54 protein-coding genes and 1 pseudogene (1 of these 55 only partly in view) are annotated in these 56409 nt (G+C 61.8%); 34 read left to right on the top strand and 21 right to left on the bottom strand.

The window, feature by feature from the left end; genetic code table 11:
- From accB to gcbA, 4 genes are all read right to left on the bottom strand, one after another.
- Positions 1 to 463 (bottom strand): acetyl-CoA carboxylase biotin carboxyl carrier protein (accB, locus tag ACIOUG_RS12100; protein WP_401065653.1); only part of this gene is annotated, 463 nt, incomplete at its 3' end.
- Between the two features lie 48 nt (positions 464 to 511).
- On the bottom strand, positions 512 to 964 hold the full coding sequence (gene aroQ, locus ACIOUG_RS12105; protein WP_003221283.1) for a type II 3-dehydroquinate dehydratase: 453 nt from the start codon (positions 962 to 964) through the stop codon (positions 512 to 514).
- 262 nt (positions 965 to 1226) lie between these two features.
- Positions 1227 to 3173 (bottom strand): methyl-accepting chemotaxis protein, encoded by a 1947-nt coding sequence (locus tag ACIOUG_RS12110; protein ID WP_401065654.1) that lies wholly within the window; start codon positions 3171 to 3173, stop codon positions 1227 to 1229.
- Between the two features lie 51 nt (positions 3174 to 3224).
- Positions 3225 to 4895 (bottom strand): diguanylate cyclase GcbA, encoded by a 1671-nt coding sequence (gene gcbA, locus ACIOUG_RS12115; protein WP_401065656.1) that lies wholly within the window; start codon positions 4893 to 4895, stop codon positions 3225 to 3227.
- Positions 4896 to 5217: 322 nt separating this feature from the next.
- Between gcbA and ACIOUG_RS12120 the strand changes: the two genes are divergently transcribed.
- The 12 genes from ACIOUG_RS12120 (at position 5218) to ACIOUG_RS12175 (ending at position 16624) form a co-directional block, all read left to right on the top strand.
- Entirely contained in the window at positions 5218 to 6366 is a 1149-nt protein-coding gene (locus tag ACIOUG_RS12120; protein WP_401065658.1) for a DUF2515 family protein, read from the top strand.
- A 109-nt stretch (positions 6367 to 6475) separates the two neighbouring features.
- Complete coding sequence (locus tag ACIOUG_RS12125) at positions 6476 to 7114, top strand: hypothetical protein (protein WP_401065661.1); 639 nt, start codon at positions 6476 to 6478, stop codon at positions 7112 to 7114.
- Complete coding sequence (locus ACIOUG_RS12130) at positions 7114 to 7830, top strand: hypothetical protein (protein ID WP_401065663.1); 717 nt, start codon at positions 7114 to 7116, stop codon at positions 7828 to 7830. Before ACIOUG_RS12125 ends, ACIOUG_RS12130 begins: the two co-directional genes overlap by 1 nt.
- The gene (locus ACIOUG_RS12135) at positions 7809 to 8315 is read left to right on the top strand and encodes an Hcp family type VI secretion system effector (RefSeq protein ID WP_401065665.1); all 507 of its coding nucleotides are present in this window, start codon (positions 7809 to 7811) and stop codon (positions 8313 to 8315) included. Before ACIOUG_RS12130 ends, ACIOUG_RS12135 begins: the two co-directional genes overlap by 22 nt.
- Positions 8312 to 8788, top strand: a complete 477-nt coding sequence (locus ACIOUG_RS12140; protein ID WP_401065668.1) for a hypothetical protein — start codon at positions 8312 to 8314, stop codon at positions 8786 to 8788. The genes ACIOUG_RS12135 and ACIOUG_RS12140 overlap by 4 nt, the downstream gene beginning before the upstream one ends.
- A 137-nt stretch (positions 8789 to 8925) precedes the next feature.
- A complete protein-coding gene (locus ACIOUG_RS12145) occupies positions 8926 to 9993 on the top strand; it encodes a DUF2333 family protein (protein WP_401065671.1) in 1068 nt (355 codons plus the stop codon).
- A 3-nt stretch (positions 9994 to 9996) separates the two neighbouring features.
- Positions 9997 to 10554, top strand: coding sequence for an NUDIX hydrolase (locus ACIOUG_RS12150; RefSeq protein ID WP_401065673.1), 558 nt, complete (start codon positions 9997 to 9999; stop codon positions 10552 to 10554).
- Positions 10555 to 10877: 323 nt separating this feature from the next.
- Entirely contained in the window at positions 10878 to 11249 is a 372-nt protein-coding gene (locus ACIOUG_RS12155; protein WP_007914613.1) for a translation initiation factor Sui1, read from the top strand.
- A gap of 217 nt (positions 11250 to 11466) precedes the next feature.
- Entirely contained in the window at positions 11467 to 13380 is a 1914-nt protein-coding gene (gene speA, locus ACIOUG_RS12160; protein WP_401065676.1) for an arginine decarboxylase, read from the top strand.
- Between the two features lie 230 nt (positions 13381 to 13610).
- A complete protein-coding gene (locus ACIOUG_RS12165) occupies positions 13611 to 14945 on the top strand; it encodes a contractile injection system protein, VgrG/Pvc8 family (RefSeq protein WP_401065678.1) in 1335 nt (444 codons plus the stop codon).
- Positions 14942 to 15736, top strand: a complete 795-nt coding sequence (locus tag ACIOUG_RS12170) for a DUF4123 domain-containing protein (protein WP_401065681.1) — start codon at positions 14942 to 14944, stop codon at positions 15734 to 15736. Before ACIOUG_RS12165 ends, ACIOUG_RS12170 begins: the two co-directional genes overlap by 4 nt.
- Positions 15737 to 15748: 12 nt before the next feature.
- A complete protein-coding gene (locus ACIOUG_RS12175; protein WP_401065683.1) occupies positions 15749 to 16624 on the top strand; it encodes an alpha/beta hydrolase in 876 nt (291 codons plus the stop codon).
- Here ACIOUG_RS12175 and ACIOUG_RS12180 read toward each other — a convergent pair.
- Entirely contained in the window at positions 16618 to 17967 is a 1350-nt protein-coding gene (locus ACIOUG_RS12180; RefSeq protein WP_401065686.1) for an MATE family efflux transporter, read from the bottom strand. The genes ACIOUG_RS12175 and ACIOUG_RS12180 overlap by 7 nt on opposite strands.
- Before the next feature lie 150 nt (positions 17968 to 18117).
- A complete protein-coding gene (locus tag ACIOUG_RS12185) occupies positions 18118 to 18411 on the bottom strand; it encodes a hypothetical protein (RefSeq protein ID WP_007963021.1) in 294 nt (97 codons plus the stop codon).
- A 239-nt stretch (positions 18412 to 18650) separates the two neighbouring features.
- Here ACIOUG_RS12185 and ACIOUG_RS12190 point away from each other — a divergent pair, with 239 nt between their 5' ends.
- The 5 genes from ACIOUG_RS12190 to ACIOUG_RS12210 all read left to right on the top strand — a co-directional run bounded on the left by ACIOUG_RS12190 (position 18651) and on the right by ACIOUG_RS12210 (position 23202).
- The gene (locus tag ACIOUG_RS12190; RefSeq protein WP_007951009.1) at positions 18651 to 18953 is read left to right on the top strand and encodes a MazG-like family protein; all 303 of its coding nucleotides are present in this window, start codon (positions 18651 to 18653) and stop codon (positions 18951 to 18953) included.
- Entirely contained in the window at positions 18953 to 19702 is a 750-nt protein-coding gene (locus tag ACIOUG_RS12195) for a methyltransferase (protein WP_401065690.1), read from the top strand. Before ACIOUG_RS12190 ends, ACIOUG_RS12195 begins: the two co-directional genes overlap by 1 nt.
- A 12-nt stretch (positions 19703 to 19714) precedes the next feature.
- Entirely contained in the window at positions 19715 to 20323 is a 609-nt protein-coding gene (locus ACIOUG_RS12200; RefSeq protein ID WP_258678162.1) for a DUF4136 domain-containing protein, read from the top strand.
- A gap of 51 nt (positions 20324 to 20374) precedes the next feature.
- Complete coding sequence (locus ACIOUG_RS12205) at positions 20375 to 20932, top strand: DUF4136 domain-containing protein (protein ID WP_007963018.1); 558 nt, start codon at positions 20375 to 20377, stop codon at positions 20930 to 20932.
- Between the two features lie 281 nt (positions 20933 to 21213).
- The gene (locus tag ACIOUG_RS12210) at positions 21214 to 23202 is read left to right on the top strand and encodes a pilus assembly protein TadG-related protein (protein WP_401065694.1); all 1989 of its coding nucleotides are present in this window, start codon (positions 21214 to 21216) and stop codon (positions 23200 to 23202) included.
- Here the strand turns inward: ACIOUG_RS12210 and ACIOUG_RS12215 are convergent.
- Both ACIOUG_RS12215 and ACIOUG_RS12220 read right to left on the bottom strand, forming a co-directional pair.
- Positions 23199 to 25946, bottom strand: coding sequence for a PAS domain-containing protein (locus ACIOUG_RS12215; protein WP_401065697.1), 2748 nt, complete (start codon positions 25944 to 25946; stop codon positions 23199 to 23201). The two genes, ACIOUG_RS12210 and ACIOUG_RS12215, sit on opposite strands and share 4 nt — an antisense overlap.
- Positions 25943 to 26389: a TadE/TadG family type IV pilus assembly protein gene (locus ACIOUG_RS12220; protein WP_401065700.1), complete on the bottom strand. Its 447-nt coding sequence runs from the start codon at positions 26387 to 26389 to the stop codon at positions 25943 to 25945. The genes ACIOUG_RS12215 and ACIOUG_RS12220 overlap by 4 nt, the downstream gene beginning before the upstream one ends.
- A 75-nt stretch (positions 26390 to 26464) precedes the next feature.
- On the opposite strand from ACIOUG_RS12220, the gene ACIOUG_RS12225 reads away from it, so the two are divergent.
- Positions 26465 to 26935 (top strand): prepilin peptidase, encoded by a 471-nt coding sequence (locus ACIOUG_RS12225; RefSeq protein ID WP_401065703.1) that lies wholly within the window; start codon positions 26465 to 26467, stop codon positions 26933 to 26935.
- A 118-nt stretch (positions 26936 to 27053) separates the two neighbouring features.
- Entirely contained in the window at positions 27054 to 27839 is a 786-nt protein-coding gene (locus ACIOUG_RS12230) for a response regulator (protein ID WP_401065706.1), read from the top strand.
- A gap of 60 nt (positions 27840 to 27899) precedes the next feature.
- On the opposite strand, the gene ACIOUG_RS12235 is transcribed toward ACIOUG_RS12230, so the two are convergent.
- The 3 genes from ACIOUG_RS12235 to ACIOUG_RS12245 form a co-directional block, all read right to left on the bottom strand.
- On the bottom strand, positions 27900 to 28307 hold the full coding sequence (locus ACIOUG_RS12235; RefSeq protein ID WP_401065708.1) for a response regulator: 408 nt from the start codon (positions 28305 to 28307) through the stop codon (positions 27900 to 27902).
- A gap of 66 nt (positions 28308 to 28373) precedes the next feature.
- On the bottom strand, positions 28374 to 28586 hold the full coding sequence (locus ACIOUG_RS12240; protein WP_134785354.1) for a Flp family type IVb pilin: 213 nt from the start codon (positions 28584 to 28586) through the stop codon (positions 28374 to 28376).
- 120 nt (positions 28587 to 28706) lie between these two features.
- Positions 28707 to 28913 (bottom strand): Flp family type IVb pilin, encoded by a 207-nt coding sequence (locus tag ACIOUG_RS12245; protein WP_102357094.1) that lies wholly within the window; start codon positions 28911 to 28913, stop codon positions 28707 to 28709.
- A 344-nt stretch (positions 28914 to 29257) separates the two neighbouring features.
- Here ACIOUG_RS12245 and cpaB point away from each other — a divergent pair, with 344 nt between their 5' ends.
- The 9 genes from cpaB to ACIOUG_RS12290 all read left to right on the top strand — a co-directional run bounded on the left by cpaB (position 29258) and on the right by ACIOUG_RS12290 (position 39336).
- Complete coding sequence (gene cpaB, locus ACIOUG_RS12250; RefSeq protein ID WP_401065711.1) at positions 29258 to 30190, top strand: Flp pilus assembly protein CpaB; 933 nt, start codon at positions 29258 to 29260, stop codon at positions 30188 to 30190.
- Positions 30191 to 30210: 20 nt separating this feature from the next.
- A complete protein-coding gene (locus tag ACIOUG_RS12255) occupies positions 30211 to 31434 on the top strand; it encodes a type II and III secretion system protein family protein (protein ID WP_103484585.1) in 1224 nt (407 codons plus the stop codon).
- Positions 31431 to 32621 (top strand): pilus assembly protein, encoded by a 1191-nt coding sequence (locus tag ACIOUG_RS12260; protein ID WP_401065714.1) that lies wholly within the window; start codon positions 31431 to 31433, stop codon positions 32619 to 32621. The genes ACIOUG_RS12255 and ACIOUG_RS12260 overlap by 4 nt, the downstream gene beginning before the upstream one ends.
- On the top strand, positions 32618 to 33886 hold the full coding sequence (locus tag ACIOUG_RS12265) for a CpaF family protein (RefSeq protein WP_401065717.1): 1269 nt from the start codon (positions 32618 to 32620) through the stop codon (positions 33884 to 33886). The genes ACIOUG_RS12260 and ACIOUG_RS12265 overlap by 4 nt, the downstream gene beginning before the upstream one ends.
- A gap of 18 nt (positions 33887 to 33904) precedes the next feature.
- Positions 33905 to 34789: a type II secretion system F family protein gene (locus ACIOUG_RS12270; protein ID WP_401065720.1), complete on the top strand. Its 885-nt coding sequence runs from the start codon at positions 33905 to 33907 to the stop codon at positions 34787 to 34789.
- 1 nt (position 34790) lies between these two features.
- Positions 34791 to 35675, top strand: a complete 885-nt coding sequence (locus tag ACIOUG_RS12275; protein ID WP_401065723.1) for a type II secretion system F family protein — start codon at positions 34791 to 34793, stop codon at positions 35673 to 35675.
- A 23-nt stretch (positions 35676 to 35698) separates the two neighbouring features.
- Positions 35699 to 36421 (top strand): tetratricopeptide repeat protein, encoded by a 723-nt coding sequence (locus ACIOUG_RS12280; RefSeq protein ID WP_401065726.1) that lies wholly within the window; start codon positions 35699 to 35701, stop codon positions 36419 to 36421.
- Between the two features lie 17 nt (positions 36422 to 36438).
- On the top strand, positions 36439 to 36711 hold the full coding sequence (locus ACIOUG_RS12285; protein WP_103484579.1) for a DUF3613 domain-containing protein: 273 nt from the start codon (positions 36439 to 36441) through the stop codon (positions 36709 to 36711).
- 225 nt (positions 36712 to 36936) lie between these two features.
- A complete protein-coding gene (locus tag ACIOUG_RS12290; protein ID WP_401065729.1) occupies positions 36937 to 39336 on the top strand; it encodes an autotransporter domain-containing protein in 2400 nt (799 codons plus the stop codon).
- Positions 39337 to 39558: 222 nt separating this feature from the next.
- Here ACIOUG_RS12290 and ACIOUG_RS12295 read toward each other — a convergent pair whose 3' ends face one another.
- The 4 genes from ACIOUG_RS12295 to ACIOUG_RS12310 all read right to left on the bottom strand — a co-directional run bounded on the left by ACIOUG_RS12295 (position 39559) and on the right by ACIOUG_RS12310 (position 45446).
- A complete protein-coding gene (locus tag ACIOUG_RS12295) occupies positions 39559 to 41229 on the bottom strand; it encodes a ShlB/FhaC/HecB family hemolysin secretion/activation protein (RefSeq protein ID WP_401065732.1) in 1671 nt (556 codons plus the stop codon).
- Positions 41230 to 41363: 134 nt separating this feature from the next.
- Positions 41364 to 42932 (bottom strand): collagen-like triple helix repeat-containing protein, encoded by a 1569-nt coding sequence (locus tag ACIOUG_RS12300; protein ID WP_401065734.1) that lies wholly within the window; start codon positions 42930 to 42932, stop codon positions 41364 to 41366.
- 304 nt (positions 42933 to 43236) lie between these two features.
- Positions 43237 to 44091: a MaoC family dehydratase gene (locus tag ACIOUG_RS12305; protein ID WP_401065737.1), complete on the bottom strand. Its 855-nt coding sequence runs from the start codon at positions 44089 to 44091 to the stop codon at positions 43237 to 43239.
- Between the two features lie 2 nt (positions 44092 to 44093).
- Entirely contained in the window at positions 44094 to 45446 is a 1353-nt protein-coding gene (locus ACIOUG_RS12310; RefSeq protein ID WP_401065739.1) for a 3-oxoacyl-ACP reductase, read from the bottom strand.
- A gap of 327 nt (positions 45447 to 45773) precedes the next feature.
- Between ACIOUG_RS12310 and ACIOUG_RS12315 the strand changes: the two genes are divergently transcribed.
- The 3 genes from ACIOUG_RS12315 (at position 45774) to ACIOUG_RS12325 (ending at position 49682) form a co-directional block, all read left to right on the top strand.
- Positions 45774 to 47051 carry an acetyl-CoA C-acetyltransferase gene (locus ACIOUG_RS12315; protein ID WP_401065742.1) on the top strand — a complete coding sequence of 426 codons (1278 nt, stop codon included), beginning with the start codon at positions 45774 to 45776 and terminating at the stop codon, positions 47049 to 47051.
- A gap of 308 nt (positions 47052 to 47359) precedes the next feature.
- Positions 47360 to 48256, top strand: a complete 897-nt coding sequence (locus ACIOUG_RS12320) for a PA4780 family RIO1-like protein kinase (RefSeq protein WP_003221347.1) — start codon at positions 47360 to 47362, stop codon at positions 48254 to 48256.
- 223 nt (positions 48257 to 48479) lie between these two features.
- Entirely contained in the window at positions 48480 to 49682 is a 1203-nt protein-coding gene (locus ACIOUG_RS12325; protein ID WP_401065743.1) for an MFS transporter, read from the top strand.
- On the opposite strand, the gene cueR is transcribed toward ACIOUG_RS12325, so the two are convergent.
- Together cueR and ACIOUG_RS12335 are read right to left on the bottom strand one after the other, a co-directional pair.
- Positions 49636 to 50049: a Cu(I)-responsive transcriptional regulator gene (gene cueR / locus ACIOUG_RS12330; RefSeq protein WP_007962968.1), complete on the bottom strand. Its 414-nt coding sequence runs from the start codon at positions 50047 to 50049 to the stop codon at positions 49636 to 49638. The genes ACIOUG_RS12325 and cueR overlap by 47 nt on opposite strands.
- Positions 50046 to 52439 carry a heavy metal translocating P-type ATPase gene (locus tag ACIOUG_RS12335; protein ID WP_401065746.1) on the bottom strand — a complete coding sequence of 798 codons (2394 nt, stop codon included), beginning with the start codon at positions 52437 to 52439 and terminating at the stop codon, positions 50046 to 50048. The genes cueR and ACIOUG_RS12335 overlap by 4 nt, the downstream gene beginning before the upstream one ends.
- Before the next feature lie 45 nt (positions 52440 to 52484).
- Here ACIOUG_RS12335 and ACIOUG_RS12340 point away from each other — a divergent pair.
- Positions 52485 to 52616: pseudogene (locus ACIOUG_RS12340) on the top strand (metal ABC transporter ATP-binding protein); the annotation flags it as partial.
- A gap of 13 nt (positions 52617 to 52629) precedes the next feature.
- Here ACIOUG_RS12340 and ACIOUG_RS12345 read toward each other — a convergent pair.
- Entirely contained in the window at positions 52630 to 53013 is a 384-nt protein-coding gene (locus ACIOUG_RS12345) for a hypothetical protein (RefSeq protein ID WP_027613629.1), read from the bottom strand.
- A 148-nt stretch (positions 53014 to 53161) separates the two neighbouring features.
- Here ACIOUG_RS12345 and ACIOUG_RS12350 point away from each other — a divergent pair, with 148 nt between their 5' ends.
- Together ACIOUG_RS12350 and ACIOUG_RS12355 are read left to right on the top strand one after the other, a co-directional pair.
- Positions 53162 to 53362, top strand: a complete 201-nt coding sequence (locus tag ACIOUG_RS12350; RefSeq protein ID WP_401065749.1) for a heavy-metal-associated domain-containing protein — start codon at positions 53162 to 53164, stop codon at positions 53360 to 53362.
- Positions 53363 to 53566: 204 nt separating this feature from the next.
- Positions 53567 to 54769: a multidrug effflux MFS transporter gene (locus ACIOUG_RS12355; protein WP_401065751.1), complete on the top strand. Its 1203-nt coding sequence runs from the start codon at positions 53567 to 53569 to the stop codon at positions 54767 to 54769.
- A 5-nt stretch (positions 54770 to 54774) separates the two neighbouring features.
- Here ACIOUG_RS12355 and ACIOUG_RS12360 read toward each other — a convergent pair whose 3' ends face one another.
- From ACIOUG_RS12360 to ACIOUG_RS12370, 3 genes are all read right to left on the bottom strand, one after another.
- Positions 54775 to 54948 carry a hypothetical protein gene (locus tag ACIOUG_RS12360; protein ID WP_007962962.1) on the bottom strand — a complete coding sequence of 58 codons (174 nt, stop codon included), beginning with the start codon at positions 54946 to 54948 and terminating at the stop codon, positions 54775 to 54777.
- 153 nt (positions 54949 to 55101) lie between these two features.
- Positions 55102 to 56115: a zinc-binding alcohol dehydrogenase family protein gene (locus ACIOUG_RS12365; protein WP_401065754.1), complete on the bottom strand. Its 1014-nt coding sequence runs from the start codon at positions 56113 to 56115 to the stop codon at positions 55102 to 55104.
- A gap of 32 nt (positions 56116 to 56147) precedes the next feature.
- Positions 56148 to 56409, bottom strand: partial view of a putative quinol monooxygenase gene (locus ACIOUG_RS12370; RefSeq protein WP_003221365.1) — the 3' portion only. Its footprint extends 32 nt past the window's final position; only the last 262 of its 294 coding nucleotides appear in the window; its start codon lies off the right edge, out of view; it ends in the stop codon at positions 56148 to 56150.

The following is a 56409-nucleotide window of genomic DNA, read 5'->3' on the forward strand; positions in this document are numbered from 1 at the left end:
CGCGCCCCCTGCCCCCCCCCTCCGCTCCCCCCCCCCCCCCCCCCCGCCCCCCCCCGAGGATGGATTCGATCACACCGCTGGTTTCAGCTTCGATGTGGTTCATCATCTTCATGGCTTCGACGATGCACAGGGTGTCGCCTTTCTTCACGGTCTGGCCGACTTCAACGAAGGCTGGCGAGGTTGGCGAAGATTTACGGTAGAAGGTGCCTACCATTGGCGAGCGGGCCACGGTGCCGTTCAGTGCTGGAGCAGCAGCGGCAGCCGGAGCGGCAGCAGCCACTGGAGCAGCGGCGGCAGGTGCGGCGGCCGGAGCCTGCATCGGCGCCGGAGCGTAGTACTGCTGAGCCGGGGTCTTGCTGTGACGGCTGATACGTACGGACTCTTCGCCTTCCTTGATCTCGAGCTCGTCGATGCCGGACTCTTCCAGCAATTCGATCAGTTTCTTAACTTTACGGATATCCATGAATCATCAACTCCCAAGGGTCGGTCAGGGGCGTTTAACGCTTGTGGTTCAAGCTGTTGCCTGTGTTTCAAGCTGCTCTAGTGCGGCCTCCAGGGCCAGTCGGTAACCGCTGGCGCCAAGGCCGCAGATCACTCCCACCGCTACATCGGAGAAGTAAGAGTGATGGCGGAAAGGTTCGCGCTTGTGCACGTTGGACAAATGCACTTCGATGAATGGGATGCTCACTCCCAGCAGCGCGTCACGTAATGCGACGCTTGTGTGCGTAAAAGCTGCTGGATTGATCAGAATGAAATCGACACCTTCGCCGCGAGCGGCATGGATGCGGTCGATCAATTCGTACTCGGCGTTGCTTTGCAGGTGCAGCAGATGATGGCCGGCTTCACGGGCGCGGCGCTCCAGATCCTGATTGATCTGCGCCAGGGTCGTTGAACCGTAAGTGCCGGGTTCGCGGGTGCCGAGCAGGTTCAGGTTGGGGCCGTGCAGCACCAGTAGCGTTGCCATCTGCGTGTTCCTTGTTATGAATGAGCAGTCGTCAGAACCCGGCGACTATGCCGCAAAGACTTTGTGACTGTCCAGTTCTCTGCAATAGCCAGCACGATGACCGATGTTTGCGCGAAATTTGTGACTGAGGGATTTGATCCGGTCACTGAAGGCAAACTATGTAGGAGCTGCCGCAGGCTGCGATCTTTTGATCCTGGTTTTTAAAAGCAAGATCAAAAGATCGCAGCCTCGTTTCACTCGACAGCTCCTACAGGGGGCGTGATCAGACGCGGAAGGCTTGTACCGCGGTATGCAGTTGCCCGCCCAATACCAGCAGGTTCTCGCCCTGTTCGCGACCTTCGCCGATGCGCAGCAGGTTATCCCCGCCCAATTGATGGATCCGCTCACTGTGGTCACGGATCTCGCTGACCGCGCCGCTCTGCTGGGCGGTGATGTCGGCGATGCGGATCGCCGTGTCGGAAATGGTCTGGATCGCGCCGACGATTTTATCCAGCGCGCCGTCCGCCGCTTGTGCCTGATTGGCCGTGGCTTCGGCGTGTTCGACCTGCGCGCGCATGCCTTCGACCGATTGTCGGGCGGCGCTTTGCAGGCCGGCGATCAGTGTCTGGATTTCCGCCGTCGCGCCCGCCGTGCGTTGCGCCAGGGAGCGCACTTCCTCGGCGACCACCGCAAAACCACGGCCCATTTCCCCGGCCCGCGCCGCTTCGATCGCCGCGTTCAGGGCCAGCAGGTTGGTCTGGTCGGCAATCGAGCGGATCACCGTCAGCACGCCACCAATGGTCGCCGACTCTTCGGCCAGGTGCTCGATCATCTGCGCGTTGCCTTGCACTTCGCCGACCAGTGCGTGCAGGCCGGTGAGGCTCTGGCCGATCACGGTTTGCCCGTGTTCAACGGCCAGCCCGGCATGGCGACTGGCATCGGCTGCCTGCCGTGCATCGCCGGCGACTTGCTGAATCGTCGCTTCAAGCTCACCCAGCGAATCGCGGATCAGCGCAGTGTCGCCGGCCTGATGTTCGGCACCGCTGTGCAGGTCGTTGCTCAGTTCGGCCAGGGTGCGGCTGCTGCCGGCGACCTGTTCGGCATTGCCGCGAATTGTCCCGACCAGATCCACCAGATACGCGCGCAGGCGGTTCAGCGAAGCTTCGATGTCATGAAGTTCGCGGTTGGTCTTGCCCAGTTGTATGTCGCGACTGAAATCGCCTTCGGCCCAGGTCGACAGGGCCGGGGCAAGGTTGGTCAGGGTGCGTGACAGGCGCCGCTGCAAGGTGTCGATCAACAGCGCGATCAGCAGAATCAGGCCGATCATCACGCCTTGCATCAGCCGCACTTCACTCTGGATCTGCCCGTGCTGGGCACGTACCACCGGCTCGAGTCCGGCGATGGCTTGTTGCACGGCGGCGATCTTCAGGTGGGTCGCGGTGCTCAGGTCGGTGCGTTTCTGGATCTGCTCGCGGGTGCGTGCCAGCTCCGCCGGGTAGCGACCGAGCAGGCTGTTGAGTTCGCGCTTGAGGCCGACCCCGGCGTCTTCGGCGGCGGCTTTTTCTGTGCTTTCGATGCCCATCATCGCGGCGAAATCGTCGCTGCCGGATTCATTCCTGGCGACAACGCCGAGCAGGGGCAGGGCGTCGATGGCCTGAGCCTGGGTGCGGATGTTGTCGACTTCGCGCTCGACGTCAGCAGCCAGTTCGCTGCGGCCGCTGCTGACCAGTTTGTCGCGGGCCAGCGACAGCTTGCCCAGGTGCTGCGAGGCGACCAGCAGCGGCGTCAGGTACGTCGCGTTGCCATTGGCGTAGGTGCTGAGTTGATCGAGGCTGGCGCTCAACTCGCGTTCGGCCTGCAACAGCAGGGCCTGCGGATCACCGGCCAGTTTGCCGGCCGCGAGCAGGTCGGTTTTGCTGAATTCTTCGAGGCTCGACAAGCTTGGCCGCAGGGTCTCAGCCAGTGCCGGCGGCAGTTCGCCGAGTTCCTTCTGCAAGCCGTCGATGGCCTGACTGGCGCTGCTCAGGCGCAGGGCGTCGCCGCTGGCGAGGTAGTCCTCGACATTGCGCGCCACATCATTCTGAAATTGCTGCGACAGGCCCAGGTAGCGCTCCATCAACAGATATGGGCGCTCCAGGGCTTTTTGCGACCACCACAGCGTCGCGCCGAGGGCCACGCAGACGGCGACCAACAGCAGAGTGTTGAGATTGGTGAGCAACTTCAGGCGCATGACGGCTACCAACGGCAGAAATGGTAAGCGCCTGAATTTATTGCGGTTCTGTTACAGGGTTATGACCGAATCGGTGGATTCCGATGAAAAAGTGGCACTTTGCTTTGAGTCGCGCGCGGTCTGCACCCGATTGCGTCCCGCACCCTTGGCGCGGTACAGCGCTTCATCGGCCTGACTGGCCATCATCAGGCTGTCGGAATCTTCGTGCATTTCCACCACGCCGGCGCTGAAGGTGCACCACAAATCCTGCGGCTGCGCCGGGTAGTGGATTTCGGCGAAGCGCTGGCGGATCTCGTCGAGCACTTTGTGTGCCGCTTCTATATCGGTGTCGGGCATGACGATGGCGAATTCTTCGCCGCCGTAACGGCCGATGAAGTCGGTCTTGCGCAGGCGTTGCTTGAGGAACAGCGCCAGGCTCTTGATCACTCGGTCGCCCATCGGGTGGCCGTGGCTGTCGTTGACCCGTTTGAAGTGGTCGATGTCGAGCATGGCAAAGCTCAGCGGCTTGTTCTCGCGACGGGCGCGGAACGAGCAGTCTTCGAGCAATTGCAGGATGTGCGTGTGGTTGTACAGGCCGGTGAGGCTGTCGCGGACCATCCGCGCCTTGAGGTTGCGCGCACGGGCAGCGCGGTTGCGCACGGTGGTGATCAGGTGCCGCGGCTTGATCGGTTTGGTCAGGAAGTCGTCGCCGCCCTCGCTCATCGCATCGAGCTGCTTATCCAGATCGTCCTCGGCGGACAAGTAAATGATCGGCACGCTGACGTAGCGGTCGTTATGGCGAATGACCTTGGCCAGTTCGGTGCCGGTGCAGGCCGGCATGTACATGTCGAGGATGATCAGGTCCGGCTGGAAATCCGCCAGTTCGGCCATCGCCTGGATCGGTTCGATCAGCGTGCGGGTGACGATTCCGGCACTGTTGAGCAGGCGCTCGGTGTGCAAGGCCTGGGCGCGGGAGTCGTCAATGATCAGCACTTTATAAGGTTCGTACTGGGCGACGCAGGTCAGGACTTCGATCTTCTCCAGCAGGCTGGACGCTTCGAGCGTGCCGGTGAGGAATTCCTGACCGCCGGCGCGCACGGCGGCGAGGCGGGTCGGGGTGTCGGTTTCGTGCAGGCTGAAAAACAGCAACGGCAGCGGTTCTTCCAGGCCGACCTGGGCTTCGGCGGCGAGTTGCAGGCCGACGCCGGGCCCGCTGAAGTCCACGTCCATGACGATCGCGGCCGGCAGGCGCTCGACCATCGAGGAGCGAAACGCCGCGACACTGTCCAGCGCTTGTGCGGTCAGGCCGAAAAACTCCAGTTGCTTGGCCAGCCGCTCGGCGCGGTCGTAATCCTGCAACATCACGTAGATCGGTTTGCGCAATGGCGGCAGGAAGGTCTGATCGAGTTGATCGCCATGCCGCAGACCGGTGCGCGACAGGCGCTGCATCAGGCGATTGAGGTCGGTGATCAGGCCACTGCTCAGGCGTCCGCGATTGGCGTCCACCGCTTCCAGCGATTGGCCGATATGGCGCGCGAGTTGTGTGTGCTCGGGCTGCTCGAAACGCTCGGCAAAACGCAGCAGGCGCAGATTGGCCTCGCTCAGTTCGGCGAGGTCGGCGGTGGACCACTCACTGCGTTGCAGGCGCTGCCATATCTCAAGAATCTGACGTGCCTGATGAATTACCCGCTGGGCAAAGTGGTGCTTGAGGCGCTCACGGCTGGGGTCTTCTGGCTCGGTCATATCCTGACTACTAGTTAGGGCGCATGCTGAGATCGACTGGTGGCTCTATGCTAGCACCTCTTTTCCCTTACATGAGTGTCGTACGTCAATAATCTGCAATGCGCCACAATTCAGTTTCTGACCGATCGGTTTTGTTCTTGACTTTCTCGTCGGTGAAGTCCCGGTATTACGGGCTCTTTGGGACGTTTCCTGTAATTTTTGACGAAGTTTCCCACCTTGTTGAAGTCCTTGTCTTTCAGAGTCTTCTGATTTTTTTTCAACCCCTTTCACAGGGTTTACGGACGGGTAGGGTTAAGGGATTCCCCTAGATGCCTTCGCCACCATGACCCGATGTTTCAACCCGCATCCCAGCGATGGATTACCCCTGAACCACAACACCACGCCCGTCGCCGAATGTGAGTGCAAGGAAGAGTGGCTGTACGGCGAAAAGATGCGGGTTACCGAGGTTCCGGTGCTGACGTGTCAGTGCCTCTGGCGCGCCTTTCAGCAGGCGGCCGAGAAAGTTGTCGCGCCTGAGGGCGTTCTGATCGCCGATCCCGTTGCACGCAACCGGGCGATCAACGCCGCCTATGCCCGCTTGTGGCAACACGATCCGCGGTTCCAGTGGGCGGGTCTGGCGGCCTTCGCCTCCAAGCAGGTGGGGTGTGGACTGCTCCATGCCGCAGACAGTATCGAAAGTATTCGTGCAGAGCATGAGGCGCGGCAGCGGATGCGGGATGGTCGCAGCGAGTCCGGATTGCTGACTCCGGAAAAAATGCCTGAGCAAGCCGATGCGTTGCGCGAGTACGACGAAGCCCGGGCGCGCAATCCTGTGCCGTCGCTGGACTTCCGTGGCCCCGGCGAAGCGTTGTCAGTGGTGCAGCAACAGTTCCGGCATGTGTACGAGATGATGGCGATGGGCAATACCACGCTGTTTCTGGATGTGTATCCGTTGCATCAGTTTTATGCGATGCGTGGGTTGGCGGAATTGAAGAAGTGTCTTGGTGAGCGGAAAAAAATACATGGGCACGCCACGTTTCCGGTGCTTTGGCCGGTGGGGCAGGAAACACTTGAGTTTGGAAAACGCTCTTCAGAAATCCTGAAAGCATTTGAGGCGATAGACGCAGGGAATATTGCCGAAAGTGTGGAGCATCTGGCGTGGCACGAGCAACGAAACATTCTTCAGCCAACCATCTACGAAAACCTTCATCTGGTGGCGCTGCTACGGGGCAACCATTTTTCTTACGTAACGGATTTTCCTTCAGGCGTTGCCCAGGCCATCGAGTTGACCCTCACCAGTCAATGCCAGCGTGTCGATGATGGCCGGACCATCGGTTTTGATACCAATCCACTTGCGGATTTGTCCGATATCGATCAGCGAATGGCGTTCGTGCTTCGGGCGGCGGCTCGTTTTGACCAGATGCTCAATAACGGCAATAGAAATGCGCTAGCACAATCCATCCATGAAATTGCCACGATGGAGGGGAGTTAACTTGCGCTTCTCTCTGTTCAACAGGCGCTGTTGGGCGTCGTTGGTGCTTTGTACTGTTTTAGCGATAGCCGCCGCACGTCTACTGACGCAGCCATTGTGGGATGACCCCGTGATAACCGTGAAAATGGGGGGAACATATGAATACATGGAAGCGCACTCGACAGCCGGATTCAAGGCGTGGGGTCGCGGCCGAAGCGGCGTATCGGGTGGGATCCCGAAGACCGACGCCCGCCTGCGCTTTATTGATCCAAAGTACGGATTCGAAACACCTCTGGCGCGTTTTTTTACGCTGACTTTCATTGGCAACCTGGTCAGCGACGTCCGCATGTCCCCGCAAATCGAGCCTTTACTCATCGACGATGCGATGAAAGTCGTTGTCGATCTGCAGGCACAGTGGTGCGCAAAGGGCTGGAAACCGATGAGTACACGGCGCGATCCGACAATGGTGGATACCCCGGAGTGGCGTGCATACGTCCGACAAGGTGTGCTCTCGGGCGTGTCCTATTGGCAGGCTGGCGACAAGTACCAGGCAATGCTGTCACTGGCACGATTCCGAGACTCCAGGCATCCGGATCAGGAACGCTACCTCATCACCCTTGAAGTAGCCGAACCCTGGATACCTTTCGAAGAAATCGAAAAGCTCCCCGACGAACCCCACCCTTTCCCCCCGCCCCAACCACAGAAAGGGGATACGCCATGTCCCGCCCGGCAGTCTATTGGTGAAGTCACTGCAATGGAGGGCGTCTGATGGTCTTGCGCGTGTCGCTATCCGGTTGGCGTGGCTGGGCTTTGCTCCTGCTGTGTACTGTTTTAGCGCTGGCTGCCGCCCGTCAACTGACGCAGCCATTGTGGGACGACCCCGTGATTGCACTTGAAATCGGCGGGACTTACGAAAACATGATGGAGCATTCCACTGCTCCTTTCAGCCTGTTGATTCGCGGTCACGTCTGGGGCGGCATTCCCAAGACTGATGCACGCTTGCGCGTTGTCGACCCGCAGTATGGATTCGAGACGCCTCTGGCGCGTTTTTTGTCGGTGGGCTTCAAAGACAATGTGGTCAACACCATCCGCATGTCCCCGCAAATCGAGCCTTTACTCATCGACGATGCGATGAAAGTTGTTGTCGATCTGCAGGCACAGTGGTGTGCAAAGGGTTGGAAGCCGATGAGTACGCGGCGCGATCCGGCAATGGCGGATACCCCGGAGTGGCGTGCATACGTCCGACAAGGCGTGCTCTCGGGCGTGTCCTATTGGCAGGCTGGTGACAAGTACCAGGCAATGCTGTCACTGGCACGATTCCGAGACTCCAGGCATCCGGACCAGGAGCGCTACCTCATTACTCTCGCTCTCGCCAAACCCTGGATACCTTTCGAAGAAATCGAAAAGCTCCCCGACGAACCCGACCATTTCCCCCCGCCCCAACCACAAAAAGGAGCCACTCCATGCCCAGCCCAGCCTTCATGACCATTCACGGCAGCCGTCAGGGTCTGATCAGCGCCGGGGCTTTCACCGAGGAGTCGGTGGGCAACACCTATCAGAAGGGGCGTGAGGACAAAATCATGGTTCAGGCCCTGAGCCACGGGATTTTCCTTCCCAAGGGGCAGGGCGCAGGAAGGCGGATGCACAAGCCGCTGATCATCACCAAGGCCCTCGACAAGGCATCACCCCTGATCGAGGTGGCGATGTGTTCCGGTGAGCTGCTCAGCCAGTGCCGCGTGGAGTTTTATCGCACCTCCGCCCAAGGCGTGCAGGAGCATTTCTACACCATCGAGCTGGAGGGGGCGCTGATTGTCGGTGCCGAGGTGCTGATGCCGCATTGCCTCGATTCGGCCATGTCGCACTTCACTCAACTGGAGAAAGTCCATTTCAGCTACCAGCGCATTTACTGGCGACACGAGGTGAGCCGCACGATGGGCTCCGACGAATGGCAGGGCGAGGTGCAGGGATGAGGCTGGTTCATCATGCTGAATTGACCAGCGCCGAACGTCAGCATGTATACCCGGTGGATCAGGCGCTGGAACGCGTCTGTCAGGTATTGCTGGAGCGCCGTCGGCTTGAGGGGCTCGATGAGCTGCGAGCGAGCTTGCTGATCAATCTGGATAGCGAAGTGCTGGATCAGATCGAGCGTGGCGACTGGTTGCTGCTCAAGCCGCAGGCCGAATTCGGCCATTGGCCGGTTGCAGCGTCGGTCTTTGATCAGGCTGTGCTGGATGTGATGAACTATCCCCCCGCGCAGCCCGCCAGAACCCCGCGAATTTTTCGTCTGGTCGACAGCATGACCGGTGAACCGCTGACGCAACAGCCTTACCTCGCAACGGTTGACGGCGTTGTCAGCCAGCGCAAGACCGATGCTGAGGGCATCGCCCATCTGTTCGCATCGGACGCCGTGCGGCAGATTTCAATGAAAATTTTCAGCGTCTGAAGGGCGCGTCTATCCTTTCGCTCACCGACCGCGCGCGGTTTTTTGTTCCATGACCCGATCACGGGTGCCCGGCCTTGGCACGTTGTTGTATGGTTGTGGTCGAACCGTTGAACCCAAGTGATTGAAAGGATATCGCCATGCTGGACTGGAAGAACCGCGCGGGCAGCGCGCCTGAACGTGCCGCTGAGCCGAAGTCGGCCACCCGCAGCTATGTCGGCGGGCTGTTGTTCAGCCGCGCGCTGGCCACGCTGATCGGCATTTATCTGCTGGTGACCATTGGCCTCGGCTGGTACTGGAGCCAGGAGCCAGCGTTGTTCCCGGTGGCGCAAAACGCTCAGGTAGCGGCCGAAAAAGAAGGCAAGCAGATGGTCGTCGGCTACACCACCGTCGAAACCCTGAAGACTGTGGCCGGCACCCTGCTGGACAAGCCGGGCGGCTACATCTCCAACGACCGTTTCCCGCCGGGCCTGTGGATGGACAACATGCCGAGCTGGGAATACGGCGTGCTGGTGCAGGTCCGTGACCTGACCCGGGCCCTGCGCAAAGACTTCGCCCGCTCGCAGTCGCAGTCGGCTGAAGACGCTGACCTGGCCAAGGCCGAGCCGCGTTTCAACTTCGACAACAAGAGCTGGGTCCTGCCGTCGAGCGAGTCCGAGTACCAGGAAGGCATCAATTCCCTGAGCCGTTATCAGGCGCGCCTGTCCGACCCGTCGCAGAAAAACGCGCTGTTCTACGCTCGTGCCGACAACCTCAATAACTGGCTCGGCGATGTCGGCACCCGTCTGGGTTCGCTGTCGCAACGCCTGTCGGCCAGTGTTGGTCGGGTGAAGCTCAACACCGCGCTGAAGACCGAAGTGCCGGCCGTAGGCGAAGTGCCGCAGGTTGACGAGGAAGTCGTCGAGACCCCGTGGATGCAGATCGACAACGTGTTCTACGAAGCGCGCGGTCAGGCCTGGGCGCTGTCGCACCTGTTGCGCGCCATCGAAGTGGACTTCGCCGATGTGCTGGCGAAGAAGAACGCCACCGTCAGCGTGCGTCAGATCATCCGTGAGCTGGAAGCGTCGCAGGAGCCGGTCTGGAGTCCGATGATCCTCAATGGCAGCGGCTTCGGCGTGCTGGCCAACCACTCGCTGGTCATGGCCAACTACATTTCCCGGGCCAACGCCGCAGTGATCGATCTGCGTCAACTGCTCAATCAGGGCTGAGTCATGGTCGAGAGCGCCAGAGAGGCGGCCCACCGCGCCGCCTCCGATGCCGAACAGATCGCCTGGGTCGACGAGCAGGACAACCTGCTCGGCGCTCTGGTGCGGGCCGATCTGCGTGAACGCGGGCTGATCGGTCGCGGCACCTACATCATGCTGTTCAACAGTGCCGGTGAGCTTTGCGTGCACCGGCGCACCTTGAGCAAAGCGATTTATCCCGGTTACTGGGACGTGGCGGCCGGCGGCATGGTGCAGGCCGATGAGACCTACGCCGAATCGGCGGCCCGTGAGCTGGAAGAGGAATTGGGCGTGAGCGGCGTAGAACTGACCGCCCACGATCATTTCTTCTTCGAGGACACCGGCAATCGCCTGTGGTGTTCGGCGTTTTCCGCGGTGTGGGACGGCCCGTTGAAACTGCAGCCGGAAGAAGTGCTGGAAGCACGCTTCATTCCAGTCGAGCAGGTGCTGCGTGAAATCGAGCAAAAGCCTTACTGTCCGGACTCTCTGGCCGCGTTGCAGCGCTATCTGAAGGCTCACCAAAGCGACGTCGCAAAGAACACATAAATTGGCGCCGATTGGCTCTTAGCAATTGCGCTTTTTGCCGTTACACTGCGCGACCTTTTCAAGCTGCACCGAATGGTTTGACGTGGGCCTGCCGGCCTGAACGACTGCGGACCTGTAGGAGCTGCCGAAGGCTGCGATCTTTTGATCCTGATCTTTGATGAAGCAAGATCAAAAGATCGCAGCCTTCGGCAGCTCCTACAAGTCGAAGTCGAGCGGTTCAACGATTTCGGTGCAGTAGCGCTGCCCCTGCCTGAGTGGGGCTTCGCGGTCGATGACCTTGCCCAAGGTCGCGATCAGTCTTTGTCCTCCCAAGAGGATTGCCGGTGGCCAAAAAAGCCGCATCCTTCGCCGCCCTTGGTGGCCTGGTATTTTCCACCGACGCAGGTCGTCATTGCCCGGAATGCAGCAAGCCGGTGGATGCCTGTATCTGCAAACAAACCGTGATCCCGGCCGGAGACGGCATTGCCCGCGTGCGTCGCGAGAGCAAGGGCCGTGGCGGTAAGACGGTGACGACCATCACCGGCGTGCCGCTGGCCGAAGACGCCCTCAAGGAGCTGGCGACTACGTTGAAGAAACGTTGCGGCACCGGTGGGGCGTTGAAGGACGGGATCATCGAAATCCAGGGCGATCATGTCGAGCTACTCTTGGCCGAGCTGATCAAACACGGTTTCAAAGCGAAGAAGTCCGGCGGCTAGCAGCCTCTGTGAAATCCATCTGCGGCTTGATCCGGCTCTGCAATGCTCAGCGCCGGCGTCGTCTCCATGGTTTTCACAGAGCCTGTTCCTACCGGTTTCTAAACTACACGCGGTCAGCGCGGTCTACCGCCGCGCTGACGAATCGTCATTTTCATTCTTTAGACTGCGCCGGCCTGCGATCAGGCGACGCACTATGACTTCTTTATAGGGGACTTCGATGTCCGTACGACGCACACGTAAAGACGATGGCAGCCAATGGACAGTTGCGGACAGCCGCAGTGTTTACGGGATTCGCCATTGGGGGGCCGGGTATTTCGCGATCAATGACGCCGGTCGCGTCGAAGTTCGTCCGAACGGCCCGAGCAGTTCGCCTATCGACCTGTTCGAGCAGGTCGACCAGTTGCGCAAGAGCGGCTTGTCCCTGCCGTTGCTGGTACGTTTCCCGGACATCCTGCAAGACCGTGTCCGTCAGCTCACCGGTGCTTTCGACTCGAACATCGAGCGCCTGGAATACCAGAGCAAGTACACCGCGCTGTACCCGATCAAGGTCAACCAGCAAGAAGCGGTGATCGAGAACATCATCGCCACCCAAGACGTCTCCATCGGCCTGGAAGCCGGCTCCAAGCCTGAGCTGCTGGCCGTGCTGGCGCTGGCGCCGAAGGGCGGGACCATCGTCTGCAACGGTTACAAGGACCGCGAGTTCATCCGTCTGGCGCTGATGGGCCAGAAGCTCGGCCACAACGTGTTCATCGTGATCGAGAAAGAATCCGAAGTCGGCCTGGTGATCGAAGAAGCCGCCTCGCTCAAGGTCAAGCCACAGGTCGGCCTGCGCGTGCGTCTGTCGTCGCTGGCGTCGTCGAAGTGGGCGGACACCGGTGGCGAGAAATCCAAGTTCGGTCTGTCGGCGGCGCAACTGCTGTCGGTGGTCGAGCGGTTCCGCGCTGCCGGCCTGGATCAGGGCATTCGCCTGCTGCACTTCCACATGGGGTCGCAGATTGCCAACCTGGCTGACTATCAGCATGGTTTCAAGGAAGCGATCCGTTACTACGGCGAGCTGCGCAACCTCGGCCTGCCGGTCGATCACATCGACGTCGGCGGCGGTCTGGGCGTCGATTACGACGGTACCCACTCGCGCAACGCCAGTTCGATCAACTACGACATGGACGATTACGCCGGTGTCGTGGTCGGCATGCTCAAGGAATTCTGCGACGCGCAGAGCCTGCCGCATCCGCACATCTTCTCCGAAAGCGGCCGCTCGCTGACCGCGCACCACGCGATGCTGGTGGTGCAGGTGACCGACGTCGAGAAACACAACGACGAAATCCCGCTGATCGAAAACAAGGAAGCGCTGCCGGAAACCGTGCAGTGGCTGGTGGACCTGCTCGGCCCGACCGACATCGAGATGGTCACCGAGACCTACTGGCGTGCCACGCACTACATGAGCGACGTGGCTTCGCAGTACGCCGACGGCAAACTGACCCTGGCTGAAAAAGCCCTGGCCGAGCAGTGCTACTTCGCCGTGTGCCGGCGCCTGCACAACTCGCTGAAGGCGCGTCAGCGTTCGCACCGTCAGGTGCTCGACGAACTCAACGACAAGCTGGCCGACAAGTACATCTGCAACTTCTCGGTGTTCCAGAGCCTGCCGGACACCTGGGCGATCGACCAGGTGCTGCCGATCATCCCGCTGCACCGTCTGGACGAAGAGCCGCTGCGTCGCGCCGTGCTGCAAGACCTGACCTGCGACTCCGACGGCAAGATCAACCAGTACGTCGACGAGCAGAGCATCGAGACCAGCCTGCCGGTGCACGGTCTGAACGAAGGTGAAGACTACCTGCTGGGCGTGTTCCTGGTCGGCGCCTATCAGGAAATCCTCGGCGACATGCACAACCTGTTCGGTGACACCGATTCGGTGAACATCTACCAGAACGCCGATGGCAGCGTGTACCACGCCGGTATCGAAACCCACGACACCATCGAAGACATGCTGCGCTACGTGCACTTGTCGCCGGAAGAACTGATGACCCACTACCGCGACAAGTGCGCCAGTGCCCGCATCAGTGCCAGCGAACGCACGCAGTTCCTCGATGCCTTGCGTCTGGGTCTGACCCGCTCCTCCTACCTGTCCTCCTGAGTCAGGTCTGTTGCACCGGGTTGTCTGAATTTTTTCCGCAAGCTGCGGAAAATTCGGATGACCCGGTGGGACATCTCCCAAATTTCCCGCGAAATAACAGCCTGCCACAGTCCGTGAAGTCATCCGGTCTGCTTTTCGCGTAGGTCATTTCCTAAGTTGTACTTCAGCTCTCTACTCGGCCATGGCTCTCGGCGAGAATCCCCGGCCGCCCCTCCTGTAGAGATCCGCCCATGTTCGATTCAGTCAACGAGCCGTCATTTCGTCTCGATGTAGCGGGGCTGCCCGCGCCCTTCGAGGTGCTGGCCTTTACCGGAAGCGAGGGCATCAGCCAGGCCTTTGCCATTGAGGTCGATCTGTTGGTCGAAGATCCGCAACTGGATCTGGCCGGTTTGCTGTACCGCTCGGCGTTCTTGCAGTTCGGCCCCGGGCGCAATGGCCTGAGTGGGCAATTGCAGAGTGTCGTGCAGCAGGATCACGGCGAGGGTTGCCGATTGTGTCGGGTGACGCTGGGGCCGAAACTGAGTTGTCTGGCGCTGCGTTTCAGCCAGCGGATTTTCAGCGGCCAGTGTGTGCCGCGGATCCTCGCGCAGGTGCTCAAGGAGCACGGTATCGTCGATGTGCAACGACGCTTTGATTTGCACAACGAATACCCGGTGCGCACCTTTTGCACGCAATACCATGAATCGGACCTGCAATTCGTGCAGCGGCTGTGTGTGCAGGCGCGCATCCACTACTACTTCGAGCACTGCCCGGACGGCCATTGTCTGGTCTTCGCCGATGATCCGGCGCGCTTGCCCGTCGCCGGCGTAGCGTCGGTGGACCATGGCGCGAGCACGCCGGCGCTGCGCCGCTGGCAGCTGGAGCTGGAGGCCGCAGACGCCGATGAGCAACCGGCCCGCACCAGCAAGGCTTACGGCCACAGCGACCTGCCGACCTTGCGCAGCGCGCAATGGCTGGCGCTGACGGCCCATCCGTTTGCCGAGTGCAATCGCCGCTGGTTATTGAGCCGCATCGAGCACCGTGGGGACCCCACCAGCGAGCCGGCCTACAGCAACCGCATCGTTGCTGCCGCCCAGGCACCCGTGCCGGCGCTGGCGACGCTTGCCAGACCGCGCATGCACAGTCTGCAACGCGCGTGGGTGGTGACGGTCGACGAACCGCAACCCGACGAACTGCGACCGGTGGCCGTGCAGTTTGACTGGCTTTATCAAGGCGAGGGCGCTGCCGCCAGCCACTGTTGGCTGCCCCTCGCTGCGGCACTGAGTGAAACGACGCGGGCGTCTTTGTGCGAAGGCGTCGAAGTGGTGGTGAGTTTTCTCGAGGGCGACCCGGACCAGCCAGTGATCAGTGGGGTCTTGCAGGAACCGGCAGTCAGCGAAGCCTGCGTTGAGCCGGCGGCGCTGCCCGAGGTTCTGCCCAGCGCCGGTCTGGCGCAATGGCTCAAGTCCGCCGAACCGCTGTTGCTGTTGTGCCTGATGCCCGGCGGTGGCAGTTACAACCATTGCACGGCGTCGATCTGCAGTTGTCGCCTGGTCGCCTCGTTGGGACAGGGCGGCGCCACTTGAGCGGCGTGGGATTTGCCCAACAGGCACAATGGCTGTTGCTCGATGGCAGTGAAGCGCAGCCGGCCCTGGCGACGCTGCGTCAGGGCTTCGCCGGGGTGCGTTGTACGCGGCTGTTCGACGGTACCGAGTTTCAACCCGTGAGTGAGCACGGTCCGCGGCTGATCGACTTGCACGCGAGCCCGGCACTGGCCGCGCTGTGTCACCGCGATCCGCAGACCTGGCGCGGTCTGTTGCTCGCCAGCGAGCACTCTGAACCAACCTTGCTGAGCCACCTGCGACGGATGCTCAGCGTTTCCTTCGGCCTCAACCACCGCGCCTTGCTCGGCTACTACAACCGACAGACCGCGAGCTATTTCTTCGATGCCTGCGATGCCGCCGACTTGAGTCGCTGGCTCGGGCCGATCAGCCTGTTGCGCTGGTTCGGTGGCACCTGGGCCGACCTCGCGATCGGCAGTCAGGGCTGGCAGCAACTGCGCAATCCGCAGTGGCCGGTCGAGCCGCTGGGGATCGACGAAAGCCTCACTCATCGTCAGCGCGAGCGATTGCAAAGCTGCCTGCTGGAACAACATATCTGGCGCTGGTGCCAATCCCAGGGAACCGACTACGCGCGGATGGCCTCCCATGTGCAGGAGGGGCTGAGCCTGGGTTTCAGTGACCGACCGGTGCTGGATGACTGGTTGTGGCTACGCTTGCAGCATCCCCGAGCGCAATTGCCAGGCATGCCGGACGGGCTGACCCAGCAGGAACGGCTCGACCATGTGCGACGACAGTGGCAGAACGATCAATCTTGAGGTGCGGCACCCATGGCAAATCCTCGCTGGCAACGGTTTGGCGCAATCCTCGGCGGGTTCCTGCTGCTGGTGCTGACCGGGTGTTCCCCGGTCAAGGTGCTGAATGCACTGACTCCCGACGACACCTTCCACAGAACCGCCGGGATTGCCTACGGCGATGATCCGCGACAGAAACTCGACGTCTACGTGCCCCGCCAGCCGCTGCCGGATGCGCCGGTCGTGGTGTTCTTCTACGGCGGCAGCTGGAACAGCGGTGAGCGCGGCGATTACGCGTTTGTCGGCGAGGCACTGGCGTCACGGGGGATTGTTGCGGTGCTGGCGGATTATCGGCTGTACCCGCAGGTGCGCTATCCGCTGTTTCTTGAAGACTCGGCGCGGGCCGTGGCCTGGACCCGAGCGCATATCCGCGAGTTCGCCGGCAACCCACAGCGCTTGTATTTGATGGGGCACAGTTCCGGCGCCTACAACGCGGCGATGCTGGCGCTGGACCCTGGACTGCTGGGAGCGGTGGGCATGTCGTCGAAAGACCTCAGCGGCTGGATCGGCCTGGCCGGGCCGTATGACTTTTTGCCGATCAAGAATGCCGACGTGCGCCCGGTATTCTTCTGGCCGGACTCACCGCCGCAATCGCAGCCGATCAACCATGTCAGGCAGGGCGAGCCGCCGGCGCTGCTGATTGCTGCGACCAAGGACAATCTGGTCAACCCCACTCGAAACACCGCTGGCCTGGCAAAAAAACTGCGTGAGGCGGGCGTGCCGGTGCAGGATCTGTACTACTCGCGCCCCAGTCATGTGACGCTGGTGGCGAGCCTGTCGCGGCCGCTGCGGCGGCTGGCGCCGGTACTCGATCAGGTCGTCGCGTTCGTCAAACACACGCCGGTTCAGTGAGCGGCGCCGCTGAACCAGCGGTCATTACGCCGCAGCCACAGGGCCAGTGCACCGAGGGTCAGGCTGCGTAACACCATGAACAGCAGGAATGTTATCCACAGGCCGTGATTGCCCAACCCCTGCAGTGCCCAGGCGAACGGCAGCAGCAGGACGACGGTCAGCAGCATGCCGTTGCGCATCTCCCGGGCACGGGTGGCGCCGATGAACAGGCCGTCGAGCAGGTAGCTCCAGACCGCAATCAGCGGCAACACCGCCAGATACGGCAGGTAGATGAACGCGGTGTCGCGCACGCTCTGGATGTCGGTCTGCATTTCGATGAACAGGTGCCCGCCCAACAGAAACAGCGCGGCAAAACCGAGGCTGGCCAGCAGCGACCAGCCGCCGGCCACCACCAATGAACGGCGCAGGGCGAGACGGTCGCGAGCACCGATGGCGTGTCCGCACAACGCTTCGACCGCATGCGCCAGACCGTCCAGTGCATGCGCGGTCAGCAGCAAACCGTTGAGCAGCAGGGCATTCGCCGCCACCGTGGCATCGCCCAATCGCGCGCCTTGCACGGTGATCAGGAAAAACACCGATTGCAGCGCCAGGCTGCGGATGAAAATGTCGCGGTTGACTGCCAGTAACGGGCGCCAGCTCTGCCAGACCTTCAAGGCCGCCCAGGCGATATGCCCGGGATAGGCGCGCAAGGCGCCGCGGGTCAGCCACAGGCCGAGCAGGGCGCCGCTCCACTCGGCAATCACCGAGGCCCGGGCCGAGCCGACCACACCCCATTCCAGGCCAATCACGAACCACAGGTTGAGAGCGATGTTGATCAGGTTGGTGCTCAGCAGAATCGCCAGCGGCGCTCGGGCGCTCTGGGTGCCGAGGAACCAGCCGACCAGGGCGTAACTGGCCAGTGCTGCCGGCAAGCCGAATAGCCGGGTGTGGAAGAACTCGCGGGTCAGTTGATCGAGTTCGGCCGACGGCTGTATGAAGTGCAGGGCCACGCCGCTCAGCGGCACGCCGAGAGTGCCGAGCACGATTGCCAGTCCCAGCGCCAGCAGCAAACCCTGCAACAGAATCTGCCGCAACGCCGCGCCATCGCTGCGCCCGGCGGCCTGGGCGGCAAACCCGGTGGTGCCCATGCGCAGAAAACCCATCGCCCAGGCGAGAAAGGTATAGAGGCTGGCGCCGACCGCCACCGCGCCCAACTGATGGGCGTGGGGCAAGTGGCCGATGACGGTGCTGTCGACCAGCGCTACCAGCGGCACGGAGATATTGGAAAGAATCATCGGCGCAGCGAGCGCCCAGACCTTGCGGTGAGTCGGGCGGTCGCGCCAGTCGGCAATCAGGTTGGACATGCGGGCTCCTTGGGGGAGCGGGGATTGTAGCGATTCATGCGATCTATTGTGGGAGCGGGCTTGCTCGCGAAGGCAGTGCGTCAGTCAAAACAGCTTTTACTGATCTGACGCTTTCGCGAGCAAGCCCGCTCCCACAGGGGAAGAGAGGTGTCAGTGGATAATCCAGCTCAACAACCACAACCCCAACAGCAGCCAGATGATCCCGGCAATGATCGACGCATTCATGAACGCGCGAATCGCCGACCACAGCAGCATCAAGCCGACAATCAGCGCGAGGATGCTGATGATCGAGGTGTCCATGCCGAGCGTCTTGGCCAGCCCGTCGACAAAGTTGCCGCCGGCGTTACTCAGAATATTGAACAGCCCGCTGAGGCCATCGACGATGAAGCGGATGATCGAACCGAGTGCCTGGCCGAGCCATTCGAAAAAGCTTTCTACCTGCATGTGTGCATCCTGATGAAAGAGCTGAGCCTTGGGCCACAACGCAGGTGGCCGAGTTCCCTGTCAGGAGTATGGCCCAATGCTGCGCCGAACGGAAAATCTGTAGGAGCTGCCGCAGGCTGCGATCTTTTGCTGTTGATTTTCAAGGGCAAGATCAAAAGATCGCAGCCTGCGGCAGCTCCAACATGGGCCTTGCCTTCAACGCGTAACCCCCCGAAGCTATACGCCTTCAGGAGAACCCGATGAACCTTGTTGAACTGACCGAACGCCTGCACGCCATTCGCGACCGCAATGACTGGCGGCAATTTCACAGCCCGAAAAACCTCGCCATGGCCGCCAGCGTGGAAATGTCCGAGCTGGTGGAGATCTTCCAGTGGCTGACGGAAGACCAGTCACGCCAGTTGCCGGCCGACAAACTGGCGCATGCCGGGCAGGAAGTCGGCGACATCGTCCTGTATCTGTTGCTGCTGTGCAGCGAGTTGGGGCTGGACATGAACGAAGTGGTGCGCAGCAAGCTCGCCGACAGCGAACGGCGGTTCAGCTGATGAGCGACCGGCATTTCGATCAGTTGGCGACCCGTTTCGCCGAAAAAATCTACGGCGGCGCCAAAGGCGCGATTCGCCTTGCAGTGTTGCAGGCCGACCTGGCCGAAGCGTTGCCGGACCGACCGTTGCGCGTGCTGGACATCGGTGGCGGTCTGGGCCACATGTCGCTGTGGCTGGCCGAGCGGGGCCACGAAGTGACCTTCACCGAACCGGCCGAACCGATGCTCGAAGGTGCCCGCCAGCGGTTCGCCGAGGCCGGGCAGAGCGCGACGTTCATTCAGGCGCCGTGGCAGGAACTGCTCGGTCAGCTCACCGACCCCTACGATCTGGTGATCTGCCACGCGGTGCTCGAATGGCTGGCCGAACCGCATGCGATCCTGCCAGTGCTGCATCAACTGACGAAGCCCGATGGCTGGCTGTCGCTGGCGTTCTACAACCGGGATGCGCTGATTTATCGCAACCTGCTCAAAGGCCATTTCAAGAAAATGCGCAAGAACACCATGGCCGGTGAAAAGCAGAGCCTGACCCCGCAGCAACCGCTCGACCCGCGGCAACTGGCAACGCAACTCGAAGGCTTGTGGCGGGTCGAAAGCCAGAGCGGGATCCGGGTTTTCCACGACTACATGCCGGTGGAATTTCAGGCCCGCGCCGAACTCGTGGACTTGCTGGAGATGGAACTCGCGCACCGTCGTCACCCAAGCTTCGCCGGGCTTGGGCGTTACTTGCACTGGATCTGTCGGCCGATCTGATCGGAGCACCACATGAAAGCACAATCGGGGTTATTGCTGATCTGTCTGGGGTTGGCCGCCTGCCAGGGCAGCAACCCGTACGTCGCGCAGTCGCGGCCCTTGCCACCGGCGCCAGCGCAAGCGGCCAACACCTTCGATCGCAGCGCCTATCCGGCGCCACCGCGTGATTACGGGCGCTATCGCAGTTGGGCCTGGCTCAACGGCCAATTGCCGCCGGGCACGGCCTGGGCCGATTCGGCGCAAGTGGCTGAAGCGGTGAGCAATGCGCTGGATCAGCGCGGGCTGCGGCCGTTGCACGACAACCGTCCGGCCGACCTGCTGGTCAGCGCCAATTTGCGTCTGGAAACCCGCTTGCGTCAGGTCCAGGACGATTACGGTTACGGCGGATACAGTGGCTATGATCGCTACGGGCGCGGTTACGGCATGTACAACACGGTGCCGATTGTTCGCACCTATCAGGAGCAGGTTGTGGTGGTGCAGGTCAATCTGTTCGACGCCGGCACCGGTCAACCGGTGTGGAGCGCCAGCGCCGAAACGGCCAACCAGGGTAGCCAGCTGGTGCGCACCGACGCGATTCGCGAGGCTCTGGAAAAAGCCCTGTCGGCCTATCCGCCGAGCTAGACTTCATGTGAGAACGCTTCGCAGGTTCAGGCCTTCAACCGGAGAACAACCATGTTCCGTCGTCTCGCTTTACTGGCCATGGCCGCGCTGCTCAGTGCTTGCGCCGCCAACCAGGTCAATCACGACTTTGACGCCAGCCGCGACTTTGCCGCCTATCGCAGCTGGAGCTGGAAAGAACCCGCGCTGCAATACCGCCCGGATGATCCCCGGATCAAGAGCGACCTGACCGAGCAACGCATTCGCCAGGCCGTCAGCGATCAGCTCGACCAGCGCGGCTTGCGTCCCGCCGCAGCGGGGGCCAAGGGCGACCTGAGTGTGCAGACCTACCTGATCGTCGAGGATCGCCAGCAGCAAGTGACCACCAACTACGGCGGCGGTTGGGGCGGCCCATGGAACGGTTACTGGGGCGCGCCGATGTACAACGAAACCCGCAACATCACCTACAAGGTGGCGACCATCCAAATTGACCTGCTCGATGGCAAGGACGGCAAACTGGTATGGCGCGGCAGCGACGAGCAAATGCTCAGCAGCACGCCCAATCCGCAGGATCGCAGTAACGCGGTGCGCGAAACGGTCAGCCGGATTTTGGCCAACTATCCACCGCGCTAGTCCGCTGTAAAAAAAAACGGGAGCCCCAGCGGCTCCCATTTTTTTGCCCCACCATAAATCCCGGTGGGAGCGGGCTTGCTCGCGAAGACGGTGTGTCATTCACATTGAAGGTGACTGACACGCCGTCTTCGCGAGCAAGTCGAATCGTCACACCGCCGCGCTCACAGGGGATCTTCATCATTGCGAAGCGGCGCGGTGCCAGCACTCCCGCTCAGCGCCGTCTACACTCAAATCCACCATCGGAGGTAGCGCTCGGCAACGCGCCGGCAAAGGAGTGCGCCATGTCGCCCCGTATGCAGTTCAACGGCCCGGCCCGGCAACACGGGGCGATCGGGTTGATGGCGGCTGCCACCCTCAGCCTGGCGCTGGTGTTGATGCTGTTGGTGGTCGATACCGGTCGGCTGTACATGGAGCAGCGCAAGTTGCAGCGGGTGGTCGACAGCGCGGCGCTGGAAGCGGTCAGTCGCGGCGGCAATTGTCAGTCAGGCCTAAGTGCTGCCACGTATGCCGGGCAAAGCGCGGTGCGCAATGGCTACATCGTCGATAGCAACAACACCCTCGCGACTACCTGCGGCAGCGTGCAGACCGCGGCCAGCGGCCTGCGTGCGTTCACCGTCGATGCAACCCGGTCGAGCGCGATCAAAGTGGTCGCCAGCCGCACGGTCACCACCAGTTTTGCCGGCGGCGTGCAGGCCTTGTTCAGTGGCTCGGCGGTCAGCCTTAACACCACGCTCAACGCCTCGGCCGTCGCCGCCCAACCGATACCAACGGTTGCGCAACTGAACATTCGCAGCACCCTGGCGAGCATCAACACCGCGCAGTCGAACATTCTCAATCCGCTGTTTTCCGGGCTGCTCGGCGGCAACGTCAACCTCACGGCACTGGGGTGGGATGGCTTGCTCAATACCGACATCAACTTGCTCAGCTACCTCGACCAACTGGCGATCAACCTCAACGTCGCCGCCGGCAACTACACGCAACTGCTCAACACTCAAGCCACGGTCACCCAATTGATTCAGGCCGCGGCCACGGTGGTCCAGCTCAATGGCGCGACCGCCACGGTGATCACTGCGCTGGGTCAACTGCAGGTTGCGGCGATCAACGCCGCACCGGTCAAACTCGGCGACATCCTGCAGCTGCAGACCGGCACCACGGCGGCCGGGCTGGATGCCAACTTGCAGCTGCTGCAATTGATTCAGGGTGTGGTGCAACTGGCCAACAGCAAAAGCGCGGTGGCCGCGACCTTGCCGATCAGTGTGCTGGGGCTGGCGAATGTGACGGTGCGGGTCAAGGTGATCGAGCCGCCGCAGTTCTCGGCGATTGGCGATCCGGCGCGGGCCAAGGCCAATCCGTTGGGGGCGGACCGGATTTATGTGCGTACGGCGCAGATTCGTACGATGCTCTCGGTGGATCTGCCGGTATTGAGCGGGGTGGCCGGGCTGACCAACGCGGTACTGGGTCTGGTGGGGGGGCTGACCTCGACGCTCAATGCACTGCTGGGCCTGAATCTGGTGGCAGTGCTGAACTCGGTGGTATGCCTTGGCTGTCAGCAACTGGATCCGCTGCTTTTGCCGTCGCCGAGAATCGATATCAGTCTGGATGCCGGTGGTGCCAAAAGTTATGTCACCGATTACAGCTGCCCGACCGGATCCACCGGTACCAAGAGTCTGACGGCGCATACCATTACCTCGATTGCCGACCTCAAGCTCGGCAAGATCGACCCCACCAATGCCTTCTCATCCTCAGCCGAGCCGACAGTCACGCCGTTGCCGCTGATCGATCTTGGCATCGCGACGTGTTACCGGGTCGCTGGGCTCGGCAGTTGCGACCCCAATTCGCATATTCAATACGGTGCCGGTGGTATCGCGATCATGCTGGATACCAGCGTTGCGCAAAACTCGCAGGACTTGTTGTTTTCCAGCGGTACGCCATTCGCAACACCCGCCAACCTGAAACTGCCGCCGAGCGTGCAATCAGCTGCGCCGACCTCCAATATCGTCGGCAGCCTGAGCAATACGTTGGCGGGTATCAATCTGATCGTATACAGGCCGCAGGGCAGTAATCCGCTGGGCGCCATTGTGACTGGCGTCGCCTCATTGATCAGTGATGTCACCAATCACCTGCTCCCTGTGGTGACCAATCTGGTCAGCCCATTGCTCGACCCATTGCTCAACAATCTGCTTAAAAGCCTTGGCATTAACCTGATGGACGTCGACGTCGGCGCCAACATGACCTGTGGCCAGACCGGCAAGGCCTATCTGGTGATCTAGGCGTCCGGGGCAATCGGCAATTCGATGCAGAAGCGTGCGCCTTCCAGCGAGTTGCGCACGCTCAATTGGCCACCCATGTTTTCGATGATGCCGTAGCTCACCGACAGGCCGAGCCCGGTGCCGACGCCCACTGGTTTGGTGGTGAAGAACGGTTCGAAAATCCGCTCCAGCAAGCGCGGGTCGATGCCGCCGCCGTTGTCCTCAACCCACAGCCGCACTTTGCTTTCATCGCGCTCGGCGTAGATCGAAATCCATGGCTTGAACGACGTATCTTTCTCGCGTTTGCCGAGCAGCGCATCGCGGGCGTTGACCATCAGGTTGATCAGCACCTGTTCCAGCTGATCGACATAACCGCGCACCTGCACGCTGAAAGCGGTTTCGCTGATGCGCAGATCGACACCTTTGCCGCGCATGCCTTCGGCCAGCAACGACAGCGTGCCTTCGATGGCCGAGGCCGGGTTGAACAGTTGCTGTTCGATCTCCGAGCGGCGGCCGAACACGCGCATGTGATCGACCACTTTCGCGGCGCGCTGCACCTGGGCGTCGATACGGTTGAGTTTGTCGGTCAGATAATCGATCTGCACATCGCCGTTGCCCAGGCGCTTGAGTACGTTGACCACGGCCATGCGCATCACGTTCAGCGGCTGGTTGATTTCGTGGGCGAGGCCGGTGGCCATTTCGCCAAGGGTGGCCATTTTCGCGCTTTGCGTGAGTTGCTGCTGCGAGCGCCGCACCTCGGTGTTGTCGCGGCCCACGGCTTGCACTTCAAGCAAACGCCCGTGTTCATCGAACACCCCGCGATCTGACCACACCCACCACGCATGCTCGCGCCCAGGTAATTGCAGACTGATTTCGGCGGTGCTCACCGGCAACTCCGGGGTCAGCAGCGCCAGACGCTGGACGAAGGCGGCGCGTTGTTCCTCGGACATCCAGCTGCCCAGATCGACCCCCGGCAATTGCTCCGGGGTGCATTCCAGGTAGGTCGCCAGCGGCCGGTTGCCGAAGGTCAGGGTCAGGTCCGGGCGATAGCGGCAGATCATCGCCGGTGAGTCTTCCACCAGAATCCGGTAGCGCTCTTCGCTGTGTCTGACCTGTTCGGCGGCGAGGGTTGCTTCGGTGACATCCAGCCACAGGCCGACGGCTTCGACCGGCAGGCCAAGGTCATTGCGCAGCAGCTTGGCTTCGTCGAGCAGCCAGTGGTATTCGCCGCGTGCATCGCGCAAGCGATAACGCGCGCGCACCGAGCCTTCGCGCAACAGTTGGCGGCTGCGGGCGAAATACAGTTCGCGGTCTTCAGGATGAATCAGTTGCACCCAGTCGGCGGCGCAGCCCTCGTCCGGCGTCCAGCCCAGCAGCGGCTGCAGGCTGGCGCTGAAGAAGTCGGGAAGCAGCGCGCCCTCGACGTAGCGCTGCACATAAATCACTGCCGGCGAACTGGCGATCAGGTTATCCAGCCGCGCATGGGCGGCTTCGGCGCGTTGCTGCTGGTTGCGCGTGTCGCTGATATCGAGCATGAACCCCACCAGCCGCCGCTGTTCTCCGCTGCCGGCGACCTGGCCCTGAACCCGATACCACACGGGTGTCTGTCCGGGACCGCTGCGGTGCAGACGGACGCTCAGGGTCAGGGCTTCACCTTGCAGTTGCAGGGCGCGCAGGCGGCTGCGCAGTTCTTCGCGATCGGCCGGATGAATCAGTGTCAGCCAGTCTTGCACCGGCATACGCGCGCTGTGTGCAGGTAGCACCTCGAGCAACGCCGGAGCCAGCAGCACGTCATCGCCGAGCATTTCCCACCAACCGGTACCGAGCAGGCTTTGCAGCGATTCGAGGCGTTCGCTGTATTGATGATGCTGCTGCTCACGCAAGCGGCCGAGCAGGGGCGCGGCCAGTGCGCTGGCCAATGCCAGCCAGTCACGGTCGTTCAGATGCGGCGCGGCCACGTCCACGGTGTAGAAGCCGCAGAGCAGCCACGCGACGACCCCGCGATCATCGTTGTAGGGCACGGCAAACCCATCGGCGTTGCCGAATGTGGCTTCGACTCGCGCATGTTCGTACAGACCATGATGGGCACCGAGGCGCTGCGGCGCACTGCCGTTGAGGCTGTCGAGTGGCGTGCCCAGCCGTTGACCGTCCTGCCACAGCAGCGGAGCATCGTGGGCGCGGTACTGTGCGTAAACCTGCCAGCCCTGGGCCTGTTTATCGAGCAGCGCGATGGCCAGACACGGGATATGCCAGCGCTGGGCGATGGCCTGCAATTGCTCGCTGACCACCATCGGCAAACGCGTCAGGCTACACACGCGCAAGTGTTCGCTGATCCGCCCGGCGAGGGCCTGACACGCTTCGCGGTGGCGCGACTGCTGACGCTCCAGCAGCAGGTCAGCGATGTCCATCAGTTGCAATACCCAGCCCGCCGTCGAAGGCTGCACCCAGCCGCGCAGGTGCAGGGTCTGATCGCTGAGGCCGGGGAAATCCAGGTCGAGCATTTGCCCTTGCCAGTCCTGCGGGCGGCCTTCGATGGCCAGCGTGCTGTGTGCGAGCAAATAAGCCGACAACGGCAGCGGCGAATCGTGGGGCGGCTGTTGCGCCAACAGGTGACGCAACGGCCCGGCCATTTGCAACACGCGGCCGTCGTGGTCCAGTTGCAGGTGCAGGCCCAGCGGCGGTGAACCGAGTGGGTCGGGCAACTCGTTGGCAGGCACTGGTGCGCGTTTGAGCAGGCGCCCGAACAGATTGTCGCCGCCGGTCAAAATTTCAGGCTCGACGCGGCGGAGAGAGTGGCGGGCAGGCTCGGCACTGCACCCACGCCCGGCAGCACCAGAAACGGAATGACCTGATTGAGCTTGCTGGTGGGGTAATCGACCCTGACCGTCAGCGTACCTTGAGTGGCGTCATACACCGCCGAGGTGTCGACGCCGACCACCAGATTCAGCGCGGATGGCACCCACTGCAATTGCTGGGTCAACGCGGTATTGGCAGTGCTCACCACTACGGCGGCGTAACCGGGGGTATTCGGGTCGACCGCGACGCTGCGGCGCACTGCTTCGGACGTCGCCTCGTTGAAAGTCTGCATCAATACAAACGGCAGGCTGTAGCTGACCAGCGCGTAGAACACAGCGAAAAAAATCACGAATACCAGAGCGAATTCGATCGCCACTGCGCCTGCCTGTGATTTTGCGAAGCCGGTTTTCATGAGTGCGTCTACCCTGACTTTCACTGCGTAGTATCAGCATAGAATCATTCAGAAAAATCGGATGGATTTAACCGGATGCAGAGTTTAGTTCTCCTGATCTGGCTGGCCCTGTGCGCCGCCCAGGATGCCCGGCAACGGCGTATCGCCAATGGGCTGACATTCGGTGCGGGGGCGCTGGCGCTGATCTATCTGTTGGCGACCGGCACGACCTGGCTCGGTGCCGAGGCGCAACAGGGATTGTGGGCCGCCGTGATCGCCCTGGCGTTGACCATTCCGGGGTATTTCATGGGCCGTATGGGCGCGGGCGATGTGAAACTAATGACAGCCATGGCCCTTGCGACGAACGGTTTATTCATTCTTTGCGCGTTTATCGGCGCCGGCGTCGCCAGTTTGCTCTGGCTGCTGATCGCGCCAAGAGTCTGGCTTCATATGAGTCAACGACTTAAAGAACATCTTCGATATATGGAGCCTGTAGCGTCAAAGAAGCTGCCATTTGCGCCGTTCGTGCTGCTGGGTGTATTGGCTTCGATACATTGGATCCATTAGTCGCCAGATGCCACTAGTCCTATGTACATAGTCGGAAAGTGCGTCTACTTTCAAATGAAGTGGTTACATTGCCAAAGTGCAGAAAAAGTCAGCTTTGGCCCGAGCAATGGAGTGGTTCGTGAACAAGCTTACGTCGGCGGTAAAAGTGCTCGTGGTCGATGATCAACCGTTGATCGTCGAAGAGTTGTGCGAGTTTCTCGAAAGCAGCGGTTACCGCTGTGTGCCGTGTGAATCCAGTGCGCAGGCGATCGAGCGTTTCCGCGAGGACACGGAGATCGGCCTGGTGTTGAGCGATCTGCACATGCCGGACATGGACGGCATTCAGTTGGTGCAGGAACTGCAACGGATCTGCGGCAAGCACCGGGTGTTCGAGGCGATCATGCTCACCGGCCGTGCCGACAAACAGGACGTGATCAAGGCCCTGCGCGCCGGGATTGCCGACTACTACCAGAAGCCGATCGAACTGGATGAACTGCTCGAAGGGGTGAAGCGTCAGGAAGCAGCCCTGCAGGAGCGGCACAAGAATGTGCAGTTGGGGCACCTGAACCAGAAACTGCAGTTCCTTTCCGAATCCATCGACGACCTCTACCAGGACCTGGACAAGGTCCGGCGCAGTCCGGCGACAGTGGTCAGCGACATGCTCGGCGGTGACGGCAGCGAGTCGGAGCAGGAGATTCCGGCGATCTTCAATCAGTTGTCGCCACGGCAACTGGATGTGGCGCGGCTGGTGGGCAAAGGGCAGACCAACTATCAGATCGCCTGCGAGCTGGGCATCACCGAAAACACTGTGAAACTGTATGTCTCGCAGGTGTTGCGTCTGACCCACATGCACAACCGCACCCAGTTGGCACTGGCGCTGTCGCCCAGTGCTTCGGCCGCCCGTCAGCGTGTGACCGCACACTGATCACGCTTGCCTGTCCCTCGCGGACAGGCAGTCAATTCTGCCAAAAATACCTTGAGCGAATTACCTGGCCTGCGCCTTCGGTTTGGGGAAAAGATTGTCCAGGGTTTCCAGCAGGCGCACGTGGTAGATCGGCTTGCGAAACAAGTCCAGCACCTGCAGGCGCAGCATGTCGCTGACGTCTTCCATATCGGCATGTCCGGAGGTCACGATCACCGGCAGAAGCTCACGTGAAGTGTGTTCGCGCAGGCGTTTGATCAGCGACATGCCGGACTCCTCCGGCATGCGCAGATCGGTGATCACCAGGGCGATATCCGGATGGCGAGTGAGGTGGTGCAGGGCGAGTTTCACCGAGGTGGCGGTGTGGCAGACAAAACCCTCGCCCTCCAGTAACTCGGCCAGCTCAAGCAACGCGTCCTCTTCGTCGTCAACCAGAAGCAACTGTTGGCGGGGTAATGAGGAAGCAATCATGGGCAGTCCCTGAAAAGCTGAAAGTGAGATCGAGTGTAGCGCGACATTCGCCGGACGCGACTCACATCAGGGGGTCTGCACCGGAGCGGTTTGCGAGGCTCCACCAAGCGCCACCAGAACATTGTTGAAAATCGCAAATATCTTCGCGCCCAACGGGGTGATGAATACCACCACGACGACCGCGACCATCGCCACCACAATGGCGTATTCGATGGCTGAAGCGGCTTCCGTGCTGGCCAGAAATGACCTCAGGCGCATGATCAGGTATTCAAGGATCATTGACATTCTCCTTAGTTACAACGGGAGACCGGACCTGTTAAATCCGATGACTTGCCAGTGCCTGAACGCTGCTATGGGTGAGCATGGGGTCGGGCACTGGAAGAGGGGCAAGGTTTTTGATCAAGGTGTCGGTCTGACCTGCGTAGCGCCACCGAGTTTGGTCAGTACCAGGTTGAAGATGGCCAGCACCTTGTCGCCGATGGGCGTCACGAACACCACAACCACGACAGCCACCATTGCCACCACAATGGCGTATTCGATGGCAGACGCGCCTTCTTCACTTCTGCACAGCAGCCTGGCCCTGGCCAGTAGATAGTCGATGATCATCCGAAACATACGTCCACTCCTTTGCGCCTCTGGCGCCGATCCAACGCTACAGCGGCATGCTTTCACCGTGCTATCAAAGCATTGTCAACAAACCCCCGCTCAACAACTGTAAGAACGGATTAATCACAAAGGATTAATCGGAATGTTAGTTGAGCCAATCCCTACAGTTAATTGGCCATGACTCATACTTTAGTGGGTTATTTTCCTGTCAGTAATGGCGTTTTTGCTCGGATCAGCTAGCGTGGAAATAGCGAAATCGTTGCATGTTCATAGCTGCCTGATCGCGAAAAATTCTCTCGACAGGAAGTACAGGCTGTCGGTGCAGCAGGAAAGGGAGAGCCGTCATGAACAGTCGCGTCACCATGGGTCTTGCAGCAGTGCTGCTGTTGGGCGCAATCGTCGTCGGTTACTGGGGCCTGGTCCTCAGTCGGCAACCGGCTCCCGTGGCCCAGGCGCCTGCCGCCCCCGTGGTCGCCGTGGAAAAAACCGTCGCCGCCGCTGAAGACCAGACCCGCCAACCGGTGGTTGTGCTGCTGCACGATGTCCCGCCGTTCACGCCTCTCACGGCTGCCGATGTGGCGCTGGAGAAACTGCGCAGTGCGCCAGCCGGCAGCCTTTCCAGTGTCGATCAGGCAGTCGGTCGCACACCCTGGCGGCACCTGAGTGCCGGCACTTGGCTCAACGACGAAAGCTTTCAGGCCGGCGGCTCGCTGGCGCGGATGATCCACAGCGATGAGCGCGCGTTGACCGTGGCGGTGGACGAAGTGATTGGCGCCGCCGGGCAACTGATCCCCGGCGACTACGTCGATGTGCTGCTCTACCTGCGTCAGGACGCGAGCAATCTGCAGCAGTCGGCGCAGATCGTGGTGCCGGCCATGCGCGTGCTCGGTGTCGGTGAGCAATATGGCCTGACCAACGATGGGCAGCCCGCCAACCCGGCCCTCAGCGCCGACGACAAACTCAAACAGGATCAACGCCGGATTGCCGCGCGCACCGTGGTGCTGGCGGTGCCCGAACAATTGCTCAGCCGGATGATGCTCGCCACTCAGGTCGGTACGTTGCGTCTGGCTGTGCGCAGCAGCGAGGAGCAGCGCCTGGCCAAATACTGGGCCGGTGAAAAACAGTCGCCGGCGCACCTGGACAACGCCAACAGCCAGCTCTTCCAGTTCACCCAACTGGCCCTTGGTGGCGCGCCGAAAGCGCCGGCCACTGGCGGCCATGCACGGACGCCGATGGAAGTGATCCGTGGCAATCAGCTTTCCCAACAAGCCCCATGACTGAGCAAGGATCCACGTGCATGCAGAGTCGATTCAGGCCGCTATTAAAACCTGTAGTCCGGGCCTTGATACTGATGGGACTGTCGATGAACGCCGCCCTCGCGGCCACCGGCAATTGCTCGGCCCTTGGCCGTATGCCGCCGGTGATCGAGATCGGCGAAGGCTTCCAGCAGGACATCCAGTCGCCGGTGGCAATCACCCGCGTGGCCATCGGTGATCCGAAAATCGCCGATGTGCATGACACCGGCAGCGCCTCGTTTTTACTCACCGGCGTGGCGCCCGGCGCCACCAGCCTGATGGTCTGGACCTCGTGCTCCAGTGAGCCGCGCCAGAGCATGGTGTTCGTTCAAGGCAGTGCCACCGCCGCATTGACCAGCGCCAGCCGGATGCCTTCCGATGATCCGACGCTGCCCTCGCAAGTGCAGACCGACATTCGCTTCGTCGAAGTCAGCCGCACCAAACTCAAGGAAGCCACCGCTTCGCTGATCGGCACTCGCGGCAATTTCCTGTTTGGTTCGCCCGGTACGTTGCCACCGATCGACGGCGTGCCGACGCCGAGACTGCCGGTGGATAACGGCCTGTTCAATTTCTCGTGGATCGGTGGCAAGACCATGGCGATCATCAACGCCCTGGAAACCAGCGGCTTCGCCTACACCCTCGCGCGGCCGAGCCTGGTGGCATTGAGCGGGCAGAGCGCAAGTTTTCTGGCCGGTGGTGAAATCCCGATTCCGGTGCCCAGTGCCGGCAGCGATAACGTGTCGATCGAGTACAAGGAGTTCGGTATCCGCCTGACCCTGACCCCGACCGTCATCAGCCACGACCGCATCGCGCTGAAAGTCGCCCCGGAAGTCAGCGAGCTGGATTTGAGCAACGCCGTGCAGATCGCCGGTACCACGGTGCCGGCCCTGACGATTCGCCGGACCGACACCAGCGTCTCGCTGGCCGATGGCGAAAGCTTCGTGATCAGCGGCTTGATCAGCACCACCAACAGCTCGCAGGTGAACAAGTTTCCGGGGCTGGGCGATATCCCGGTGCTCGGCGCGTTTTTCAAAGGCTCGCAGATCAAGCGTGAAGAGCGTGAGCTGCTGATGATCGTCACGCCGCATCTGGTGCAGCCACTGGCGGCGAACGCGCAACTGCCATCGCTGCCGGGGGAAAAACTGCGCAACTACGACCCGAATTTCTACCGCATGTTTTTCCTCGAAAACGGCAATTTCGACAAACGCAGCGGGTTGTCCCAATGAGCCAGAGTCTGAGCCAGACCTTTCTTGCGATCACCCGCAACAACACCGATCTGGAGTGGCTGCAAGGTGCGCTCGCGCCGCTGGGGCAGGTGGTGAGTGCCGGGGCCGGAAGCCTGGATGAACTGCTCGCGCTGGTCGACGTCACTTTCGCCAGCCTGGTGTTCGTCGGCCTCGATCGCGACCATGTGGTGGCGCAGAGTGCGTTGATCGAAGGCGCGCTGGAAGCCAAACCGATGCTCGCCATCGTCGCGCTCGGTGATGGCATGGACAACCAACTGGTGCTCAATGCGATGCGCGCCGGCGCCCGGGATTTCGTCGCCTACGGTTCGCGGGCCAGTGAAGTCGCCGGGCTGGTGCGGCGCCTGAACAAACGCCTGCCCCCCGTGGCGGCCAACACTCAGCTCGGGGGGCTCACCGTGCTGTACGGCACGCAGAGCAATTCCGACGGCGCGCTGCTGGCCAACCATATGGCGCTGGTGGTGCAAAAGAGTGGGCAGCAGACGCTGCTGCTGGATCTTGGGCTGCCGCGCGGTGACAGCCTGGCGCTGCTCGGGCTCGAGAGTTCGTTTCACTTCGGCGATGCCTTGCGTCACCTGCGCAGGCTCGACGCGACCCTCATCGACAGCGCCTTCACCAGCGCTGAAGCAGGCCTGCGGATTCTGGCTTACGCCAGCAGCGACGAGCCGCTGGAAAGCACCAGCGCCGCCGAGCTGTACATGTTGCTCAGCGCCTTGCGCCAACACTTCCAGCACATCGTCGTGAACCTCACCGGGCAGTCCGACAGCGAGGCCTTGCGCACGTTTGTCAGCCACTGCGACAAGCTGCTGTGGTACACCGATCAGAACGTGCTCAACTGCCGGCGCAATCTCGCTGTGCTCAACCTGTGGCGCGAGAAGGGCATGAAGCTCGACCACGGGCGGTTGCTGGTAGACGGCTATCTGAGCAGCGTGGCCCCGGATGCTGAAACCCTGGGCAAAACTTTCAACCTCGAAGTGATCGCGGTATTGGCCGCCAACGCCGAAGTGCGCCTCAACGCCAAGAACCAGGGCGTCAGCCTGTTCGAACTGGCCCCGCGGGAAAAACTCACGCAGAGCCTGCGCACCCTCGGCGAGCGTCTGGCCAAACGCTCCGAAGGCCTGGCCAAACCCAAGGTCACCTGGTTCGACCGCTTGCGAGGCACCTCATGAGCGCGGAAAAACTGTTCGGTGCGGTGCAGCACGGCGCGGTCGGCAATACCGATCACGAAGGCCTGAAACTGGTCCTGCACCGGTACATCATCGACGCCATCGAAGAGTCGGGGAAAAACCTGCTGGAGGGCTCGCGCCAGTTGCTGGCGCAGTTTGTCACCGACAAGGTCGCTGAATACATCGCCCGCCTGCACCTGGCGATTTCCCGTTACGAGATGGAGCGGCTGGCCGAAGAAATCGTCGACGAACTCACCGGTTTCGGCCCGCTGGAAGTGCTGCTGCGCGATCAGTCGGTGACCGAGATTCTGGTCAACGGTCCGCATCGGGTGTTTATCGAACGCGATGGCGTGCTGCATCAAAGTGACCTGCGTTTTATTGATGCGCATCACGTCGAGCGGGTCATGCAGCGAATTCTCGCGCCACTCGGGCGCCGCCTCGACGAGTCCTCGCCGATGGTTGACGCGCGGCTGCCGGACGGCAGCCGGGTCAACGCGATCATTCCGCCGATCGCTCTCGACGGTCCGTGCCTGTCGATCCGGAAGTTTCGCAAGGACATGCTCAAGAGCAGCGACCTGATGGCGATGCAGACCATCGACCTGGCGATTTTCGAATTCCTCCAGGAGGCGGTGGGCAAGCGCTGCAACGTGCTCATCAGCGGCGGTACCGGCACCGGCAAGACCACGCTGCTGAATATCCTCAGCCAGTTGATCAACCCTCACGAACGCTTGGTGACCATCGAGGACGTCGCCGAATTGCAGCTCGGCCACCCGCACGTCGTGCGCCTGGAAACCCGTCCGCCGAACGCCGAGGGCCACGGTGAAGTGAAGGCCAGCGACCTGATCCGCAACGCCCTGCGCATGCGCCCCGACCGGATCATCCTTGGTGAAATTCGTGGGGTCGAAGTGGTCGATGTGCTGACCGCGATGAACACCGGTCACGACGGCTCGATGAGCACCGTGCACGCCAACAATGCGCAGGATGCCTTGCTGCGGCTGGAGACGCTGGTGGGGCTGACCGGGCGCACGATCGCCGAACGCACCCTGCGCCAGATGATCTGTGCCGCCCTCGACGTGATCATTCAGCTGACCCGCATGCCCGACGGCCGCCGCTGTGTCAGCGAGGTGGTGGAAGTAGTCGGCATCCGCGAAGACGTCTACGTCACCAACACGTTGTTTCGCCTTGATCGGCGCACCGGGTTCGGCTTCCTGCGCGAAGCGGTCAACCCGGCGGGCGACAAGTTGCGCCATGAGACTCACCTGGGCTGACCGCATGGGACTTGCATCATGATCGGACCGCTCATTCTTATCCTGCTTTGTCTGATCCTGCTCGGGCTGTCGATCTGGCTGTTCGTGCACGGTATCCACAAGACTGGCAACGAACGGGTGCTCAATCGCCTCGCGGCCGGGCAGCCACAACTGACCGCACAGAAGCCGACCTGGGTCGGGCTTGAGCGGATGTTTCTGCGTGCCGGTCTGGGCCGTCCGACCGAGCGCTTCGGTCTGTGGCTGACCCTGTGGGGCGTGGCGATTGTCCTCGGTTATCTGCTGGCGGACTGGATCGGTTTGCTGGCGATGCTGTTGGCGCCACCGCTGATCTTGCGGCTGTACATTTCCTGGCTGTACCACCGGCGGATCAAACGCATGATCGAGCAGTTGCCGCAGTTGCTCGACTACACCGTGCGCAGCCTCAAGTCCGGTCGTACCTTGAGTGACGCGGTCATGGGCGGCATCGAATCGAGCGACGATCCGCTGAAAAAAGCCATGGGCCGGGTGCAGCGCAACGTGCAGTTGGGGGTCAATCTGCCAGACGCGGTCAGCGACTTTGCCGAACTCTATGAGCAGGACGAACTGCGCATGTTCGCCCTCGGCCTCAAGGTCAACCATCGTTATGGCGGCAACGCCAGTGAGTTGCTGGAGAACCTGATCAAGCTGATCCGCGAACGTGACCAGGGCGCCCGGCAACTGCGCGCGCTCACTGGCGAAACGCGTATGACCGCCTGGGTGCTGGGTTCGCTGCCGGTGATCCTGGTGAGCTACTTCATGCTGACCAACCCCGGCTACATGCTCGGCATGTGGCACGACTCCGGTGGCCAGACCATGTTGATCATCGCCGTGGTGTTGCAAGTGACCGGCTGCCTGGCGCTGTGGCGCATGTTGCGGAGTATTTGAAATGGTCTATCTCGCCGCTCTGATGCTGCTGCTCGGCGCGCTGTTGCTGGTGGTCAATCACCTGCTGACCGAGCGCCGCCGGGTGCGTCAGGTCAACCAGCGATTGCAGGGCCATCTGGTGCGCGAGAACCGTTTCGGCACCTGGTTGCGCGCCTTGGGCAACAGCCGGTTCGGCCAGCGTTCAGTCAGCATCGACAGCGAAACCCAGACCCTGCTCAGCCGTCTCGGTTGGCGTCGCGCCAGTGAGCGTTCGCTGTTCGCCGCCTGCCAGATCGGCACGCCGCTGCTGGCGCTGGGGTTGGCGATCTTTCTGCAAGAAGTGTTTTTTCCGCACGCCGCCAACCGCTGGATCGTGCCGATGCTCGCCACTGGGGCCGGTTACCTGTTGCCCAAGCGGCTGTTGGCCTACGCCGCCGGGCGCCGGCAGAAAATCATCGCCGTGGAAATCTCCACGTTCATCCCGCTGCTGCGCATCCTCTTCGAGTCGGGCATGGCGGTCGAACAAGCCCTGCGGGTGCTCAGCACCGAAGGGCAGAAACTGCTGCCGGAACTGACCAGCGAGCTGCGCCTGATTCTGGCCCGGGTCGACTCGGGGCTGGAGTTGGGACAGGAATTGAACAAGGCCTCGGTGATGCTTGCGGTCGATGAATTCACCGACACCTGCGTGATCCTGCAGCAACTGATCCAGCAGGGCGGCGGGGCGATGAAATCGCTGCTCGCGCTCAAGCAATTGCTCGACGATCGCCGCCTGACCCGGCTGCAGGAATACATCTCGAAGATGTCGGCGAAGATGTCGGTGGTGATGATGCTGTTTCTGTTTCCTGCCTTGCTGATCGTACTGGCCGGCCCGGGGTTCACTGCGATTACCCGGGCGTTTGCAAACTGACGTGGGCTCATGGAGAGCATTTGATGAAAGCACTGATTGTCTTGGCAAGTCTGTTGTTGCTCGGTGGTTGCGCCACCGACGGCCAGGCGCCGTGGTCGGCGATGCTCGCACCGACCACGTGCAGCAAGCTCGATTCCGAACAGGAGCTGGCGCTGAACCTGGCGGACGATCTGGCCAACGACGGCAAGCTGCATGCCAGTCTGGCCAACCTGCAGAGCCTGCCGGACAAACTGGCCGAAGTGCGGCTGCGCAAGGCCCGGGTGTATCGCTTGCTTGGACGCAGCGAAGCCGAACCGCTGTATCGCGGGCTGCTCGGCACCTGCCTGACGGCGGACGCCGAACATGGCCTGGGTCAGATCTATGCCGCCCGTGGCGACAACGGTCAGGCCCAGGCGCACTTGCAGCGCGCGGTGCGTCTGGCGCCGACCAATGAAAAAATCCGCAACGACCTCGGCGTGGTGTACCTCAATCAACTGCGTCTTGAAGATGCGCGGTTCGAATTCCTCACCGCCATCGAGCTCAAGCAGAACGACCAACTGGCCACGCTGAATCTGGTGAGCCTGCTGCTGTACCAGAACAACTGGCAGCAAGCCGCCGAAATCGTCAGCCGTGCGCACCTGACGCCGGAGCAATTTTCCGATGCCCAGGCCCGCGCGGAAAAACTCAAGGTCCCGGCCAAGGCTGCGCCACCCGCCGGCAATCAGGTGGCGGTGGTGGCTGACCCGCAACCGTCGACGCTCAAGTGACATTCCGGGAGATCACCATGAACTGCTTGCATCGCGTGTGCTGCCTGACTCTGCTGAGCCTGCCACTGGCGGCCCAGGCTATCGACGCCGGTCCGGCCTCGGCGCAGCAACAGGAAACCGAAGGCTGGCTGGTCCTGCAAAGCCGCAACCAGGCCGCCTCGACCAAGCCGCAAACCGCCACGGCGGCAGAGCGCGAACAGGCGATGCAGCGCTGGTTGAAGAAGTACAAATACGAGATTCCGGATTTCTACGACCCGGATGCGGGCGGCAAGATCGAGACCAAAAACTAGATGGTCGCACAACTCATGCGCGCAGGAGGATGTGGCCTGAGTGAACACTCGCTGTGTTGTTCTGGAAATTGACGCCAGTACTTTGACTTTTATATGGCATCAAAATGATGGCTCCTGTACATTCCCCGCGCCCGAACCAGGACGATCTGGCGGGACGGTAGGGAGGCCTGAACGATGTAATGAACCCTGCTGAAACTGTTTTTATGTTTTGGAAGGGATTCTCGCGTGAATATCGTTTGCCTGCGCCGCTCTGTCCTGGCGCTGTCCATTGCCGCCGCCACGCTGCACACCTCCTTCGCGGTCGCCGCCGGCGCGAGCCTGAACCACGATCTGAGTGGTGGTCCGTTGACCGCTAATCTGCAGAATTGGGGGCTGGTCACTTTGAGCGGCAACGGCAACATCGCTCCCGTCTCGCAGTTGAGCTCGACCTACGGCGCGCAGCTCTCGGGGGTGACGGCGGATCAACTGCGCAACACCGGCAATATCCAGATTGACGGCGCCAAGTTTGGCGTTGGCATCAATCTGGGAACTGCCGGTGTGGTGCCGACCAAGATCGCCGGCGCGTTGTTGAACGAAGGCTCCATTTCGGTTCACGGCCTGGCCGACGCTGGTACATCCAGCGGTATTTCCGATCTCGGCAGCACGCTGGGCGACTCATTGGTCAATAGCGGCAGCATCGACGTCAGCGGCCAGACGGCCAGCGGCCTGTCGCTGGTGCATACCAACATGACCGGGCTCAGCAACCGAGGCACCATCAGCGCAAGTGGCACCGATGCATTGGGGGTATTGCTCGACGGTGCGACGCTGAGCCTCTCAGTCAACAACACGGGGACTATCCGTGCGACCGGTGCCAATGCCGAGGCATTGGTGTTCGAGGGGGTCAAGTTCAGCGGTCCGGTGGGCGCCAACGCCACCGCACTGTGGAACGGCGGAACCATCTCCGGCGAAGACATCGGTGTGCATGTCAGCGGTCAGGCCAGTGGCGCTCTGCCCTTCGGTATCTACCAAATGAACGGGTTGATCGAGGGCGGCAAGGCGGCGATCCAGGTCGATGACGGGGCAAGCTATTTCTATTTCTATGGCGGCGCCGTGAAAGGGGATCTGCTCGGGTTGTCCGGGGTCAAGGTCGATGGCGACGCGATCTTCGACGGTTCGACCATCCGCTCCGGCTACGTGACCATCGAAGAGGGCACGCTGACTCTGATGAAGCCGCACACCACGTTTATCGGCGACTTCGATATGGAAGAGTCCAACTCGGTGCTGGAGATGTACCTGGGTAACGACACCAACCCGGCGCTGCCCGTGTTGAAAGTCACCGGCACCACCGATATCGCTCCGGGCGCGCAACTGCGCTTGCTGGCGCGCTCCAGTGATTTTCGCGTGAGCCCGGGCGGTACGCGTTACACCCTGATCAGCTCGGGGAATCTGCTGGGTGGCAACAACCTGACCGTGACCTCGACCTCCGCGCTGCTGGATGTGAAGAGCTTCAGTGTGGTCGGCAATGACATCACCAGTGTGGTGACAACCAAGTCGAGCGAGGTGCTGGCCGAGAACACCCTGGCAGTCGGCGGCAGTGATAATGCGGCGACGGCGGTGGGGCATGTGCCTGGGCTGCTGGCGCGCCTTGACGAGCAGGATCCGGTATTCCAGGCATTCGCCAATGCCGACACCAATGCCGAACTGGCGCGGCTGAGTGAAGCCCTCAGCCCGGACGTCAGCCGTGGCGTGCTTCACGCGGCCACCAACAGTCAGACGCTGGTCTCGGGCGTGATCAATGATCGCTCCAGTCGCGCACGCTCAGCCACCGGCGCCGCGGAAAAAGGCGTATGGCTGCAAGCCCTGAGCAGCGATGCCAATCAGGACGAGCGTCGCGGTGTCGCCGGTTATGACGCCGACAGCCACGGGATCGCGGTCGGTGCCGATGGTCAGTTGAATGCCGATACCACGCTGGGTCTGGCCTACAGCTACCTCGATACCGATGTGAAATCCGATCTTGACAACAAGACCCAAGTCACCGGGCATGCGCTGACGCTGTACAGCAACTGGGTGCATGACAACTGGTTCGTCGACTCGTCGCTGATGTACGGTTGGAACGACAACGAATCCAAACGCTATATCGCTGGCACTCAGGCCAAGGCTGATTACGACAGTGACGTATTCGGCGTAAGCGCACTGGCCGGTTACAGCCTGCGGCTGATGCCTGATGTGGTGCTGGAACCCCAGGTCGGCGCACGCTATGCCAATGTGGGCATGGATGCCTATCGCGAGAAGGGCAGCTCGGCGTCGCTCAACGTCGGCAGCCAGCGTTACGAAGTCGGTGAGATGGGCGTCGGTGCACGTCTGGCCGCAGCGTTCGACGTTGGCAGCGGTAGCCTGGAACCGGAAGCCAAGTTGATGGCCTGGCATGATTTCATTGGCGACAAGGTCAGCACTACGTCGGCGTTCGTGCTGGGGGGCGAGTCGTCCGTCAGCCGCGGTACCACACCGGTGCGTGACAGTTATGAACTGGGCCTGGGCGCCAACTACCGGATGGGCACGTGGAGCGTCGGCGGCTCTTACAACTATCTGACCTCGAGCGGTTTCGATTCCGACAGCTTTACCGCGAAGGTGCGTTACGCGTTCTGATCCACATCGCATAAAACCTGTGGGAGCGAGCCTGCTCGCGAAGGCGTAGTGTCAGTCAACAAAATGCTGGCTGATCCACCGCTTTCGCGAGCAAGCCCGCTCCCACAGGGATGTGCGTTCCCATGTGGGAGCAAGGCCGCCTTCACAGGGATGTGCATTCCCCTGTGGGAGCGGGCTTGCTCGCGAAAGCGGTCTGTCCGCTCAGTTGATTGATCTGACTCCCTACAGTTGATAGCTGAAACTGATGCTGTAACGTGCCCGACGATTGAACGTATCCAATGCTTCGTCCGACATCGGCTTGGCGGCCTCCAGCGCAATGTTGTAGTACTTGGCATCGCCAAAGCGCAGCCCGACCGCCGCCGATGACAGGTCGTTGCTCTGCACCGCCAGTTTGTTGAACCAGGTTTTCGAGCGGTCCAGCACCACGTATGGCTGCAGGATGCGCACCCAGTTGCCGTCGCGATTGAAGCTGTAGTTGACCTCGTAAGCCGCGCCCCAGCCCTTGTCGCCCGACGCCTGATCGTCCGGGTAGCCACGGCCGAAATTCTGCCCGCCAAATACCGCGCGTTCGCTGTCGGGCAGGGTGTCGTCGCTCCAGTACAGCGCGGCCGACAGCACGCCTTGCCAGTTGTCGAAGAACTTGTCGCTCTGGACCCCGGAGAGGCGCAGGCGCAGGAAGTTCAGGTCCAGCGCCGGGTTGGTGGAATGCGCGCCCATGCTGTCCAGACCTTGGTACAGGCCGCCGCTGAGAATCCGCAGTTGCCGGGCATCGGTCTTTCGCCAGTCGCCTTCGAACGCGAGGGCGCGCACGTTGGTGCGTTCCTCGATGCTCAGCGGATAGCCGACCACGTTGTAGCGGTTTTTGTCATCCACCGCGTACAACCGCGCACCGGCATTCAGTAGCTCGTTGGACGCCGCAATGAACGGATGGCTGACGCCGATGGAGTAGCGGTCGTCTTCCTTGTGCGGCTTGAGTTCGAAGCCGTCGCTGGTGAACAGGCTGGTGCCCGGGTCGGCCCGGTAGCGCGAGGCAAACAGGCTCAGTTGCGTGCCTTCACTGTTGAGAAACTGGTTGTAGTCCGCACGGTAGTAATGCTCGTGATCATCACCCGGCGGAAACAGGCCGCTGAGGGTCAACTGCTCGCCCATGGCGGTCTGCGAGTTGCTGCTGACCCCCAATAGCGCCTGGGTGCCGTTGCGGTTGTCTTCGGTGGTGCTCATGGTGCTGGTGAACGGTTTGCGGCTGGCCTGGGCCACCAAAGTGGTCGCGCCGTCGGTGGTCCCGGGCGGCGGTACTTGCGCCTGGATGGTGACCCCGGGAATACGCGTCATCAGAGTGGTGTAGCGCTCGAACGTCTTGCGGGTCAGCGGGCGCTCGGACTGGATTTTTGCCGCCAGTTCGTCGAGCAGGCCTTTGACCCGGCCGACATCGCCCTGCACCTGCACGTCGCGCACGTAACCTTCCACCAGTACCACTCGGGCCACGCCATCGTCGAAGCGCTGTTGCGGCAGGAACGCATAGGACAGCAGGTAACCGTCTTTCTGGTAGCGTCGAGTGATGTCGCGGGTGGCTTCGATCAGCTCGGCGAGGCTGGTTTGATGGCCGATCAGCGGTTTGTAGACTTGCGCCAGTTCGTCGAGCGGGTAGATCGTACCGCCCTCGATCTGCACGGTTTTCAGATTGACTTTGGTGTCCATCAACAGCGGCTGCGCCGTGGCCGCGCCGGGCTCGGGGACTTGCAGGGGCGTGGCGGCGGGGCGATAGGCATCGGCCGGCAGGTTCGGCACGGGCAGGTTGCGGGTGGTTTCGTTGCTGTTGAGAAAGCTGGGCAGGGTGTCGGCGAGGGCGGCGGAACTGATACTGAGGAACAGCAGGGATGCCATTACGCGCATAGGACACTCCATGGTCAGATCACAGCGCTGGGTTAAATTTTTCCTAAGAAAAAAGCGGAAGACTCGTGGGAATCTTCCGCCCTCAACCAAGCGTAGGCGCTGTAGGTGAGGCCGTCGAATCGGCCAGGTGCAATTTAGCGTTTGTTACCTCCAAGAGCGCCGGTCAGGCCACCGAGCACACCGCCCAGCCCGCCAGTGGCGCCACCTGTGGCGGTGCCTCCGTTGACCAGACCACCGACCGCACCGACAGTGGCGCCGACGTTGTTGACCAGACCACCGACGGCGGTGGTCACCGGGTTGTTGGTGGCGGCAATGGTGTTGCCGATGGTGCTGACTGCGCCGCCGACCTGACCGGTGAGACCGGCGACCGGTGCCCCGAGACCTGTAGTGGCGCCGACCTGTTGAGTGAGACCGGTGACGGCGCTGGTCACTGGATTAAGCCCTGCGCCCACGGTGGCGCCAACGGTGGCCAGTGGTGAGGTGGTGGCAGTGATCGGTGTGCCCGAGCCGCCGAGTACAGTGTTGAGCGAAGCGATGGTATTGCCCAGCCCGCCCGCAGTGACACCACCGGCACTGACCACGCCGTTGGTGTTGCCGGCGTTCAGACCGCTACCGACGTTGACCACTGCGCCGCCGACGGTTTGCAGCAAACCGGTACCGCCGAGGCCGCCACCCAGACCGCCGCCCAAACCACCACCGCTGTTGGTGCCGTTGTCCACCAGCCCGCCAGCCTTGCCGACGGTGGTGCCGACGTTGGTCAAGGCGCCGCCGACGGTGTTGGTCAAGGCGTTGCCGCTGCCGGCACCGGTGACTTGGCCGCCCAAGCCTTTGACGGCGCCACCGACCTGGCCGAGGACGCCATTGAGTGGCGCGCCGAGGCCGGTCGCATCGCCGACTTTGTCGGTGGTGCTTTCAACCATGGCAATCACTGGCACCAGACCGTTGCCGACACTTTTGGTGACGGAGCCGAGTGGGCCGGTGGTGGTGGCCAGGCTCAGGGTGTCGCCGAGCATGGTGACTTTTTCGCCGACGCCGTTGAGTACCGGGGCGACTTTGGTGACCACGCCGCCGACCACCGGAACGCTGCCGGTGGCGGTCGCCAGTTTGCCGCTGAGGTCCGAGACACCGTTGCCGACATCGGCCACCACGCCGCCGACCGAGGATGCGGTGACGCCGAGGCCATTGTCGACCGTACCCAGTTTGCCGATGCCATTGGCGACGCCATTACCCAGGGTGCTGACCACATTGCCGGCGGTGTTGGCGGCGCTTTGCACCACGCCACCGACCACCGGAACGCTGCTCAGCGAATCGCCGACCTGACCGACGCCATCGCCGACGCCAGCGACGGTCTTGCCGACATCCTGCACCAGCGTGGTGGTCACCAGCGGCGTGGTGGTCGGGTTGGTTGGATTGGTGGGATCCGTAGGGTTGGTCGGGTTCGTTGGATTGGTCGGGTCGGTTGGGTTGGTTGGATTGGTCGTGCCGGTACCGCCAGTGCCACCAGTGCCACCTGTGCCTGCGGTATTGGTGCCGCCAGTACCACCCGTGCCACCGGTTCCGCCCGTGCCCGACGTCGCGCTGTCTGGCGAAGAGCTGCCGGAACTGCTGTGATGGCCGCCACCGCCGCTGCTGCAGCCAGCGAGACCAAGGGAAAGGATCAATGCCAGAGCTGTTGCCGATTTGCACCACACTTGAGTTTTCATGATTGAGATTCCTTGCACCTGTAACAACATTTCGTCGTTTTCGATGGCTCACCGATCTGTTGTCGGTGATGCCTCGTCCGTGGTGTCAATCTCAATCGCGCCGCAGGTTTCGACCATTCTCAAGTTGGTATTAACGCCTTTATATATAAGACGCCGCGCCGTGCCTAAGGACTAATACCCAAGATATAGACGCACAAAAAAAGGCCTTGAAAATCAAGGCTTGGAGTTTTTCAGAGTACGGTCTCGGGCGCGGCAAAACTTAAGTGATATATACACAATTTACAGGCTTGCCCCGGGTGCAGGGTCAGGCAACCGGTTGCCACTGACCGACCATATGTTCCAGGTCGCCGGCGCCGATCAGGCGCAATTCGCCACTCGACCCCGCCGCACTCGCCAGCAACGAAACATCGCTGGGCAAACGCACCGGTTTGCGAAAATGCACGGCGATTTCAAGGTTGGCCTTGGGTAGATGATCAGCCAGTGCCGCGAGGGTTCGCGCCTTGTTCCACAAGCCGTGAGCAATCGCCGTGGGAAAACCGAACAGCCTGGCACTGGCCGCGCTCAGGTGAATCGGGTTGTAGTCGCCCGAGACTTTGGCGTACTGCCGACCGATATCGGCCGGCGCTTTCCACTGTGCCACCTGGGTCAAGACTTGCGAGGGTTCCCAGTGTTGTTCGGCGGGTTCACTCTCGAGTTTCACTCCGCGACAGAGCATCTGGCTTTCGGCTTCCCACAGCGGCCCGAGTTGATCATCGAGGCTGGTCAACACATCGAAGGTCGCACCTTTGGGATGCGGCTGCAGGTTGTGCACGCGGACGCTGACTTGCGCGCGACTGATCCCGCCCATCGGCCGCAGCACGCGAATGCGGTTGCTCAGGTGAATCAGCCCCAGCAGTGGGAACGGAAAGTCCTTGGCCGTGAGCAATTGCATCTGCAGAGCGAACGCGAGGATGTGTGGATAAGTCGGCGGCAGCAGGCCGTCATCGGTAAAGCCGCAGACTTTGCGATAGGCCGCCAGCTTCTGGCCGTCGACATCGACCCAACAGCGCAAACCGCTGTCGGGCAGTCGGGTGCCGGTGATCTTGCGCCGGGTCGCGGCCCGCGCGTAAAGGCCGGGCAGGCTCGGTTCGCGGTCGAGGGTGTGCCATTCAATGCTCATGCCTATGCCCCCAGAACACTTTGTCCACAGACCCGCAATGCCTGGCCGGTGAACGCACCGGTGCCCGGCTGTGCCAGCCACGCGACGGCTTCGGCGACGTCTTGCGGCAAGCCGCCCTGGCCCAGCGAACTCATGCGCCGCCCGGCCTCACGCAGGCCGAACGGAATGTGCGCGGTCATCTGGGTTTCAATGAAGCCCGGGGCCACGGCGTTGATGCTGATACCGCGTTCGTGCAGCGTCGGCGCCCAGGCCTGGGCCAGGCCGATCAGGCCGGCCTTGCTCGCGGCGTAGTTGGTCTGCCCGCGATTGCCGGCGATGCCGCTGATCGAGGCCAGCAGAATCACACGCGCGTTGTCGTGCAGGGTGCCGCTGTCGAGCAGGGCCTTGGTCAGCACTTGCGGGGCATTGAGGTTGACCGCGAGCACCGCGTCCCAAAATTCCGGAGTCATGTTGGCCAGGGTCTTGTCGCGGGTGATCCCGGCGTTGTGCACCAGAATGTCGATGCCCTCCGGCAGTTGCTCGATCAGTTGCGCGGCGGCATCTTCGGCGCAGATATCAAGGGTGATCGCCCGGCCGCCGAGACGTGCGGCGAGGGCTTCCAGATCGGTCTTGGCCGGTGGTACGTCGAGCAGAATCACCTCGGCGCCATCGCGGGCCAGGGTTTCAGCAATCGAGGCGCCGATCCCGCGTGCCGCGCCGGTGACCAGCGCCTTGCGTCCGGCCAATGGCCGGGTCCAATCGGTGACCGGCGTGGCGCATGGGCTCAGGCGAATCACCTGCCCGGAGACAAAGGCACTTTTCGGCGAGAGGAAAAACCGCAGCGGGCCTTCCAGTTGATCTTCGGCACCCTCACCGACATAGATCAGTTGCAGCGTGCCGCCACTGCGCAGCTCCTTGGCCAGCGAGCGCGAGAAGCCTTCGAGCGCCCGTTGCGCACTGGACGCGAAGGGCTCGCGCAGGGTTTCCGGGGCGCGGCCGAGGATCACCAGGTGGGCGCTGCTGTCGAGGTTTTTCATCAGCGGCTGGAAGAACTCGCGCAGCTGTTTGAGCTGGTCGGTGTGTTGCAGGTCGCTGGCGTCGAACACCACGGCCTTGAGCTTCGGTCCGTGCCCGGGAATCCACGCAGTAGCCAGCGACGGTTCGGTGCCGTAGCTGTAGATCGCGTCGGTCAGGCGGTTGGCGAACGCATTGACCCGCTCGGCCAGCGGCCCGCCGCCGATCAGCAGCGCACCGTCCACCGGCCGCAGGCGTCCAGCCTGCCAGCGTTCCAGCCGCACCGGCGACGGCAGGCCCAAAGCCCCGACCAGACGGTGGCCGATGGACGAGTTGGCGAAGTCGATATAGCGGTCAGACATGGAACGCTCTCCAGAAGTTGGGGTTCAAAGTGTGGACTACCAACGGCAATCAATCGTTCGATCCACGCAATAAGGCCTACGCTAGAACAGCAGAGTAGTTGGCCGCTGATGGTTGTGTGGCCAAACACAAATTCAGAAACAACGTTGAACCCTGTAGCAGTGAGCCGTGGCGAGGGGATTCATCCCCGATCGGCTGCGAAGCAGCCGCAATGTATAGCGATTGCAATGAGGGGGCCGCTGCGCGACCCATCGGGGATGAATCCCCTCACCACAGGTCACTGCTACAAGGCTTCAGGTGAATTCGACCATTTGGACAAGGAGTTTTTCATGAGTCAGCTGCGCCGCGTCGCCATCATCGGTGGTAACCGTATTCCTTTCGCCCGTTCCAACGGGCCGTACGCCACTGCCAGCAATCAGGTGATGCTCACCGCCGCGCTTGAAGGCCTGATCGAACGCTACAACCTGCACGGCCTGCGCATCGGCGAAGTGGTGGCGGGTGCGGTGCTTAAATTGTCACGGGATATGAACCTGACCCGCGAATGCGTGCTCGGCTCGCGGCTGTCACCGGCCACTCCGGCCTATGACATCCAGCAAGCCTGCGGTACCGGACTGGAAGCGGCGCTGCTGGTGGCGAATAAAATCGCCCTCGGCCAGATCGACTGCGGCATTGCCGGTGGCGTCGACACCACCTCGGACGCGCCGATCAGCGTCAGCGAAGGCCTGCGCAAAATCCTTTTGCAGGCCAACCGCGCCAAGACCACCGGCGACAAGCTGAAAACCTTGCTGCAACTGCGACCGCAGCACTTGATCCCGGAATTCCCGCGTAACGGCGAGCCGCGCACTGGCCTGTCGATGGGGCAGCACTGCGAACTGATGGCGCAGACCTGGAACATTCCCCGTGAAGAGCAGGATCAACTGGCCCTCGAAAGCCATCACAAACTCGCCGCGTCCTACAGCGAAGGCTGGCACAACGACCTGATGACGCCGTTTCTCGGCCTGACCCGCGACAACAATCTGCGCCCGGACCTGACCCTGGAAAAACTCGCCACGCTCAAACCCGCGTTCGAAAAAAGCGCCAAGGGTACGCTGACGGCGGGCAACTCCACGCCGCTCACTGACGGCGCTTCGGTGGTGTTGCTGGGCAGCGAGGAGTGGGCGAAGGAACGAGGTCTGCCGATCCTCGCGTATCTGCGCGATGGCGAAGCGGCGGCGGTGGATTTCGTCAACGGCGCCGAAGGCCTCTTGATGGCGCCGGTGTATGCCGTGCCACGCCTGCTGGCGCGCAATGGGCTGACTTTGCAGGATTTCGATTACTACGAAATTCACGAAGCGTTCGCCGCCCAGGTGCTGTGCACGCTCAAGGCCTGGGAAGACCCCGAATACTGCAAGACGCGCCTGGGGCTGGACGCACCGCTGGGGTCGATCGACCGCAGTCGGTTGAATGTGAAAGGCAGCTCGCTGGCGGCCGGGCATCCGTTTGCCGCGACCGGCGGGCGGATTATCGCGAACATGGCTAAATTGCTGGATGCGGCGGGCAAGGGCAGGGGACTGATCTCGATCTGCGCTGCTGGTGGTCAGGGCGTCACCGCAATCATCGAACGCTAAAAGATCGCAGCCTGCGGCAGTTCCTACAGGGTGCTCGCCAATCTCATGTAGGAGCTGCCGCAGGCTGCGATCTTTTGACCCTGAATCTTTTCATCACCGCCGCATGTCAGATTCTGTCGCAAATGCCCTCGACGCCGATTGCCAACATTTCAAACCGGCTCGGCTATGATCGGCAAAGCTCGATTATTTCGGCACGGTGTGTGCATCCATGGGTTCACAGGTCGGCAACCCCTCCCCGTAACGCGAGGATTGCCGTATAACGAGTGACATTCGCGTGTTTGGTAATAAAGGACCCACAATAAAAGCTGATGAAGACTCCAAAACGCATTGAACCCCTGATCGAAGACGGTCTGGTCGACGAAGTGCTGCGCCCACTCATGAGTGGTAAAGAAGCAGCTGTTTATGTGGTGCGCTGCGGTAACCAGTTACGTTGCGCGAAGGTTTACAAGGAGGCGAACAAACGCAGTTTCCGCCAGGCAGCCGAGTATCAGGAAGGCCGCAAGGTGCGTAACAGCCGGCAGGCCCGGGCGATGGCCAAGGGCTCGAAGTTCGGTCGCAAAGAGACCGAAGACGCCTGGCAGAACGCCGAAGTCGCGGCGCTGTTCCGTCTGGCCGGTGCCGGCGTGCGAGTGCCCAAGCCGTACGACTTTCTTGACGGCGTGCTGCTGATGGAACTGGTGGCCGACGAATACGGCGATGCCGCGCCGCGTCTGAACGACGTGGTGCTGGAGCCGGATCAGGCCCGTGAATATCACGCGTTCCTGATCTCGCAGATCGTGCTGATGTTGTGTACCGGTCTGGTGCACGGTGACCTCTCGGAGTTCAACGTGCTGCTGACGCCAACCGGCCCGGTGATCATCGACCTGCCGCAGGCAGTGGATGCGGCGGGTAATAACCACGCGTTCAGCATGCTCGAGCGCGACGTGGGCAACATGGCTTCGTACTTCGGACGCTTTGCCCCGGAGCTGAAGCAGACCCGCTACGCGAAAGAAATGTGGGCGTTGTACGAAGCCGGCACCCTGCACCCCAACAGCGTGCTGACCGGTGAGTTCGACGATCCGGAAGACCTGGCCGACGTTGGCGGTGTATTGCGCGAGATCGAAGCGGCGCGTCTCGACGAAGAGCGCAAGCAGGCGATCCGTGCGGCGGATGACGAGCCCAAAGGCAAGTCCGACGAACCACCTCCGCCACCGTGGATGCAGTAAGCGCTTGAACAGAAACCCGGCTTCGGCCGGGTTTTTTGGACCTGCCCAAACCACCGAAGATCCCTTGTAGGAGTGAGCCTGCTCGCGATGGCGGTGTGTCATTCAGCAAAAGTGTTGCCTGATACACAGCCATCGCGAGCAGGCTCACTCCTACAAGGGTTTTGTGGTGTTCCTGGAGTGTGTGTGGGAATCTTGTCGCCCCTCGCACACTCAAGGATTGAATGTGAACGCCCGCCTCATCATCACCGCCCGGCTGATCTCCGACTTCGGCGCTTTCCTCAACATGGTCGCGCTGGCGACTTATGTTTACCTGCTGAGCAACAGCGCCATGAGTGTCGGGATCTTCCTCGCCAGCCGGGTCGGTGGGGGGATGTTCGCCAGCCTGATCGGTACACGCTGCTACCGGCGCTGGAGTGGCCGGGTGCCGCTGATTGCCTTCGATCTGCTACGCGCGGCGCTGCTTGGTCTGCTGTTGATCCTGCCGGTGAGCCAGCAGGCATTGCTGCTGCCGCTGATTGCTTTCGGCCTGGGCTTTGGCAACTCGATGTTCGCCATCGGCCTCAACAGCCAGTTGCCGAGGCTGATCGAGCCGGCGCAGCTACTGAAAACCAATGCCTGGATCACGTCGGCGTCATCGGCGGCGATGGTCGGCGGCAGTCTGGTCTCCGGCTTGCTGGTGGCGGCATTCGGTTTCGAAACGGTGTTCGCGCTCAACGCACTGACCTATGTGCTGGCAGCGCTGTTGATTGCACCGTTGCGCTTCGCCGCTGCAGAAGTCAGCGAACAATCAGCCAGCGAACGCGGCGAATGGTCAGCCCTCAAGCAAGGCCTGCGCAGTGCCCCGGTGATCGCGGCGATGCTTGCCGTGACCATGGCCGACACCTTGGGCAGTGCCGCGCACAACGTCGGGTTCCCGATCATTTCCAGACTGCTGACACCCGATTCGGCCAGCACTACGTTGGGCCTGATGCTGGCGGTGTGGGCCAGCGGCAAACTGCTCGGTGCACGGATTGCCAGTCGCCGCAAAGGCACGGATAACAGTGATCTGGAGCGACGGTATTTCTTCGGCGTGGCGTTGATGTCCTGCGGCTTCATCCTGATGTTCCAGCAGCACAGCCTGCTCGGTCTGCTGCTGTTTTCGCTGCCGGCGGGGTTGGGTGACGGTGTTTCCGAAGTCAGCCTGATGTCGCGTCTGCAGCGTGAACCGGAGCATTTGCGCCTGCCGATTTTCAGTTTCCTGACCTTGCTGCAAATGACCGGGTTCGGCGTCGGCATGCTGATTGCCGCGCCGTTCTACGAATGGTGGACGCCGGGTGCCGTGGTCATGCTGTTCCATGGCATCCCGCTCGGCACCTTGTTGACCGTGAAGCTGTTGGCGTTCAGGCGCGGGCGGGTTGCGCGCAGCAGCCCGACGCCAGTTCCTTGAGGATCGGGCAGTCGGGGCGATGGTCGCCATTGCAGTGCTCGACCAAGTCCTGCAGGGTGTCACGCAACTCGCCGAGTTCGCGGATCTTCTGATTCAGTTCGTCGATGTGCTGGCGGGCCAACGCCTTCACATCGGCGCTGGCGCGTTGCCGGTCCTGCCACAGGGTCAGCAGCTTGCCGACTTCCTCCAGGGAAAAACCCAGGTCCCGCGAGCGCTTGATGAACGCCAGCGTGTGCAGGTCATCGTCGCTGTAGACCCGGTAGCCGCTGTCGGTGCGATGGGCAGCCTTGAGCAGGCCGATCGACTCGTAATAGCGGATCATCTTCGCGCTCAGGCCACTGTGCCGGGCCGCTTGGCCGATGTTCATCGGTGCTCCTCCAGATCCTTCGGTTTCCAGGTTTTCAACAGTAGCGCATTGCTCACCACGCTGACGCTCGACAATGCCATCGCCGCGCCGGCCAGCACCGGGTTGAGGAAGCCGAACGCCGCCAGCGGAATGCCGATCAGGTTGTAGACGAAAGCCCAGAACAGATTCTGGCGGATCTTCGCGTAGGTCTTGCGGCTGATCTCCAGCGCCGCCGGCACCAGCCGTGGATCGCCGCGCATCAAGGTGATGCCGGCAGCGTGCATCGCTACGTCGGTGCCACCGCCCATGGCGATGCCAATGTCGGCCGCCGCCAGTGCCGGGGCGTCGTTGATGCCGTCGCCGACCATCGCCACCACCCCGGTTTTCTTCAGTTCGGCGACGGTCGCGGCTTTGTCGGCGGGCAGTACTTCGGCGTGAACACTTTCAATGCCCAGCGCCTCGGCCACCACGCGCGCGCTGCCACGGTTGTCGCCAGTCAGCAGATGGCTGTGGATACCTCGGCCGGCCAGTTGCTGCACCGCTTGCAGTGCGCCGGGCTTGAGCGTGTCGCCGAAGGCGAACAAACCGAGCACTTGCGGTTCCGGGCTTTGTTCGATCAGCCACGACAGGGTCCGTCCTTGGCTTTCCCAAGCCTTGGCGGATTCGGCGAGGTGGCCGGCGCTCAAGCCGCTTTCTTCCAGCAAGCGCCGATTGCCCAGCGCCAGGCGCCGACCGTCGAGCGTGCCGGCGATGCCGCGCCCGGTCAGGGACTGGCTGTCGCGGACATCCGGCACCTGCAAGCCGCGCTCGGCGGCAGCGTCCAGCACGGCTTTGGCCAGCGGATGCTCACTGCCGCGTTGCAGGGCGCCGGCCAGTGTCAGCAGAGTATTTTCATCGCCATCCAGCGCACTGAAATGGGCGATACGCGGGGTGCCGGAAGTCAGCGTGCCGGTCTTGTCGAAGACCACGTTGTCGACTTCATGGGCACGTTCCAGCGCTTCGGCGTCCTTGATCAGAATCCCGTGGCGCGCAGCCACACCCGTGCCGGCCATGATCGCCGTCGGGGTGGCGAGGCCGAGGGCACACGGACAGGCAATCACCAGCACGGCGACGGCGTTGATCAATGCGGTTTCCATGGGCGCGCCGTACAGCCACCAGCCGATCAGTGTCGCCAAAGCGATCAGCAACACGGTGGGCACGAACACCTGACTGACTTTATCCACCAGTTTCTGGATCGGCGCTTTCGCCGCTTGAGCGTCCTCGACCAGACGGATGATCCGCGCCAGCACACTTTCTGCACCGAGGGCGGTGGTGCGCACCAGCAGGCGTCCTTCACCATTGATCGCGCCGCCGGTGACTTTGTCGCCCGGTTGTTTTGGCACTGGCAGGCTTTCGCCGCTGATCAGCGCTTCGTCAGCGTGGCTCTGGCCTTCGAGCACTTCGCCGTCGACCGGGAAGCGTTCGCCGGGTTTGACCAAGACCTGATCGTTCAGGCGCAGAGCGCTGATTGCGACGTCTTGCTCGCGACCGTCGATGACTTGAATCGCCCGTTCCGGACGCAAGGCTTCGAGGGCGCGGATGGCGCTGGCGGTCTGGCGTTTGGCGCGGCTTTCCAGATATTTGCCGAGCAGCACCAGGGCGATCACCACGGCTGAGGCTTCGAAATACAGATGCGGCATGCGCCCGGCGGCGGTGGCCCATTCGTACAGGCTCAGGCCATAACCGGCGCTGGTGCCGAGGGCGACCAGCAAGTCCATGTTGCCGGCCCCGGCGCGCACGGCTTTCCACGCGGCGACATAGAAACGTGCACCGAAAATGAATTGCACCGGTGTGGCGAGGGCGAATTGCGCCCAGGCCGGGAGCATCCAGTGAATGCCGAACGGTTGTAGCAACATCGGCAGCACCAGCGGCAAGGCCAGAGCGATGGCGCAGATCAGCGCCCAGCGCTCATGTTGCAGGCGCTGTTGCTGGTTATCGGTAGTGGGGTGTTCGGCTTGCCAGACGCTGGCCGAGTAGCCGGCCTTGCGCACGGCGTCGAGCAGCGCTTGCGGGTCGACCTGACCGAGCAATTCGAGGTGTGCGCGTTCGTTGGCAAGGTTGACGCTGACGCTCTTCACCCCTGGGACTTTGTTCAGGGCGCGCTCGACGCGGCCGACGCACGAGGCGCAGGTCATGCCGTCGATGCTCAATTCCACGGTTTGCTGCGGCACGCTGTAACCGGCGCGTTCAACCGCCTCCATCAACGCCGGCAAACTGTCGCCGGGGGCTTGGACGCGGGCCTGTTCGGTGGCGAGATTGACGCTGACGCCACTGGCGCCGCTGACTTTGCGCAATGCCCGCTCGACACGCCCGGCGCAACTGGCGCAGGTCATACCGGCAATCGGCAAATCGAAAGTGATGGAATCGGACATCGGTCTTACTCCCTGTAGAAGATGCCTACAAGGATTAACCTTGCCATGCGGGCAAGGTCAAGCGCCAATATTGACCGGCACCAAACCAATGTGGGAGCGGGCTTGCTCGCGAAGGCGGCGTGTCAGTCAACATCATCGCTGAATGACACACCGCCTTCGCGAGCAAGCCCGCTCCCACCGTTTGTTTTAATTAATATTCGAGGGCGGCAGGTCGCAGGTACAAACCTTTGGCATTTGCCGCGATCCGGTACTTGAGCACATCGCCAGCCTTGAGCGAGATCTCCTGCGCGGGCGGCGCGAGCATGCCTGCCTGGCAACCCGGCACCTGACCAGGCAACTGTTTCAGACGAATGGAAATCGTGCCGTGGGGCAGGTTGAACGAAGTGGTCTGTTCCTGAAGAAGGCGCGCTGCCAGTTCATCATTGACGTACACGCCAATCTCGCAGGGAGTCGGCACTTCCAGACGCTCGCGCGAGATGATCAGAACGGCGTAGTCCTCACCGGTCGCGTTGGCCTGGGGCAGGGCGGCAAAGAGGCTGAGCAAGCCAAACAGGCTGAAAGCTGACCAGCGCATGGCTGAATCTCCTGAATTTGAGTCATTGATGCACGCAGCTTGGCTGAGCGCGGCGCCGATTGCCAGCCCGGCAGTTTTTTGCAGAACTTGACCTTGCCATGGTGGCAAGCTCGAGACTGCCGACAACCTCAGTCAAAGGAGCTAAACCATGCAAGTGTTCAGCGTTCAAGGCATGTCTTGCGGTCACTGCGTAAAAGCGATCACCGATGCCGTGCAGAAGAAAGATCCGGCGGCCAGCGTACGGGTCGATCTGGCGGCCAAAGAAGTTGGCGTCGAGAGTTCGCTCAACCCGGAGCAGGTCATTGAGGTCATCAGCGAAGAGGGTTACCCGGTGAAATTGGCCGGGTGATCAACAGCCAAAAGATCGCAGCCTGCGGCAGCTCCTACAGGTATTGGTGCGACTCCTGTAGGAGCTGCCGAAGGCTGCGATCTTTTGATCTTTGCTGTGCAGTTCGTCTGACTTTCTAATAGTTAGCGAGCTATCGGAATGTTCAAGGCGTCCCCACGCGGCTAGACTGTCGGGCTGCCGACTTCTATCCAACCTGGATGCCTGATGAACTTCCGTACCATTCTGATTCTCGGTGCCTTGAGCGCCTTCGGTCCGCTGGCGATCGACTTCTATTTGCCGGCGTTTCCGTCGATGGCGCTGGCCTTTGGCACTGATGAAAAGCATGTGCAGCTGACCCTGGCGGCGTATTTCGCCGGCCTGTCGATCGGGCAATTGCTGTACGGCCCGGTGGCCGACCGTTTTGGGCGGCGCCTGCCACTGCTGGTCGGTGTCGGCCTGTTCACCCTGGCCTCGCTGGCCTGTGCCTACGCACCGAATCTGGAGTGGCTGATCGGCGCACGCTTCGTCCAGGCGCTGGGCGGCTGTGCGGGGATGGTGATTTCCCGGGCAGTGGTCAGTGACAAGTGCGATGCGGTCGGTTCGGCGAAAGTCTTTTCGCAATTGATGCTGGTGATGGGCCTGGCGCCGATCCTCGCGCCGCTGCTCGGTGGTCTGTTGGTCAACACCACGGGCTGGCAGTCGATCTTTCTGGTGCTGACCGGTTTCAGTGCAATCGCCGGCCTCGCCGTGGCGCTTGGCCTGCCGGAAAGCCTGCCCGACTACGTGCCGCGCCAGCCGTTGTCCGGTGCGTTGCGCCAATACGGTCGGTTGTTCGGCGACCGGGTGTTTCTCGGCCACGCGCTGACCGGCGGTATCGCGGTTGCCGGGATGTTTTCCTACATCGCCGGTTCGCCGTTCGTCTTCATTAAACTCTACGGCGTACCGGCCGAGCATTTCGGCTGGCTGTTCGGCACCAATGCCGCGGGTTTCATTCTGGTGGCTCAGGTCAACGCGCGGCTGTTGGCCAAGCGCGGCCCGGCGTTCCTGCTGGCGCGGGCGGTGTGGGTGTATCTGTTGGCCGGAGTGACTTTGCTCGCGGTCAGCGCCCTGCACACCGAAGCCTTGTGGCCGCTGTTGATTCCGTTGTTCGTGTGTATTGCCAGCCTCGGCTGCATCCTGCCTAACGCAGCGGCCTGCGCGATGAACGGTCAGGGCGCGCGTGCCGGCAGTGCCTCGGCGCTGATGGGTTGTCTGCAGTTCAGCGTGGCGTCCGGCGCGGCTTCGCTGGTGGGCGTTCTGCACGACGGTAGCGCCATGCCGATGGCCATGGTCATCAGCCTGTGCGGATTGCTGGTGGTGAGCGTCGCGATGTACACCCGGCATTTGCAAAATGCCCGCGCACTGGCGCAAGCACAGGCCGAAGCCTGAAACCCTCAGCCGGCGGCGCGCTGCTGCCCGGGGTCGGGAAACTGATGGGGCGCGTGCAGGCGCGCTTCGAGGGTGCGGGTGAAGGCGAGGGCTTCGGCTTCACTGCGAAATGTCACAGCGTGCTGGTCCAGACGAACCTGCCATTGAGACTTTGCCACTTCTTTTATCAGGATCTTCATTGCTGACCTCCCTTGTGTAAAAGATGCATCGCAGAGGCTTCGATTGTAGACCTGAATACGATCGCATTTGTGACAACGCTCAAGCATCTGACTGACGGCAAAAAACAGCACCAGCCCTTACTTGGACTGGTGCTGAATGCGGCCTTCAGATTTTCAGAAACTTTCTAAAACAATTTTCCCCTTGGCTTTGCCACTTTCCAGCAGCTCGTGCGCGCGACGCAGGTTCGCCGCGTTGATCGTGCCGAAATGCTCGCCCACCGTGGTCTTCAATGTCCCCGCATCAATCAGCTCGGCCACGCGGTTTAGCAGTTTGTGTTGCTCGATCATGTCCGGGGTTTCGAACAGCGAGCGGGTGTACATGAACTCCCAGTGCAGCGACAGGCTCTTGCGCTTGAGCTTGCTCACGTCCAGCGACTTCGGGTCGTCGATCAGCGCCAGTTTGCCTTGCGGTGTCAGCGCCTCGACCAGTTGATCCAGGTGCAGATCGGTCTGGGTCAGGCTGGCGACGTGGGTCACGTGCTCGATGCCGGCGCGCTGCATTTCTTCGCTCAACGGCTGGCTGTGGTCGATCACCAGGTCGGCACCCAGCTCGGTCACCCAGTCGCGAGTCTGTGCACGGGACGCGGTGCCGATCACTTTCAGCCCGGTCAACTGGCGGGCCAGTTGGGTGAGAATCGAACCGACGCCGCCGGCCGCACCGACGATCAGCAGGCTTTGACCTTCATCGGTTTTGCCCTCACGGATCTGCAGGCGTTCGAACAGCAGCTCCCACGCGGTGATCGCGGTCAGCGGCAGCGCAGCCGCTTCGGCAAAACCGAGGGATTTCGGCATGTGGCCAACAATGCGCTCATCAACCACGTGCAGCTCGCTGTTGCCACCGGCACGGGCAATGGAACCGGCGTAGAACACTTTGTCGCCCGCCTTGAACAGGGTCACTTCACTGCCGACAGCCTTGACCACACCGGCGACGTCCCAGCCCAGCACTTTTGCTGCGCCGTTTTCCGGCGCCACGTTCTGCCGCACCTTGGTGTCGACCGGGTTGACCGAGATGGCTTTGACTTCCACCAGCAGGTCGCGCGGGCCGGCGACCGGCTCCGGCAGTTCGATGTCTTGCAGGGATTTTTCGTCGCTGATCGGCAGGGAGGCGTAATAGGCGATGGCTTTCATGACTTGCTCCGTAACGGTAATAGAAGAAGGGCTCAGGCGATGGCGCCCAGGCGTTTCAATTGGAAGTGTTCGATGCAGTGGCCGGCGGCGGCCTGGAAGTTCTGAAAATGCGCGCTGGCGTTGTGCGCCTGGAGGATTTCCTCGCTGGCCCAGTGTTCGATCACATAGAAAGTCAGCGGATCGGCCAGGTCGCGGTGCAGGTCGTACTGGCTGCAGCCTTCTTCGGCGCGACTCGGCTCAACCAGTGCGCGCAGGGCGTTTTCGAGGGTGTCCTGCTGGCCGGGTTTGGCGATC

The organism is Pseudomonas sp. NPDC087803, assembly GCF_044742995.1.
Taxonomy (GTDB): Bacteria; Pseudomonadota; Gammaproteobacteria; order Pseudomonadales; family Pseudomonadaceae; genus Aquipseudomonas.

Bases quoted from the DNA above. Each gene is read 5' to 3' on its own strand.
- aroQ (WP_003221283.1), bottom strand. From the start codon at position 964: ATGGCAACGCTACTGGTGCTGCACGGCCCCAACCTGAACCTGCTCGGC.
- ACIOUG_RS12110 (WP_401065654.1), bottom strand. From the start codon at position 3,173: ATGCGCCTGAAGTTGCTCACCAATCTCAACACTCTGCTGTTGGTCGCC.
- gcbA (WP_401065656.1), bottom strand. From the start codon at position 4,895: ATGACCGAGCCAGAAGACCCCAGCCGTGAGCGCCTCAAGCACCACTTT.
- ACIOUG_RS12120 (WP_401065658.1), top strand. From the start codon at position 5,218: ATGACCCGATGTTTCAACCCGCATCCCAGCGATGGATTACCCCTGAAC.
- ACIOUG_RS12130 (WP_401065663.1), top strand. From the start codon at position 7,114: ATGGTCTTGCGCGTGTCGCTATCCGGTTGGCGTGGCTGGGCTTTGCTC.
- ACIOUG_RS12135 (WP_401065665.1), top strand. From the start codon at position 7,809: ATGCCCAGCCCAGCCTTCATGACCATTCACGGCAGCCGTCAGGGTCTG.
- ACIOUG_RS12140 (WP_401065668.1), top strand. From the start codon at position 8,312: ATGAGGCTGGTTCATCATGCTGAATTGACCAGCGCCGAACGTCAGCAT.
- ACIOUG_RS12145 (WP_401065671.1), top strand. From the start codon at position 8,926: ATGCTGGACTGGAAGAACCGCGCGGGCAGCGCGCCTGAACGTGCCGCT.
- ACIOUG_RS12150 (WP_401065673.1), top strand. From the start codon at position 9,997: ATGGTCGAGAGCGCCAGAGAGGCGGCCCACCGCGCCGCCTCCGATGCC.
- speA (WP_401065676.1), top strand. From the start codon at position 11,467: ATGTCCGTACGACGCACACGTAAAGACGATGGCAGCCAATGGACAGTT.
- ACIOUG_RS12165 (WP_401065678.1), top strand. From the start codon at position 13,611: ATGTTCGATTCAGTCAACGAGCCGTCATTTCGTCTCGATGTAGCGGGG.
- ACIOUG_RS12175 (WP_401065683.1), top strand. From the start codon at position 15,749: ATGGCAAATCCTCGCTGGCAACGGTTTGGCGCAATCCTCGGCGGGTTC.
- ACIOUG_RS12180 (WP_401065686.1), bottom strand. From the start codon at position 17,967: ATGTCCAACCTGATTGCCGACTGGCGCGACCGCCCGACTCACCGCAAG.
- ACIOUG_RS12185 (WP_007963021.1), bottom strand. From the start codon at position 18,411: ATGCAGGTAGAAAGCTTTTTCGAATGGCTCGGCCAGGCACTCGGTTCG.
- ACIOUG_RS12190 (WP_007951009.1), top strand. From the start codon at position 18,651: ATGAACCTTGTTGAACTGACCGAACGCCTGCACGCCATTCGCGACCGC.
- ACIOUG_RS12195 (WP_401065690.1), top strand. From the start codon at position 18,953: ATGAGCGACCGGCATTTCGATCAGTTGGCGACCCGTTTCGCCGAAAAA.
- ACIOUG_RS12200 (WP_258678162.1), top strand. From the start codon at position 19,715: ATGAAAGCACAATCGGGGTTATTGCTGATCTGTCTGGGGTTGGCCGCC.
- ACIOUG_RS12205 (WP_007963018.1), top strand. From the start codon at position 20,375: ATGTTCCGTCGTCTCGCTTTACTGGCCATGGCCGCGCTGCTCAGTGCT.
- ACIOUG_RS12210 (WP_401065694.1), top strand. From the start codon at position 21,214: ATGTCGCCCCGTATGCAGTTCAACGGCCCGGCCCGGCAACACGGGGCG.
- ACIOUG_RS12220 (WP_401065700.1), bottom strand. From the start codon at position 26,389: ATGAAAACCGGCTTCGCAAAATCACAGGCAGGCGCAGTGGCGATCGAA.
- ACIOUG_RS12225 (WP_401065703.1), top strand. From the start codon at position 26,465: ATGCAGAGTTTAGTTCTCCTGATCTGGCTGGCCCTGTGCGCCGCCCAG.
- ACIOUG_RS12235 (WP_401065708.1), bottom strand. From the start codon at position 28,307: ATGATTGCTTCCTCATTACCCCGCCAACAGTTGCTTCTGGTTGACGAC.
- ACIOUG_RS12240 (WP_134785354.1), bottom strand. From the start codon at position 28,586: ATGATCCTTGAATACCTGATCATGCGCCTGAGGTCATTTCTGGCCAGC.
- ACIOUG_RS12245 (WP_102357094.1), bottom strand. From the start codon at position 28,913: ATGATCATCGACTATCTACTGGCCAGGGCCAGGCTGCTGTGCAGAAGT.
- cpaB (WP_401065711.1), top strand. From the start codon at position 29,258: ATGAACAGTCGCGTCACCATGGGTCTTGCAGCAGTGCTGCTGTTGGGC.
- ACIOUG_RS12255 (WP_103484585.1), top strand. From the start codon at position 30,211: ATGCAGAGTCGATTCAGGCCGCTATTAAAACCTGTAGTCCGGGCCTTG.
- ACIOUG_RS12260 (WP_401065714.1), top strand. From the start codon at position 31,431: ATGAGCCAGAGTCTGAGCCAGACCTTTCTTGCGATCACCCGCAACAAC.
- ACIOUG_RS12265 (WP_401065717.1), top strand. From the start codon at position 32,618: ATGAGCGCGGAAAAACTGTTCGGTGCGGTGCAGCACGGCGCGGTCGGC.
- ACIOUG_RS12270 (WP_401065720.1), top strand. From the start codon at position 33,905: ATGATCGGACCGCTCATTCTTATCCTGCTTTGTCTGATCCTGCTCGGG.
- ACIOUG_RS12275 (WP_401065723.1), top strand. From the start codon at position 34,791: ATGGTCTATCTCGCCGCTCTGATGCTGCTGCTCGGCGCGCTGTTGCTG.
- ACIOUG_RS12280 (WP_401065726.1), top strand. From the start codon at position 35,699: ATGAAAGCACTGATTGTCTTGGCAAGTCTGTTGTTGCTCGGTGGTTGC.
- ACIOUG_RS12285 (WP_103484579.1), top strand. From the start codon at position 36,439: ATGAACTGCTTGCATCGCGTGTGCTGCCTGACTCTGCTGAGCCTGCCA.
- ACIOUG_RS12295 (WP_401065732.1), bottom strand. From the start codon at position 41,229: ATGCGCGTAATGGCATCCCTGCTGTTCCTCAGTATCAGTTCCGCCGCC.
- ACIOUG_RS12300 (WP_401065734.1), bottom strand. From the start codon at position 42,932: ATGAAAACTCAAGTGTGGTGCAAATCGGCAACAGCTCTGGCATTGATC.
- ACIOUG_RS12305 (WP_401065737.1), bottom strand. From the start codon at position 44,091: ATGAGCATTGAATGGCACACCCTCGACCGCGAACCGAGCCTGCCCGGC.
- ACIOUG_RS12310 (WP_401065739.1), bottom strand. From the start codon at position 45,446: ATGTCTGACCGCTATATCGACTTCGCCAACTCGTCCATCGGCCACCGT.
- ACIOUG_RS12315 (WP_401065742.1), top strand. From the start codon at position 45,774: ATGAGTCAGCTGCGCCGCGTCGCCATCATCGGTGGTAACCGTATTCCT.
- ACIOUG_RS12320 (WP_003221347.1), top strand. From the start codon at position 47,360: ATGAAGACTCCAAAACGCATTGAACCCCTGATCGAAGACGGTCTGGTC.
- cueR (WP_007962968.1), bottom strand. From the start codon at position 50,049: ATGAACATCGGCCAAGCGGCCCGGCACAGTGGCCTGAGCGCGAAGATG.
- ACIOUG_RS12335 (WP_401065746.1), bottom strand. From the start codon at position 52,439: ATGTCCGATTCCATCACTTTCGATTTGCCGATTGCCGGTATGACCTGC.
- ACIOUG_RS12345 (WP_027613629.1), bottom strand. From the start codon at position 53,013: ATGCGCTGGTCAGCTTTCAGCCTGTTTGGCTTGCTCAGCCTCTTTGCC.
- ACIOUG_RS12350 (WP_401065749.1), top strand. From the start codon at position 53,162: ATGCAAGTGTTCAGCGTTCAAGGCATGTCTTGCGGTCACTGCGTAAAA.
- ACIOUG_RS12355 (WP_401065751.1), top strand. From the start codon at position 53,567: ATGAACTTCCGTACCATTCTGATTCTCGGTGCCTTGAGCGCCTTCGGT.
- ACIOUG_RS12360 (WP_007962962.1), bottom strand. From the start codon at position 54,948: ATGAAGATCCTGATAAAAGAAGTGGCAAAGTCTCAATGGCAGGTTCGT.
- ACIOUG_RS12365 (WP_401065754.1), bottom strand. From the start codon at position 56,115: ATGAAAGCCATCGCCTATTACGCCTCCCTGCCGATCAGCGACGAAAAA.